The organism is Duganella dendranthematis (genome assembly GCF_012849375.1).
Lineage (GTDB): Bacteria > Pseudomonadota > Gammaproteobacteria > Burkholderiales > Burkholderiaceae_D > Rugamonas > Rugamonas dendranthematis.
Genome location: NZ_CP051684.1, coordinates 1,821,206 through 1,878,431, shown reverse-complemented (window position 1 = coordinate 1,878,431; position 57,226 = coordinate 1,821,206). Strand labels below are relative to the sequence as shown.

General features: G+C 54.7%; 54 protein-coding genes, 1 tRNA gene and 1 pseudogene (1 of these 56 only partly in view). 38 read left to right on the top strand and 18 right to left on the bottom strand.

The genetic code is table 11. The features are described from left to right. The 12 genes from leuS to HH213_RS08660 form a co-directional block, all read left to right on the top strand. A protein-coding gene (gene leuS, locus HH213_RS08715) for a leucine--tRNA ligase (protein WP_169112003.1) crosses the window boundary here: on the top strand, positions 1-1,978 show its 3' portion. Its footprint begins 644 nt before the window's first position; the window shows 1,978 of its 2,622 coding nt (coding positions 645-2,622); the start codon falls outside the window, past its left edge; its stop codon occupies positions 1,976-1,978. An 8-nt stretch (positions 1,979-1,986) separates the two neighbouring features. Next, positions 1,987-2,616 (top strand): LPS-assembly lipoprotein LptE, encoded by a 630-nt coding sequence (locus HH213_RS08710; RefSeq protein ID WP_169112002.1) that lies wholly within the window; start codon positions 1,987-1,989, stop codon positions 2,614-2,616. A gap of 9 nt (positions 2,617-2,625) precedes the next feature. Continuing rightward, positions 2,626-3,642 carry a DNA polymerase III subunit delta gene (gene holA, locus HH213_RS08705; protein ID WP_169112001.1) on the top strand — a complete coding sequence of 339 codons (1,017 nt, stop codon included), beginning with the start codon at positions 2,626-2,628 and terminating at the stop codon, positions 3,640-3,642. Positions 3,643-3,658: 16 nt separating this feature from the next. After that, a complete protein-coding gene (locus tag HH213_RS08700; RefSeq protein WP_169112000.1) occupies positions 3,659-4,924 on the top strand; it encodes a glutamate-5-semialdehyde dehydrogenase in 1,266 nt (421 codons plus the stop codon). A 9-nt stretch (positions 4,925-4,933) separates the two neighbouring features. Next, the gene (locus tag HH213_RS08695; protein WP_169111999.1) at positions 4,934-5,356 is read left to right on the top strand and encodes a CopD family protein; all 423 of its coding nucleotides are present in this window, start codon (positions 4,934-4,936) and stop codon (positions 5,354-5,356) included. Positions 5,357-5,366: 10 nt separating this feature from the next. Beyond that, positions 5,367-5,969, top strand: a complete 603-nt coding sequence (locus HH213_RS08690) for a 2-hydroxychromene-2-carboxylate isomerase (RefSeq protein WP_110845487.1) — start codon at positions 5,367-5,369, stop codon at positions 5,967-5,969. Between the two features lie 90 nt (positions 5,970-6,059). Beyond that, positions 6,060-7,229, top strand: coding sequence for a THUMP domain-containing class I SAM-dependent RNA methyltransferase (locus HH213_RS08685; RefSeq protein WP_169115047.1), 1,170 nt, complete (start codon positions 6,060-6,062; stop codon positions 7,227-7,229). 102 nt (positions 7,230-7,331) lie between these two features. After that, positions 7,332-8,612, top strand: a complete 1,281-nt coding sequence (locus HH213_RS08680) for a multidrug effflux MFS transporter (protein WP_169111998.1) — start codon at positions 7,332-7,334, stop codon at positions 8,610-8,612. Positions 8,613-8,822: 210 nt separating this feature from the next. Continuing rightward, on the top strand, positions 8,823-10,973 hold the full coding sequence (locus HH213_RS08675) for an HDOD domain-containing protein (protein ID WP_229263358.1): 2,151 nt from the start codon (positions 8,823-8,825) through the stop codon (positions 10,971-10,973). 7 nt (positions 10,974-10,980) lie between these two features. Continuing rightward, positions 10,981-13,224, top strand: a complete 2,244-nt coding sequence (locus tag HH213_RS08670) for an EAL domain-containing protein (protein ID WP_229263455.1) — start codon at positions 10,981-10,983, stop codon at positions 13,222-13,224. Continuing rightward, the gene (locus HH213_RS08665; RefSeq protein WP_110845484.1) at positions 13,224-14,819 is read left to right on the top strand and encodes an SEL1-like repeat protein; all 1,596 of its coding nucleotides are present in this window, start codon (positions 13,224-13,226) and stop codon (positions 14,817-14,819) included. Before HH213_RS08670 ends, HH213_RS08665 begins: the two co-directional genes overlap by 1 nt. A gap of 79 nt (positions 14,820-14,898) precedes the next feature. After that, the gene (locus tag HH213_RS08660) at positions 14,899-16,350 is read left to right on the top strand and encodes a flagellin N-terminal helical domain-containing protein (protein WP_169111997.1); all 1,452 of its coding nucleotides are present in this window, start codon (positions 14,899-14,901) and stop codon (positions 16,348-16,350) included. 103 nt (positions 16,351-16,453) lie between these two features. Here HH213_RS08660 and HH213_RS08655 read toward each other — a convergent pair whose 3' ends face one another. Continuing rightward, a complete protein-coding gene (locus HH213_RS08655) occupies positions 16,454-17,020 on the bottom strand; it encodes a DUF4865 family protein (protein ID WP_169111996.1) in 567 nt (188 codons plus the stop codon). 99 nt (positions 17,021-17,119) lie between these two features. Here HH213_RS08655 and HH213_RS08650 point away from each other — a divergent pair, with 99 nt between their 5' ends. From HH213_RS08650 to HH213_RS08635, 4 genes and pseudogenes are all read left to right on the top strand, one after another. Continuing rightward, positions 17,120-17,998, top strand: a complete 879-nt coding sequence (locus HH213_RS08650; RefSeq protein WP_169111995.1) for a LysR substrate-binding domain-containing protein — start codon at positions 17,120-17,122, stop codon at positions 17,996-17,998. 107 nt (positions 17,999-18,105) lie between these two features. Continuing rightward, positions 18,106-18,774, top strand: a complete 669-nt coding sequence (locus HH213_RS08645; protein WP_371875711.1) for a CsgG/HfaB family protein — start codon at positions 18,106-18,108, stop codon at positions 18,772-18,774. 17 nt (positions 18,775-18,791) lie between these two features. Then, positions 18,792-19,156, top strand: a pseudogene (locus HH213_RS08640) (DUF4810 domain-containing protein). Then, positions 19,153-19,818, top strand: a complete 666-nt coding sequence (locus HH213_RS08635; protein WP_169111994.1) for a DUF799 domain-containing protein — start codon at positions 19,153-19,155, stop codon at positions 19,816-19,818. Before HH213_RS08640 ends, HH213_RS08635 begins: the two are co-directional and overlap by 4 nt. Here HH213_RS08635 and HH213_RS08630 read toward each other — a convergent pair whose 3' ends face one another. Next, positions 19,819-21,057, bottom strand: a complete 1,239-nt coding sequence (locus tag HH213_RS08630) for a M28 family peptidase (protein ID WP_169111993.1) — start codon at positions 21,055-21,057, stop codon at positions 19,819-19,821. A gap of 174 nt (positions 21,058-21,231) precedes the next feature. Between HH213_RS08630 and HH213_RS08625 the strand changes: the two genes are divergently transcribed. After that, a complete protein-coding gene (locus tag HH213_RS08625; protein WP_169111992.1) occupies positions 21,232-22,710 on the top strand; it encodes a sulfatase-like hydrolase/transferase in 1,479 nt (492 codons plus the stop codon). A 492-nt stretch (positions 22,711-23,202) separates the two neighbouring features. Here the strand turns inward: HH213_RS08625 and HH213_RS30115 are convergent, their stop codons facing one another. Beyond that, entirely contained in the window at positions 23,203-23,346 is a 144-nt protein-coding gene (locus tag HH213_RS30115) for a helix-turn-helix domain-containing protein (protein ID WP_229263454.1), read from the bottom strand. Between the two features lie 326 nt (positions 23,347-23,672). On the opposite strand from HH213_RS30115, the gene HH213_RS08615 reads away from it, so the two are divergent. From HH213_RS08615 to HH213_RS08595, 5 genes are all read left to right on the top strand, one after another. Beyond that, complete coding sequence (locus tag HH213_RS08615) at positions 23,673-24,224, top strand: DUF1353 domain-containing protein (protein ID WP_169111991.1); 552 nt, start codon at positions 23,673-23,675, stop codon at positions 24,222-24,224. Positions 24,225-24,688: 464 nt separating this feature from the next. Further along, the gene (locus HH213_RS08610) at positions 24,689-25,705 is read left to right on the top strand and encodes a radical SAM/SPASM domain-containing protein (RefSeq protein WP_169111990.1); all 1,017 of its coding nucleotides are present in this window, start codon (positions 24,689-24,691) and stop codon (positions 25,703-25,705) included. A gap of 158 nt (positions 25,706-25,863) precedes the next feature. Continuing rightward, positions 25,864-26,064, top strand: a complete 201-nt coding sequence (locus HH213_RS08605; protein ID WP_169111989.1) for a hypothetical protein — start codon at positions 25,864-25,866, stop codon at positions 26,062-26,064. A 45-nt stretch (positions 26,065-26,109) separates the two neighbouring features. After that, positions 26,110-27,207, top strand: coding sequence for a cysteine peptidase family C39 domain-containing protein (locus HH213_RS08600; protein WP_169111988.1), 1,098 nt, complete (start codon positions 26,110-26,112; stop codon positions 27,205-27,207). A gap of 1 nt (position 27,208) precedes the next feature. Continuing rightward, on the top strand, positions 27,209-28,027 hold the full coding sequence (locus tag HH213_RS08595) for a 2OG-Fe(II) oxygenase (protein WP_169111987.1): 819 nt from the start codon (positions 27,209-27,211) through the stop codon (positions 28,025-28,027). On the opposite strand, the gene HH213_RS08590 is transcribed toward HH213_RS08595, so the two are convergent. Next, positions 28,010-28,597, bottom strand: a complete 588-nt coding sequence (locus HH213_RS08590) for a hypothetical protein (protein ID WP_169111986.1) — start codon at positions 28,595-28,597, stop codon at positions 28,010-28,012. The two genes, HH213_RS08595 and HH213_RS08590, sit on opposite strands and share 18 nt — an antisense overlap. Before the next feature lie 341 nt (positions 28,598-28,938). Between HH213_RS08590 and HH213_RS08585 the strand changes: the two genes are divergently transcribed. Together HH213_RS08585 and HH213_RS08580 are read left to right on the top strand one after the other, a co-directional pair. Then, on the top strand, positions 28,939-29,343 hold the full coding sequence (locus tag HH213_RS08585; protein ID WP_169111985.1) for a DUF1249 domain-containing protein: 405 nt from the start codon (positions 28,939-28,941) through the stop codon (positions 29,341-29,343). After that, on the top strand, positions 29,340-29,615 hold the full coding sequence (locus HH213_RS08580; protein WP_169111984.1) for a hypothetical protein: 276 nt from the start codon (positions 29,340-29,342) through the stop codon (positions 29,613-29,615). The genes HH213_RS08585 and HH213_RS08580 overlap by 4 nt, the downstream gene beginning before the upstream one ends. Before the next feature lie 271 nt (positions 29,616-29,886). Here the strand turns inward: HH213_RS08580 and HH213_RS30660 are convergent, their stop codons facing one another. Further along, positions 29,887-30,285 (bottom strand): hypothetical protein, encoded by a 399-nt coding sequence (locus HH213_RS30660; RefSeq protein ID WP_169109984.1) that lies wholly within the window; start codon positions 30,283-30,285, stop codon positions 29,887-29,889. 279 nt (positions 30,286-30,564) lie between these two features. After that, positions 30,565-31,287 carry a hypothetical protein gene (locus HH213_RS08570; RefSeq protein ID WP_169111983.1) on the bottom strand — a complete coding sequence of 241 codons (723 nt, stop codon included), beginning with the start codon at positions 31,285-31,287 and terminating at the stop codon, positions 30,565-30,567. A gap of 368 nt (positions 31,288-31,655) precedes the next feature. Here HH213_RS08570 and HH213_RS08565 point away from each other — a divergent pair, with 368 nt between their 5' ends. The 6 genes from HH213_RS08565 (at position 31,656) to HH213_RS30105 (ending at position 41,275) form a co-directional block, all read left to right on the top strand. Then, entirely contained in the window at positions 31,656-33,350 is a 1,695-nt protein-coding gene (locus tag HH213_RS08565; protein ID WP_169111982.1) for a TIGR04141 family sporadically distributed protein, read from the top strand. 455 nt (positions 33,351-33,805) lie between these two features. Beyond that, positions 33,806-35,299, top strand: coding sequence for a ComEC/Rec2 family competence protein (locus HH213_RS08560; RefSeq protein ID WP_169111981.1), 1,494 nt, complete (start codon positions 33,806-33,808; stop codon positions 35,297-35,299). Positions 35,300-36,437: 1,138 nt separating this feature from the next. Continuing rightward, a complete protein-coding gene (locus tag HH213_RS08555) occupies positions 36,438-36,878 on the top strand; it encodes a hypothetical protein (protein WP_169111980.1) in 441 nt (146 codons plus the stop codon). A 129-nt stretch (positions 36,879-37,007) separates the two neighbouring features. Beyond that, entirely contained in the window at positions 37,008-39,203 is a 2,196-nt protein-coding gene (locus HH213_RS08550; RefSeq protein ID WP_169111979.1) for a phage/plasmid primase, P4 family, read from the top strand. A 119-nt stretch (positions 39,204-39,322) separates the two neighbouring features. Then, positions 39,323-40,462: a tyrosine-type recombinase/integrase gene (locus HH213_RS08545; RefSeq protein WP_169111978.1), complete on the top strand. Its 1,140-nt coding sequence runs from the start codon at positions 39,323-39,325 to the stop codon at positions 40,460-40,462. Between the two features lie 417 nt (positions 40,463-40,879). Further along, on the top strand, positions 40,880-41,275 hold the full coding sequence (locus HH213_RS30105; protein WP_229263357.1) for a hypothetical protein: 396 nt from the start codon (positions 40,880-40,882) through the stop codon (positions 41,273-41,275). A gap of 18 nt (positions 41,276-41,293) precedes the next feature. On the opposite strand, the gene HH213_RS08535 is transcribed toward HH213_RS30105, so the two are convergent. From HH213_RS08535 to HH213_RS08525, 3 genes are read right to left on the bottom strand one after another with little or no spacing between them, the layout of a single operon-like run. Continuing rightward, complete coding sequence (locus HH213_RS08535; protein ID WP_169111977.1) at positions 41,294-41,815, bottom strand: hypothetical protein; 522 nt, start codon at positions 41,813-41,815, stop codon at positions 41,294-41,296. A 28-nt stretch (positions 41,816-41,843) separates the two neighbouring features. Further along, positions 41,844-42,185 (bottom strand): hypothetical protein, encoded by a 342-nt coding sequence (locus HH213_RS08530; protein ID WP_169111976.1) that lies wholly within the window; start codon positions 42,183-42,185, stop codon positions 41,844-41,846. A 40-nt stretch (positions 42,186-42,225) separates the two neighbouring features. Then, on the bottom strand, positions 42,226-42,564 hold the full coding sequence (locus tag HH213_RS08525) for a hypothetical protein (protein ID WP_169111975.1): 339 nt from the start codon (positions 42,562-42,564) through the stop codon (positions 42,226-42,228). Between the two features lie 181 nt (positions 42,565-42,745). Here HH213_RS08525 and HH213_RS08520 point away from each other — a divergent pair, with 181 nt between their 5' ends. Next, positions 42,746-43,186, top strand: coding sequence for a hypothetical protein (locus HH213_RS08520; protein WP_169111974.1), 441 nt, complete (start codon positions 42,746-42,748; stop codon positions 43,184-43,186). 10 nt (positions 43,187-43,196) lie between these two features. On the opposite strand, the gene HH213_RS08515 is transcribed toward HH213_RS08520, so the two are convergent. The 6 genes from HH213_RS08515 to HH213_RS08490 all read right to left on the bottom strand — a co-directional run bounded on the left by HH213_RS08515 (position 43,197) and on the right by HH213_RS08490 (position 49,376). Beyond that, a complete protein-coding gene (locus tag HH213_RS08515; RefSeq protein ID WP_169111973.1) occupies positions 43,197-43,709 on the bottom strand; it encodes a hypothetical protein in 513 nt (170 codons plus the stop codon). A 595-nt stretch (positions 43,710-44,304) separates the two neighbouring features. Next, on the bottom strand, positions 44,305-45,345 hold the full coding sequence (locus HH213_RS08510) for a PDDEXK family nuclease (RefSeq protein ID WP_169111972.1): 1,041 nt from the start codon (positions 45,343-45,345) through the stop codon (positions 44,305-44,307). Positions 45,346-45,387: 42 nt separating this feature from the next. Next, positions 45,388-45,675 (bottom strand): H-NS histone family protein, encoded by a 288-nt coding sequence (locus tag HH213_RS08505; protein WP_169111971.1) that lies wholly within the window; start codon positions 45,673-45,675, stop codon positions 45,388-45,390. Between the two features lie 58 nt (positions 45,676-45,733). Further along, the gene (locus tag HH213_RS08500; protein WP_169111970.1) at positions 45,734-47,749 is read right to left on the bottom strand and encodes a DUF3732 domain-containing protein; all 2,016 of its coding nucleotides are present in this window, start codon (positions 47,747-47,749) and stop codon (positions 45,734-45,736) included. Then, complete coding sequence (locus HH213_RS08495) at positions 47,746-48,237, bottom strand: three component ABC system middle component (protein WP_169111969.1); 492 nt, start codon at positions 48,235-48,237, stop codon at positions 47,746-47,748. Before HH213_RS08495 ends, HH213_RS08500 begins: the two co-directional genes overlap by 4 nt. Then, the gene (locus tag HH213_RS08490; protein WP_169111968.1) at positions 48,234-49,376 is read right to left on the bottom strand and encodes a hypothetical protein; all 1,143 of its coding nucleotides are present in this window, start codon (positions 49,374-49,376) and stop codon (positions 48,234-48,236) included. Before HH213_RS08490 ends, HH213_RS08495 begins: the two co-directional genes overlap by 4 nt. Positions 49,377-49,597: 221 nt before the next feature. On the opposite strand from HH213_RS08490, the gene HH213_RS08485 reads away from it, so the two are divergent. From HH213_RS08485 to HH213_RS08475, 3 genes are all read left to right on the top strand, one after another. Beyond that, positions 49,598-50,743, top strand: a complete 1,146-nt coding sequence (locus HH213_RS08485; RefSeq protein ID WP_169111967.1) for a PIN domain-containing protein — start codon at positions 49,598-49,600, stop codon at positions 50,741-50,743. A gap of 276 nt (positions 50,744-51,019) precedes the next feature. Beyond that, positions 51,020-51,541 (top strand): Panacea domain-containing protein, encoded by a 522-nt coding sequence (locus tag HH213_RS08480; protein ID WP_229263452.1) that lies wholly within the window; start codon positions 51,020-51,022, stop codon positions 51,539-51,541. A gap of 576 nt (positions 51,542-52,117) precedes the next feature. Further along, positions 52,118-52,191 (top strand) — tRNA-Gly (locus tag HH213_RS08475). 46 nt (positions 52,192-52,237) lie between these two features. On the opposite strand, the gene HH213_RS08470 is transcribed toward HH213_RS08475, so the two are convergent. After that, complete coding sequence (locus HH213_RS08470; protein WP_169111965.1) at positions 52,238-52,489, bottom strand: type II toxin-antitoxin system Phd/YefM family antitoxin; 252 nt, start codon at positions 52,487-52,489, stop codon at positions 52,238-52,240. Between the two features lie 52 nt (positions 52,490-52,541). Next, complete coding sequence (locus HH213_RS08465; protein ID WP_169111964.1) at positions 52,542-52,988, bottom strand: MarR family winged helix-turn-helix transcriptional regulator; 447 nt, start codon at positions 52,986-52,988, stop codon at positions 52,542-52,544. Positions 52,989-53,133: 145 nt separating this feature from the next. Between HH213_RS08465 and HH213_RS08460 the strand changes: the two genes are divergently transcribed. Genes HH213_RS08460 through HH213_RS08450 form a run of 3 tightly spaced genes read left to right on the top strand, consistent with a single transcriptional unit; the run spans position 53,134 to position 54,925 of the window. Next, positions 53,134-53,544, top strand: coding sequence for an organic hydroperoxide resistance protein (locus HH213_RS08460; RefSeq protein WP_169111963.1), 411 nt, complete (start codon positions 53,134-53,136; stop codon positions 53,542-53,544). A gap of 20 nt (positions 53,545-53,564) precedes the next feature. After that, positions 53,565-53,942 (top strand): GFA family protein, encoded by a 378-nt coding sequence (locus HH213_RS08455; protein WP_169111962.1) that lies wholly within the window; start codon positions 53,565-53,567, stop codon positions 53,940-53,942. Beyond that, entirely contained in the window at positions 53,942-54,925 is a 984-nt protein-coding gene (locus HH213_RS08450) for an alpha/beta fold hydrolase (protein ID WP_169111961.1), read from the top strand. The genes HH213_RS08455 and HH213_RS08450 overlap by 1 nt, the downstream gene beginning before the upstream one ends. A gap of 86 nt (positions 54,926-55,011) precedes the next feature. Here the strand turns inward: HH213_RS08450 and HH213_RS08445 are convergent, their stop codons facing one another. After that, positions 55,012-55,932, bottom strand: coding sequence for a hypothetical protein (locus tag HH213_RS08445; RefSeq protein WP_169111960.1), 921 nt, complete (start codon positions 55,930-55,932; stop codon positions 55,012-55,014). Between the two features lie 130 nt (positions 55,933-56,062). On the opposite strand from HH213_RS08445, the gene HH213_RS08440 reads away from it, so the two are divergent. Then, a complete protein-coding gene (locus HH213_RS08440; protein ID WP_110845471.1) occupies positions 56,063-57,205 on the top strand; it encodes an MFS transporter in 1,143 nt (380 codons plus the stop codon). Positions 57,206-57,226 lie beyond the last annotated feature (21 nt).

Below are 57,226 nucleotides of genomic sequence, written 5' to 3'. Positions count from 1 at the left end.
CTGGCCTGAGCGCGTGCGCATCATGCAATCGAACTGGATCGGCAAATCGACCGGCGTGCGCTTCGCTTTCCCGCACGAGATCAAGGACGCCGACGGCGCCCTGATCGGCGACGGCAAGATGTACGTCTTCACCACCCGTCCGGACACGGTGATGGGCGTGACCTTCTGCGCCGTCGCTGCCGAGCATCCGCTGGCCGTGCTGGCCGCGCAGACCAATCCGGAACTGGCCGCCTTCAACGCCGAGTGCAAACTGGGCTCGGTGATTGAAGCCGACATGGCGACGATGGAGAAGAAGGGCATGCCGACCGGCCTGTTCGTCACCCATCCGATCACCGGCGACAAAGTCGAAGTCTGGGTCGGCAACTACGTGCTGATGACCTACGGCGATGGCGCCGTGATGGGTGTGCCGGCACACGACGAGCGCGATTTCGCTTTCGCCAAAAAATACAATCTGCCGATCAAGCAAGTGATCAAGGCTGAAGGCCAGGAATTCTCCACCGAAGCCTGGCAGGAATGGTACGGCGACAAAGAGATTTCGATCGTCACCAACTCCGGCAAGTACGACGGCCTGCGCTACCCGGAAGCCGTCGATGCGGTGGCCGCCGACATGGCCGCCCTCGGCCTGGGCGAGAAGAAGATCACCTTCCGTCTGCGCGACTGGGGCATCTCGCGCCAGCGTTACTGGGGCACGCCGATCCCGATGATCAACTGCGCCGATTGCGGCTCGGTGCCGGTGCCGGAAAAAGACCTGCCGGTGGTGCTGCCGGAAGACTGCGTACCAGATGGCAGCGGCAACCCGCTGAACAAGTACGAAGCCTTCCTCAAGTGCGACTGCCCGCAGTGCGGCAAGCCTGCGCGCCGCGAAACCGACACCATGGATACCTTCGTCGATTCGTCGTGGTACTACATGCGCTATACCTCGCCAGGCTCGAACGACGCCATGGTCGACGCCCGCAACGATTACTGGATGCCGATGGACCAGTACATCGGCGGCATCGAGCACGCGGTGCTGCACCTGCTGTATGCGCGCTTCTGGACCAAGGTGATGCGCGACTTCGGCCTGGTGAAATTCGACGAGCCGTTCACCAACCTGCTGACCCAGGGCATGGTGCTGAACGAGACCTACTACCGCGAAGAAGATTCGGGCAAGAAGATCTGGTTCAACCCGGCCGACGTCGACCTGACGCTGGACGACAAGGGCCGTCCGCAAGGCGCAACCCTGAAGGACGACGGCCAACCGGTGCAGATCGGCGGCACCGAGAAGATGTCGAAGTCGAAGAACAACGGCATTGATCCGCAAGCGCAGATCGAACAATACGGCGCCGACACCGCGCGCCTGTTCACCATGTTCGCCTCGCCGCCAGAGCAAACGCTGGAATGGTCGGGCAGCGGCGTGGAAGGCGCCAACCGCTTCCTGCGTCGCGTGTGGGCCTTCGGCTACGCGCAGCGTGAAGCCATCGCCGCCGCCGGTGCGCCGCTGGCCGCTGTCGCTACTTCCGATGCCAGCAAAGCGCTGCGCCGCGAAGTGCACAAGGTGCTGCAGCAGGCCGACTACGACGTCAAGCGCATCCAGTACAACACCGTGGTTTCGGCCTGCATGAAGATGCTGAACACGCTCGAATCGGCCAAGGACGTGGAAGCGGCCGTGCTGTCGGAAGGCTACGCGATCTTCCTGCGCCTGCTGAACCCAGTGGCGCCGCACATCACCCACGTGCTGTGGAAAGAGCTGGGCTACGCTGGTGATATCCTCGACGCGGCCTGGCCGCAGGTTGATCCAGCCGCGCTGGAACAATCGGAAATCGAGATGATGATCCAGGTGAACGGCAAGCTGCGTGGCAGCGTGGTGGTGGCCAAGGGCGCCGACAAGGCATCCATTGAAGCGGCCGCACTGGCCAACGAAGCGGTACAGAAGTTCATCGAAGGCACGCCGAAGAAGATCATCGTGGTGCCGGGCAAGCTGGTTAACATCGTAGTGTAAAGAGAACCATGGCGACTACTCTGAAGTTTTTCCGCCGCGGCGCGCTGTATGCCGCCGTGCTGGCCGCGTCGTTGACGGTGACGGCCTGCGGTTTCCACCTGCGCGGCGACAGCGGCCACTACACGCTGCCGTTCCCGACGATCTATGTGGGGCTGCCAGAGACGTCGCCATTGGCGATTGATCTGAAGCGCAATATTCGCGCCAACGGCGGCACCACGGTGGTCGCCAGCGCCAAGGACGCCGATGGTGTGGTCGATGTCTTGAGCAATCCGGAAAAGACCAAGACCAAGACCATTCTGTCGCTGAACAACAATGGCCGCGTGCGACAGTACCTGCTGACCTACAGCATTCTGTTCCGCGTCCTCGACAAGCAAGGCAAGGAGCTGCTGGGGCCAACCAACATCACGCTGACCCGGCCGATCGACTTTAACGAAACCCAGCTGCTGGCCAAGGAGCAGGAAGAGGCCTTGCTGTACAAGGACATGCAGACCGATCTGGTACAGCAGATGATGCGCCGCATCGCCGCCGTCAAGACGTCCGGCATGTCGCTACCGCCGCTGGCGCCGACGCCGCTGCCGGGTGGCGTGCAGCCATCGGGTCAGCCGTCGACGTTGCCGCCGGCCGTGCCGATTCAATAAAGGCGCCGCATGCAATTACGGTTGGAGGCGCTGGACGGCCATTTGAGCAAATCGCTGTCGCAGCTGTACGTCATCACCAGCGATGAGCATCTGCTGGCGCTGGAGGCTGCGGACAAGATCCGCAAGACCGCGCGCGCGCAGGGCTATTCCGAGCGCGACGTGCTGACCGTGGAGCGCAGCTTCAAGTGGGGCGAGCTGCTGGCGGCCAATCAGGCCTTGTCGCTGTTCGGTGACAAGAAACTGATCGAGCTGCGCATCCCGACCGGCAAGCCGGGCAAGGATGGCGGCGCGGCGCTGCAAAATTATGTCAAGGATCTGAGTCCGGACAACCTGACTTTGATCACGCTGCCAAAGCTGGACTGGCAGACGCAGAAGGCGGCCTGGGTCGCCAGTCTGCAACAGGCGGCGGTGTATATCGACATCCCGCAGGTGGAACGGGCGCAGTTGCCCAATTGGATAGGCCAGCGCCTTGCCCAACAAGGGCAAAGCGCGGACCGGCAGAGCATCGATTTCATCGCCGATCGCGTGGAAGGCAATCTGCTTGCGGCCCATCAGGAGATTCAAAAACTGGCCTTGCTGCACGAGCCGGGCAAGCTGACCTACGAGCAGGTGCATGAAGCGGTGCTGAATGTGGCGCGCTACGATGTGTTCAAGCTCAGTGAAGCGATGCTGGCGGGCGATCCGGCGCGGTTGATCCGCATGCTGGACGGCCTGAAAGGTGAGGGCGAAGCGCTGCCGCTGGTGCTGTGGGCGGTGTCGGAGGAAATCCGCACGCTGCTCAAGCTGAAGGCGGGCATGGCGCAAGGCCGGCCTTTGGGGGCGCTGCTGAAAGAGCATCGCATCTGGGGACCGAAGGAACGCATGATGGACCCGGCGCTGCGCCGGCTGTCGCTGCCGACGCTGGAAGCGGCAATGAAGGATGCGGCGCAAGTGGACAAGATGATCAAGGGCCTGCGCGCGAAAGCGTATGCCGGCGACGCGTGGGACGCGATGCTGCAACTGGCGTTGAAGGTCGCGCGCGGCTAACACCGACGAGATGACGATGGACATCAAGCAGTACATGGAACAACTGGGCCAGCGGGCGCGCAAGGCGTCGCGCGCCATGGCCCGTGCCGACAGCGCCGCGCGCAACCGCGCGCTGACGTTGATCGCCGATGCAATTGAACGTGATGCCGACGCGCTGCGCGCCGCCAATCAGCTGGATATGGACGCCGCCGCCGCCAACGGCCTGGAACCGGCGATGCTGGACCGCCTGGCGCTGTCGGACAAGGCCATCGCCACGATGATCGAAGGCCTGCGCCAGATCGTCGCGCTGCCGGACCCGATCGGTGAAATCTCCGGCCTGAAGTTCCGGCCGACCGGCATCCAGGTCGGCCAGATGCGCGTGCCGCTGGGCGTGATCGGCATCATCTACGAATCGCGCCCCAACGTGACGGTGGATGCAGCAGGGCTGTGCATCAAGAGCGGCAACGCCACCATCCTGCGCGGCGGCTCGGAAGCGATTCACTGCAACCGCGCGCTGGCCAAGCTGGTCAAGCAAGGCCTGGAAGGCGCTGGCCTGCCGGCCGATGGCGTGCAAGTGGTGGACACCACCGACCGCGCCGCCGTCGGCGCCTTGATCACCATGCCGCAGTATGTGGACGTGATCGTGCCGCGTGGCGGCAAGAGCTTGATCGCGCGCCTGATGGCCGAGGCCACGGTGCCGATGATTAAGCACCTCGATGGCATCTGCCACGTCTACATCGACGGCAAGGCCGATATGAAGAAAGCGGTGGACATCGGCTTCAACGCCAAGTGCCATCGCTACGGCACCTGCAACACGATGGAAACGCTGCTGGTGGCGCGTTCGATCGCGCCGGCGGTGCTGCCGCAACTGGCCGCGCTGTACTCAACCAAGGAAGTCGAATTGCGCGCCGATCCGGAAGCGAAAGCCATCCTGGCCGGCTACCCGCATCTGGTGGACGCGACGGAAGAGGATTGGTCGACCGAATACCTGGCGCCGGTTCTGGCGGTCAAAGTGGTAGAGGATATGGACGAGGCGATGGATCACATCAGCGCTTACTCGTCCAAGCACACGGAGGCGATCATCACCGAAGACCATTCGGCGGCGATGCGCTTCCTGCGTGAAGTCGATTCGGCGTCGGTGATGATCAACGCCTCGACCCGCTTTGCGGACGGTTTTGAGTATGGCCTGGGGGCGGAGATCGGCATCTCCAACGACAAGCTGCACGCACGCGGCCCGGTCGGCCTGGAAGGTCTGACCTCGCTGAAATACGTGGTATTCGGCCACGGAGAAGTTAGACAATAAGGATCGCTCATGCTGTACCTCTGGATCAAAGCACTGCATATCTTCTTCGTCATCGCCTGGATGGCCGGCGTGTTCTACCTGCCGCGCATCTTTGTCAACCTGGCGATGGAGACCGACCGCAACGCCAGCGAGCGCCTGCTGCTGATGGCGCGCAAGCTGTATCGTTTTTCGCTGTGGCTGTCGGTGTTTGCGGTGCTGTTCGGGGCGTACCTGATCTATCTGGCGTACGGCGCGCACATGCCCGGCTGGCTGCACGCCAAGCTGGCGCTGGTGGTGGTGCTGATCGGCTATCACCATATGTGCGGCGGCATCCTGAAGCGCTTCGAGCGCGGCGACAATAAACGCAGTCACAAGTGGTTCCGGGTGTTTAATGAGCTGCCGGTGTTCCTGATGCTGGGCATCGTGCTGCTGGTGGTGGTCAAGCCTTTCTAAAGGAAGCATCATGAGCAAAGTGTGTCAGTACTTCTTTGCAGCGCATTCGCCGTGGGCGTATCTGGGCCACGAGCGCTTCGTCGCGCTGGCGCAGAAACATGGCGTGCAGGTTGAGTTGAAACCCTGCGACTTGAGCAAGGTGTTTGGCGTGTCGGGCGGCCTGCCGCTGGCCAAGCGCGCGCCGCAGCGGCAGGCTTACCGCCTGCTGGAACTGGCGCGCTGGTCGGCGTATCTCGGCATTCCGCTCAAGACGCAGCCTCAGTTTTTCCCGGTGTCGCCGGAGCTGGCCAACAAGATGATTGTGGCCGCGCGCATTTCGCACGGCACCGACGTCGCGTTGATGCTGGCCGGCGCCATCATGCGCGCGCTGTGGGCGGAAGACAGGAATATCGGCGACGAGGCCACGCTGGTGCAGATCGCCGGCAGCTGCGAGCTGGATGGCAAGGCGCTGGTCAAGTCGGCGGAAACGGCCAGTGCGCAGGCCGAGTATGACCGCAATACAGACGATGCGAACGCCGCCAGCGTGTTCGGATCGCCGTGGTATGTGTTGGAAGGCGAAAGCTTCTGGGGCCAGGATCGTCTGGACTTCCTGGAGCGCGCAATGACGAAGTAACAGGCGCCGCGCCCGCGTGGGCGGCGCGCATTTTTTTAACGGACAAAAGGTACACCTATGGCATCCTTCTTTTGCCCATGCCCGCGCGGCATGGAAGCGGCGTTAGCCGAAGAACTGCGCGAAATCGCACAACAAAGCACCACCCTCAAGGTGCACAACGAAGTTCCCGGCGGCGTGCACGCCTCGGGCGAGTTGACCGACGCTTACCTCATGAATCTGCACTCGCGCATTGCGTCGCGCGTGCTGATGCGCATGGCCGCCGGCGGCTACAAGAACGAAAACGACATCTACGACCTGACGCTGGAGCAGCCGTGGGAAGAGTGGTTCGGCTACGACCACACCATTCGCGTGGATCTCACGGCGGTGAAGTCGCCGCTGAAAAGCCTGGAATTCACCACGCTGAAGATCAAGGACGCGATCTGCGACCGCTTCCTCGATCAATACAAGAAGCGTCCTTCGGTCGATACCAAGGAACCGGACATGCGCGTCTTCGGCTTCGTCGACGCGCACCAGTTCATCGTCTACCTGGATACCTCGGGCGAAGCGCTGTTCAAGCGCGGCTGGCGCACCGAGACCGGCGATGCGCCGTTGCGCGAGAACCTGGCCGCCGGCCTGCTGCGCGTATCGGGCTGGAAGCCGGGCATGCCGTTGTTTGACCCGATGTGCGGTTCCGGCACCATCCTGTGCGAAGCGGCGCAGATGGTGCAGGGCGTGCCGCCGGGCGCGCGTCGCCGTTTCGCGTTCGAGAAGTTCCATGATTTCGACGCTAAGGTGTGGCAGGACATGAAGGCCGCCATCAAGCCGAATCCTTTGCCGTCCGAGCCGACCATTTTCGGTTCCGATATCTCCGGCGATATGGTGGAGATGGCGCGTCACAATCTGCGCAGCGCCGGCATTCTGTTTGATGTGCCGATGAAGCAGATCGAGGCGCAGCAGGTGCAGGCGCCGACTTCGGTACCGGGCATTTTGCTGACCAACCCTCCGTACGGCGAGCGTATCGGCGTGCGCGGTGACAGCACCTTGCCGCAGGATGAACTGGCCAACAGCTTCTATGCGGATTTCAGCAGCACGCTGAAGCAGCGCTTTGCCGGTTGGACGGTGTATCTGTTCACGGCGGATCTGGGCGTGCCGAAGCTGCTGCGCTTGAAGGAATCGCGCAAGACGCCGTTCTTCAACGGCGCGCTGGAATGCCGTTTGTTCCGCTTCGATATGGTGGCCGGCTTTAACCGCCGCGACGCCGCCAAGCCGAAAGAAGCCTAACCCCGCAGGGCCACAGAGGGGTCTGACCCCGTGCGGGGTCAGACCCCGGCGGCGGCGGGCCGCTTTGGGGTGCACGCTAGCGCCCTCAAAGGAAAACGATTTATGCTGCCAACACCTCCCGCCGACCTGCCCGACCAGGACCTCGACCACGAGGTCCCGCCCCCTGAACCATCACACCGCAAACCGCTCTCCGCCGCCGCGCTGGCCGTGATGCTGGCCGGCCTGTCGATGATCGGCCCGTTCTCCATCGACGCCTACCTGCCGGCCTTCCCCAACATCCAGTCCACGCTGCACGCCACGCCGCTGGAAGTGCAGCAAAGCCTGACCTTCTATATGCTGGCCTTCGCCGGCATGGTGCTATGGCACGGCGCATTGTCGGACGCTTTCGGCCGCCGCAACGTCATCCTGGTGTCGCTGGCCATGTTCGCCATCGGTACGCTGGGCTGCGCTTCCGCCCATACCGTCCACTACCTGTGGGTTTTCCGCATCATGCAAGGCATCTCGGCCGGCGCCGGCGTGGTGGTCGGCCGCGCCATCATCCGCGACCTGTATGCGGATGCCGCCGCCGCCCGCCTGCTGTCGTTGGTGACCATGATTTTCTCGATCGCCCCGGCCATCGCGCCTATCCTCGGCGGCTGGATCGTTACGCTGTTCGACTGGCGCGCCATCTTCCTGTCGCTGCTGGCCTACAGCACGCTGCTGTTTATCTTTTGCTATCGCCGCCTGCCGGAGACGCTGCCGCCGGAAAAGCGCCATCCGTTCAATCCGCGCTTCCTGGTCCGCAATTACAGCGAAATCCTGCGCTCGCCGCTGTTCCACCTGAAGACCGGCGTGGTGGCGCTGAATTTCGCCGGGCTGTTTATCTACATCGCCGCCGCGCCGGTGTTCCTGCCCGAGGAACTGCACCTCGGCCCATCGCAATTCGCCTGGCTGTTCATTCCTTCGGTGAGCGGCATCTTCCTCGGCGCGCTGGCGGCCAACCGTATCGCCGGCCGCATGCCGTTCGCGCGCCAGATCGGCATCGGTTTCTGCTTCCTGCTGTCGGCGTCCAGCGTCAATCTGTTGTATCACAGCTTCCTGCCGCCGGCGCTGCCGTGGACCGTGCTGCCGATGTTGTTTTATACCTTTGGGATGTCGATGGTGGCGCCGGGGGCGACGCTGCTGGCGCTGGACCTGTTCCCGCACATCCGTGGCACGGTAGCCTCGGTGCAGTCGTTCGCGGTGACCCTGCTGGGCGCCATCGTGGCAGGGGTGATTGCACCCTTCTTATCACACTCGGCGCTGTGGTTAGCGGCAGGACAGATGGCCTTTAGTGCCTCTGCTCTCGCTTTGTGGTTGACGTCGCGTCATTACCGGCGCATGCTAGCGCGCTATCCGGGCTGATAAACATTAACGGCAGGAAAGTGACTTAGTTGAGAAAGAAATTTTTCCACGTGTTAAGTTATTATCAGACTTTATGCTAAGATAATTTTTTAGCGCGATTATTTTAGGCCTGAAACGCGCTTGGAACCCGCATGAAACCTAACGTTGGTGGAATTTGGCCGTTGAGTTCCGCTCTTTGATCGATGTCTACTGGCGGCAATGTTTGATACGATGCATCAACAATCTGACCATGATATTCGCAATCGACTGCTGATTGCCCGTCTGCCGGCCATGCCGCAGATACTCATTAAGTTGATTGAACACTTGCAAGCCGACGACGCCGGCATGCCGGAGCTGGCCGCCCTCATCGCCAAGGATGCGGCGATGACCAGCAAGATCCTCACCGTCGCCAACAGCTCGGCCTACCATCGCAACCAGCGCACGGTGGGCCTGGAGCAGTCGCTGGTCTCGCTCGGCACCGACATGATCAAGACGCTGGTGATCAGCGAGTCGGTGTTCCAGACCTTTAACAGCTTCCCGCATTCCGCCAGCACCGACTTGCGCGGTTTCTGGAAAGGCTCGCTGACCACCGCCGTCATCGCCCGCGACGTCGCCCGCCAGATGGAATATCCGCACGTGGAAGAGGCCTACCTGGCCGGCCTGCTGCACAACGTCGGCCGCCTCGCCTTGCTGGCCACGGCGCCCAAAGAATACGCTTTTAACTTCACCGCGCGCGATGACGAAGACCTATGCGCGGTCGAACAGCGCACGCTGCAAATCACCCACTCGGAAGCCGGCGCCTGGCTGATCGAACGCTGGAACCTGGATTCCTTCCTGGCCGACAGCGTGCTGTATCACCACGAACCGATTAGCCGTCTGGAAGCGGCCCATCCTTTGATCCGCATCGTGCGCCTGGCGCACCTGCTGTGCTGCCACGAGGACCAGGAAGAGGCGATCGAACAGGCGGCGCGCCTGTGCAACCTGGATGGCGAGAAGCTGGAGCAGATCGTCAGCAACGCCGCGCGCCAGGTGGAGAAGTCGGCCAATTACCTCGGCATCGACCTGGCCGGCGCCGACGATATCGTCGCCCCGGCCGCGTATGCGCCGCCGATGGTCGATCCGGTGCAGCAGCGGCTGTCGGAAGAAGTCCGCAACATCATGCTGGTGTCCGAGATGGGCCAGACCTTCGCGCGCCAGCATGGCGAAGCGGGTCTGCTGGAGGCCATCACGCGTTCGGCGCGCATCCTGTTCGATCTGGAAAACGCCGTGCTGCTGCTGGAGAATCCGACCGGCCACGCGCTGCACGGCGTATCGACCGGCGAGGGCCAGCAACGGCTGGCCGAATTTGTTATCCCGCTGAACAAGGGCGGCGTGGTGGCGCAGGCGGCGCTGGAGCGCAAGCTGGCCTACATCAGCCGTGAAGGCCAGGCGCTCAATGTCTCGGAAGAACAGCTGTTCCGCATTCTCGGCAGCGACAGCATGGTGTGCTTGCCGCTGGTGGCCAACCAGCGCTGCCTCGGTGTGCTGATCGGCGGCGCGCCGGCGTGGCAGTTGCAAGCGCTGCAAAAACGCGAGCGCTTCCTGCAATCGTTCGGCACCCAGGCCGCAGCCTCGCTGGAGACGGCGATGAGCGAACGCGGTCATGCCAAGCGCCAGATCGCCCACGTGGCGGAAGAATACCGCGAAGCCTCGCGCCGCGTGGTGCATGAGGTGAACAACCCGCTGTCGATCATCAAGAACTACCTGTCGGTCCTGGACAGCAAGCTGGCGCGCCGCGAGCCGGTGGTTGGCGAGATGTCGATCCTCAACGAGGAGATCGACCGCGTCGGCCAGCTGATTAACGGCCTGGCCGATTTGCAGCCGACCGAAACCTCGCGCGTCACCGATGTCGCCAAGGTGGTGGACGACGTGCTGCGCCTGTTCCGCGCCACCGACTTCGTGCCGGCCTCGGTGCAGATCGTGGTGCGCATGCAGGAGGAGCCGGCGGAGATCGACGGCGACGCCGACATGCTCAAGCAAGTGCTGGTGAACCTGATCAAGAACGCCATCGAAGCCCTGGCCGATGGCGGCAAGATCGAGATTTCGAACCGCGGCCACGTCAACCGTGATCGCAAGCTGTATCTGGAACTGGTGGTGAGCGACACCGGTCCAGGTTTGTCGGCAGACGTGCTGGCTAACCTGTTCTCTCCTGTGCAAAGTAGCAAGGAGGGCGCTCACCATGGCCTTGGACTGTCCATCGTCCATAGCCTGGTCAAGAAAATGCAAGGCCTGATTACCTGCCGTTCCGGCAAAACGGGTACCACCTTTGAAATCCTGCTGCCAGCCAAAGGCAGTACCAGCCAACTCACCAACGTGACAACGCGGGTGATGGATTCCGCTTAAGGCCATGATGAACCTGAACTCTTTCGACCTAGCCCCCGTCGAAGCTTTGACTTCTGATAACCGTCCCCGTCTCCTGCTTGTCGATGATGAACCGCGTTTGCTGTCATCGTTGTATGAGCTGCTGCGTGACCGCGATTACCACCTGGTGACCGCCACCTGCGGCAGCGAGGCGCTGGCCCAGCTAACCAAGCTGAAATTCGATCTGATCCTGCTCGACCTGCGTCTGCCCGATATGAGCGGGCATGAGATCATGGATTACATCAACGCCCGCGACATCGATTGCGATGTGATCATGATGAGCGGTGATGTCGGCATCGAAGCGGCCATCGGCGCTTTGAAGCGCGGCGCCTACGACTACCTGCGCAAGCCGTACAGCCGCGAGGAGTTGCTCAAGACCGTCAAGAACGCGCTGCAGAAGCGTCAACTGGCGGTCGAGAACGAGCGCATCGCCGGCCAGCTGGAAAACTCGGAGAAGATGTACCGCTACCTGGTGGACTCGTCGCCGGACATCATCTACACGCTGAACCACGAAGGCAAGTTCACGTTTGTGAATGACCGCGTGCAGCAATTGCTGGGCTTTACGCGCGAAGAGCTGATCGGCCGCCACTACTCGGTGCTGGTGCACGATGAAGACCAGGAGCGCGCGCGCTATGCGTTCAACGAACGCCGCGTTGATGAACGGGCGTCGCGCAACGTCGAGCTGCGCCTCAAGTGCCATCCCGGCTCCGGCGCCGGCGGTGGCGTCGAGCGCACCTTCAACAACACGCTGATGACGATTTCCCTGAACGCGATCGGCATGCACATTCCCGACCACGAAGTGAAGACGCGCGAGTTCTTCGGCACCTACGGCGTGGCGCGCGACATCACGGACCGCAAGCGCGCCGAGGAAGTGATTTCGTACCAGGCCTATCACGACATCCTGACCGACCTGCCGAACCGCATGCTGTTCAAGGACCGTCTTGGCCTGGCCGTGATCCAGGCCAAGCGCAAACTAACCGAGCTGGCGGTGATGTTCGTCGATCTGGACCGCTTCAAGCTGGTCAACGATACGCTGGGCCACGTCAAAGGCGACGAGCTGCTGCAACAGGTAGCCACGCGCCTCAAGGACTGCCTGCGCCGCGGCGATACGCTGGCGCGCCAGGGCGGCGACGAATTCACCATCGTGCTGCCGGAACTGCGCGACCGCCAGGACGCCAAGGCCATCGCCGACAAGTTCCTGGAAAGCCTGCAACGGCCGTTCGACCTGGATGGGCATGAGGTGCATATCTCGGCTTCGATTGGCATCGCGATTTACCCGACCGACGGCGAGACCATCGACGAGCTGCTGCGCCATGCGGACATCGCCATGTATCAGGTGAAAGCGCTGGGCAAGAATGGCCACAGCTTCTATCACAACTCGATGCTGGATGTGTCGCACCAGAAGATCGCGCTGGAACAGGCGTTGCGCAAGGCGCTGGAGCATAACGAGCTGGAAATGTATTATCAGCCGCAGTTGGATGTGGCCACCGGCCGCATCATCGGCGCGGAAGGGCTGATGCGCTGGAACCACCCGCAGCGCGGTTTGCTGTCGGCCGGCGAGTTCCTGCCGTTTGCCGAAGAGAATGGCCTGATGCTGCCGATCTCCGACTGGATGCTGGGCGCCTTGTGCCGCGACCTGCTGCAATGGAATGCGGCTGGCGGCGAGTCGATTCGCCTGTCGCTGAATTTGTCGCCGCAGTATCTGGATCGCGGCGACTTCTTCGAGAAGATGCGCGGCGCGCTGACGCGCTACGGCATTTCGCCGGCGCAGATCGAGGTCGAGATCACCGAGAATATCTGCATCCGCAATCCGCAATATGCGATCGAGCAGCTGAACAAATTGTGCCAGCTGGGCGTGTCGGTGGCGATCGACGATTTCGGCACCGGCTATTCATCGCTGGCGTATCTGCACCGCTTCCCGATCCACACCATCAAGATCGACCAGTCCTTCGTCAAGGAGATCCACGACGAAAACGGCCACTATCCGGTGATCCTGGCGATCATCTCGATCGCGCGCGGACTCGGGCTGCACCTGGTGGCGGAAGGCGTGGAGACCGATGTGCAATCGCGCTACCTGGAAGCCAACGGCTGCACCACGATGCAGGGCTATCTGTACCACCGCCCGATTTCGCTGGAGAGCTTTATCGATGTGCTGCATGAGCAGAATCGCCGTTATGCATCGCCGGTGACGATGGCGGAATATGAACCTGCAATGATCGCGATTCAGGCCTGATGACGAAGTACGGTCCCAACGAAGCCGACGCCAGTAACGGCAGCACGTACACCGCAGAATTCCTGCGCGTGAAGGGACTGGCTGAGCGCGGTATCGCCAATGCCCAGCATAGCCTGGGCTTTATGTACTTCAATGGCCAGGGCGTGGCGCAGAGCTATGAGCTGGCGGTGGTGTGGTATCGCCAGGCCGCGCAATCGGGGCTGGAGCACGCGCAGTACAACCTGGGCGTGATGTATCAGAAGGGCCAGGGCGTCGAGCAGAATTTCGAGGAAGCGGCGGCGTGGTATCGCAAGGCGGCGGAGCAGGGTTATGCGGCCGCGCAATACAACCTGGGCTGGCTGTACGCCAAGGGCCAGGGTGTGCCGAACGATACGCAGCAGGCCATGCTGTGGTTCAGCAAGGCGGCCGAGCAGGGCGACGCCGGCGCGCAGAATAATCTCGGTATGATGTACGACACCGGCAAGGGCGTGCCGCAGGACTTCAAGCAGGCCATTTTCTGGTATCGCAAGGCGGCGGAGCAGGGCTATGCGCGCGCGCAGTTCAATCTCGGCCTGCGTTACGACAATGGTCAGGGCGTGCAGCAGGACGTAGGGCAGGCGCTGTCGTGGTATCGCAAGGCGGCCGACCAGGGCTATGCGCCGGCGCAGTTCAATCTGGCGCTGCGCTTCGATAAAGGCGACGGCATCGCGCAGGATTCACAAAAGGCCATCCTGTGGTATCGCCGCGCGGCGGAGCAGGACCATGCGAGTTCGCAGTTCAATCTGGGCCTGATCTACGATAACGGCCAGGGCGTGCCGCGCGACGAGCAGAAGGCGCTGGACTGGTATCGCAAGGCAGCCGAGCAGGGACACGCGGCGGCGCAGAATAACCTCGGCCTGCGCTACGACCATGGCCAGGGCGTGGAGCAGGATTACGAACAGGCGCAGCTCTGGTATCGCAAGGCGGCGGAGCAGGGTTTCCCCGGCGCGCAGTATCACCTCGGCATGCTGTACGACGCCGGCCATGGCGTGATGATGGATCACCAGGAGGCGATTTTCTGGTACCGCAAGGCGGCCGACCAGGGGCATTTGCGGGCGCAGTTCGACCTCGGTCTGCGCTACGAGACGGGACGCGGCGTGCCGCAGGACTATCGCAAGGCGATGGGCTGGTACCGGCGCGCGGCCGAGCAGGATTATGCGGCCGCCCAGTACAGTCTTGGCCTGCTGTTCGATAACGACGACGGCCCGCAACCGGATAGCGTGCAGGCCACGCAATGGTATCGCAAGGCGGCCGAGCAGAATCACACGCAGGCGCAGTTTGCGCTGGGCCTGCGCTATGACAATGGCCTCGGCGTGCCGCGCGATTACGCGCAGGCGCATCACTGGTATCTGCAGGCTGCCAGCCAGGGACACGTGCGGGCGCAGTTCAACCTGGGCCTGATGTATCTGGCCGGGCAGGGCGTGCACGCGGACGCCAGCCAGGCCTGGATGTGGCTGACCATGGCCGCCCGCGCCGGTTTCAACGCCGCCGCGCGCTACCTGCCCAACGCCGCCAGCCGCATGGAGCCGGCCCAACTCGCGCTGCTGCGTGAGCGCATGGACGCCTCGCCGGGCTAAGCGCCCGGTTCAAGTCTTTTCCTGCTTTGCCGTTAATTAGACGACAAGCGTAATTCGGCGCTTGGAACCGCGCGCGCCCATGCAGATCAACACCAACCTCGAGTCGCTCAATGCCCAACGCAGTTATGCGCGTTCGAGCGCGGATCTGGCCGTGCACGTGCAGCGGCTGTCGAGCGGGTTGCGCATCAATTCGGCCAGCGATGACGCGGCCGGACAGGCGATCGGCGATCGCATGACGGCGCAGATCAACGGCCTGCATCGGGCGACGCAAAATATCAATGATGGCATTTCGCTCGTGCAGGTTGCCGACGGCGCGGCCGGCCAGTTGACCGAGAACTATCAGCGCATGCGCGAGCTGGCGGTGCAGGCGGCCAATGACACCAACAACAAACTCGATCGGCAGTCGATCCAGCAGGAAGTCGATGCGCTGGTGGCGGCCAACGTCGATATCGTCGACGACACCCGCTTCAATGACCGGCGGCTGCTGGACGGTTCGTTTTCCGAGCAGTTGCAGGTGGGGTCGCAATCCGGCCAGACGGTGGCGTTGCGCATTCCGCAGGCGGTGCTGATGCCCGGCACCTCGCGCGGCTTGGTGAACATCGCTCCGCAGCAGTCCAGCGCCGCCGGCACCGCCGTTCTCGGCGCACTGCAATACGGCGACCTGAACATCAATAATGGCGTGGTGGGCGCGTCGGTGGCGGGCGCGCTGCCGGGGCAGGGGGCCGATAGCGCGTATGCGCTGGCGGCGGCGGTGAATGCCGCCAGTATCGACGGCATTTCCGCTTCCGCCGTCACCACGGTGAGCGGCGCGGTGGGCGCCAGCGGCACGCTCGGGAGTGGCACGTTGACGGTGAACGGAGTGGCGGTCGGCGCGATTTCCGGCGCCACGGCTGCGGCGCGCGCTGCCGATGCCGCTGCCGCCATCAGTGCGACGGGCGTCGGCGTGAGCGCCAGCGCCAGTGGCGGCACGCTGACGCTGACCGCCGCCGACGGCCGCGATATTGTGCTGAGCGAATCGTCGGCCGGCGCGCTGGCGTCGTTGGGCTTGACGCCGGGTGCGAACAAAGGTGCGCTGGCCATTACCGAAGCGGCGCGGCCGGGCAGTCACACGATGCGCATCAGCGGCGCCAATCCGGCCAAGGCGGGGCTGGTGGCAGGCACGCAGCCTTCGGTGGTGGTTGGGCCGCCGGAGCTGGTAATGCAGAATATCTCGACGCCGGGCGAACCGCCGATGGATTTATCGACCCACAGCGGCGCCAGCGACGCGATGGATTATCTCGATGCCAAACTGGCGCAGGTGGATGATGTCCGTGCGACGCTGGGCGCGGTCAATAACCGGCTGACGGCGGCCGCCAGCAATGCGGCCAATACGGCCGACAATTTGTCGACGGCGCGTTCGCGCATCATGGACACCGACTACGCGATTGAAGCGACGCAGATGACGCGCAGCGATGTGCTCAGCCAGGCCGGCGCCGCGATCGTCGCGCAAGCCAACGCGCTGCCGAAACAGGTGCTGCAGCTGCTGCGCTAGCTGTCCGCCGACCCCCGCGCCGCCTACTACCGCCCGTTCGCCGCCGTCGGCAGCCGGCCCGCACCGCCCGCGACCTGCCCGCCGAGCGCCGCTAAGCCAGCAATCACGCGCCGGGCGCCGACAGGTGGCCGACGTCGTAGCGCTTGACGTCCGCGCCGCCGTGCAGCGCTACCGGCATAGCCTCGCTGGCCGCCGCATCGCGCCACAGCACCAAGCGCGCAATTGTCCACGTCACCGGCTCGAAGCCGATCACCACCGCCAGCGCGCCCAGCGCCAAGGCCTGCTGCGCATACGCCTCTTCCTGCAAGCGCAGTTCGGCCAATGCCGCATACGGCGCAATCACCGCGCTGCTGCGCGTCGCAAAGCGCGCCTCACGGATACCGTCTCCCACCGTCGCCTGCCACGGCGTCCACGTCTTCACCGACGGCCAGCCGAACGCCCGCGCCACGCCGGCAAACGCGGGACTATTCAGGAAGCCGTGCATCGCCTCCTCATCGCGCCACAGATAAAATGGTGCATACGTCTTCTCCGGCGCCGACGCATGCAGATACGCCTTGAAGACCAAACCCGGCAACTCATCCAGCAACGGCCCCTTGGTCGCGATGCGCTCCCGCACCACCGCCATATCGTAATCCCCCGGCAGCACAAAGCTATATTGCATCGCGATCATGAAAGTCTCCTTTTGATTGACACCGCCACGATACCGTCCTATCTTAATCCTGAAAATCAGGAATATTTTGATAGACACTTCAGAAAAACAGGATGATCAATGCGCCGCCTGACCTTTGACCTCGACGTCTTGCGCACCTTCGTCACTGGTGTCGACATGGGCAGCTTCGCCAAGGCGGCCGACAAGCTTGGCCGCTCCACCTCCGCCGTCAGCGCCCAATTGAAAAAGCTGGAAGACCAGCTGGGCATGCCGGTGCTGCGCAAGGAAGGACGCGGCATGGTCCCCACGCCTGCCGGCGAATCGCTGCTGGGCTATGCGCGCCGCCTGCTGGAACTGAACGACGAAGCCGCCAATGCGGTGCGTGGCGCCGCACTGGCCGGCAGCGTGCGGCTCGGTATCCAGCAGGATTTCGGCGAACACGTGCTGACGGAAGTGCTGGGCCGCTACGCCCGCGTGCATCCGCGCGTGCGTATCGAAGCCCGCGCAGCGCGCAACGCCGAGTTGATGGAATTGTTGAACAGCGGCCGGCTGGACATGGCGTTGGCCTGGGAGGGCGGCGTCGTCGCGCCGCACGTGGTGGACGCCGGCCGGCTCAACATGCGCTGGATCGGCGCCGCTGACGAGGCGCGCCTCGCCCCCGCACTCGCCGCCGGCACTGCAGCAGAACCGCTGCCGCTGGTGATGCTGGACGCCCCATGCGTGATGCGCGCCGCCGCCACGCGCGCGCTGGACGAGGCAGGCATCCCGTGGCGCATCGTCTTCACCAGTCCCGGCTTGTCCGGCGTATGGGCGGCGGTGGCGGCCGGATTGGGCGTAACGGTGCGCACCGCCGTTGGCCTGCCGCCATCGCTGCGCCTGCTGGACGCGCCATCGTTGCCGCCACTGCCCGACATCGGCCTGCGCCTGTACCGCGCCGAGCCCCACCTAAGTCCACCGGCCCAGCACCTGCACGACATTGTCCTGCAAGCGTTGTTCTGAGTGACTATTGGATAGATTCCTAGCGGCAAAACTCTATAAAATTTCCCCTTGGAATTCTTTGTTGTTAGGCAAGAATCCAGTTCACTACAGGGAAAATAATGAAAAAGATGAAAACCATCCAGATGCTGGCGACCGTCATGGCCGTTTCGGCACTGGCCGGCTGCGCCACCGAAAGTTCGCAGGCGGTCGCCGTGGCCACCACGGCCAGCGCCACCAAGCCATACGCGGGTCCACGTTCGCCGATCGCGGTCGGCAAGTTCGACAACCGTTCCAGCTTCATGCGCGGCATCTTCTCGGACGGCGTCGACCGTCTGGGCAGCCAGGCCAAGACGGTGCTGATCTCGCACCTGCAGCAGAGCAATCGCTTCAACGTGCTGGACCGCGACAACCTGAGCGAAATGAAACAGGAAGCCGGCTTCAAGCAGCAGACCCAATCGATCAAGGGCGCCGATTTCATCGTCACCGGCGACGTGACCGAATTCGGCCGCAAGGAAGTGGGCGATCACCAGCTGTTCGGTCTGGCTGGCCGCGGCAAGACGCAAGTGGCTTACGCCAAGGTCACGCTCAACGTGGTCAATATCGCCACCTCGGAAGTGGTGTACTCGGCGGCCGGCGCCGGCGAATACAGCCTGTCGAACCGCGAAGTGCTGGGCTTTGGCGGCACCGCCAGCTACGACGCCACGCTGAACGGCAAGGTGCTGGACCTGGCCATGCGCGAAGCGGTGGACAAACTGGTGGCTGGCGTCGATGCCGGCGCGCTCAACCTGCGTCGATAAGGCCGACCTTCATGCACATGACGAACATCAAGCGCGCCGGCCTGGTGCTGACGCTGGCCGGCACGGCCTTCCTGACCGGCTGCGCCTCGCCGCCAAAAACCTTGTACGGCTGGGACGGCTATCAGCCGCAGGTCTATCAGCATCTGAAGGGCGAGAGCCCGGACCAGCAGATCGCTGAGATGGAAAAAGCGCTGCAAACCATTAGCGCCAAGGGGCCTCGGTGCCGCCGGGCTTCCACGCCCACCTGGGCATGCTGTACTCGATCGCCGGCAAGTCGGACCAGATGGCGGCGCAATTCGAGGACGAGAAAAAACTGTTCCCGGAGTCGGCCACGTATATGGACTTCCTGCTGGCCAAGGTAAAGAAGGGTGACAAGATATGATCAAGCGATTCCTGAAACTGGCGGCCTGCGTGGCGCCGATGCTGCTGGCAGTCGGCTGCGCCAGCAACAAGCCGGCGGCGTATGACTACACCGCCTTCAAGGCCGCCAAGCCGCGCTCGATCCTGGTGCTGCCGCCGCTGAACAATTCGCCGGAAGTCAACGCCGGCAACAGCGTCTACGCGCAAGTGACGTATCCGCTGGCGGAAGCCGGCTACTACGTGCTGCCGGTGGGACTGGTGGGCGAGACCTTCAAGCAGAACGGCATGACGGTGGCGCAGGATATCCACACGCTGCCGCCGGCCAAGCTGCAGGAAATCTTTGGCGCCGACGCCGGCCTGTACATCACCATCTCCAAGTACGGCGCGACCTATACCGTGCTCGATAGCGTGGTGGTGGTTTCGGTGCAGGCCAAGCTGGTCGACCTGAAAACCGGCACCGTGTTGTGGACCGGCGCCGCCAGCGCCTCCAACAACGAAGGCGGCAACAACGGCGGCGGCGGGTTGATCGGCGCGCTGGTGGCGGCGGCCGTCAAGCAGGTCATCAACAGCACCACCGACCAGTCGCACCCGGTGGCCGGCGTGGCCAGCGTGCGCCTGCTGTCGGCGGGCATGAACAACGGCCTGCTGTACGGCCCGCGTTCGGCGCAATACGCTACGCAGTAATCAGTCCCTGATGCGGGTGCCGGCCAGCTGTGCCACGCCGGACAGCGTGGTCTGCGCCGCGTTCAGGCCAAGCAGGAAGTCCTTGTCGGAATAGGTGTCGTAGTTGTCGGTCGGCTGGTGCCAGTTCGGGTTCCAGCCGGCGCCGATCTGCTGGCCGCGCTCATTCTCGCGCAGCGAAATCGACGGTACCAGATCCATGAACGGCGTCGAATCGGTGTTCGTCATGTGGAAGCCAACGGCGGCCGGATAATTGGTCGCGTACTTGTCGTTGGCGGCGCGGAAGGCCCACGCCAGCTTGGCCGAACCCTCGGCCTGCTTCGACACCGACTGGTACTCGATGTTGACGTCCGCCTCCAGCCGCTGCTCCGGCGGCGACACGTAGGTGGTCTTGCCGCTGGCGTCCTGCTTTGGCATCGGCATGCCATGGTCGTACATCATCATGTCGTGCTGGATCATGCCCAGCCACTTCGGCTCCGGATACTTGCCCGAGCCTTTCGGCGATTCGATCCCCTGCAAATCCTTGCGCTGCTCGACATAGGCAGCGGCGCCATTCAAGCCGGTTTCCTCGTTGTTCCACAGGATGAAGCGGATCGAGCGATCAGTCTCCACGCCCGGCATGCTGAAGATGCGCGCCAGTTCCATCACCAGCGCGGTGCCGGAGCCGTCGTCGTTGGCCGCCTCGCCGAAGCCGATGCCGTCCATGTGGGCGCTGACGATGTACATCTCTTCCGGATGCGTCTTGCCGACCTTGGTGCAGTAGACATTCTCGCGCAGCGAGGTGCCGACCGGCGTCTGCTCGGCGTTCAGCGCGCGCAGGCGCTCATTCGGCTGGCGCAGCGGATCGGCATTGACGCCGGTCGGAATGCGGTTGCCGAACAGCGTGCTGCCGCCTTGTCCGGCCGGACCGCCGGCGCCGCCGCTCGGAATGCCGGCCGCGCGCCGGGCCGACGGCGCGCCAGGCGCCGGCTGGGTGAACTGGTATTGCAGGCGTTCCGTATTGGTGCAGCCGTAGGATTTGAGTTGCGCCTCGATCCAGTCCAGCGCATCGCGGTTGCGCTGCGTGCCCTGGCGACGGTCGCCGAACGTGGTCAGGCTCTTGATGGTGGCCTTGTACTTGTCCAGCTCCAGCTGCTTGACCAGCACCGAGACGGGATCGGGCGGCGCGGCTTCCTGCGCCAGAACCAGTGGGGCGGCCAGCGCCAGGGCCAGGGCTGCGCTCAAACCTGCAACTGCTTTCATGGGTCATCCTTTATTGTTAAAAGTGCCTGCACATTGTGCATGACAGGCACACGCCGTGTGAAGTAAATCCGTGTAAGCACAACACCACACTTCGATACAAAACGCCGGACTTCAGCAATTTTTCAGACAAACGCAGCGGGGAATATGAGGCACCACCCAAACCCCGTGCGCAAAATGAACCTCTCTTCACACACCTTCAAATCGACCGCGCCACGCCTGATGCGCAGCAGTATGTACCTGCTGGGTATCTTCCTGTTCTGCTTCAGCTACTGGCTGCATCGCTCGTTCGGCAAGCCGGATATCGAGCAGATCACCTACCACATGAATTTTGGGATGGAGCTGATGAACACAGTGGACCCGGCAGTGACGCGCCGCTTCGTCCGCTGGTGCATTGTGGCGCCGCTGATCTTCTTCGCGCTGCTGTGCTATATGGAGCGGCGCGGACGCCGCGTGCTGGCGCGCCGTTCGCAGCGCTGCCGCACGATCTGCTCGCGCCTGAACAAATGGGTGCCGCTGGCGGTGGTGTTCAGCGCCACCATGTTCTGGATGTGCGACGTCTCGGCCTTTAAGTACATCACCTCCGACTTTGGCCCGGACTATTTCGGCGCCAACTACGTGCCGCCGAAATCGGTGCCGCTGGTCGCCACCAAGCCGAAGAACCTGATCCTGATCTACGTCGAAAGCCTGGAGCAGGGCTACACCGACCGCAAAGTGTTTGGACGTGACTTGCTGGCGCCACTGACCGCGCTGCATGGGACTAACTTCCCCAGTTACGAACAGGTGCCGGGCACCGGCTGGACCATCGCCGCCATCGTCGCCACGCAGTGCGGCGTGCCGCTGGAACGGGTGACGGTATTCGATCCCAACACGCAGGGACAGGTGATCAACTCCTTCCTGAAGAATGCCGTGTGCCTGCCGGACCTGTTGGCGGAACAGGGCTACCGCAACGTCTTCATGGGCGGCGCCTCGACCAGCTTCGCCGGCAAGGACAAATTCCTCAGCCAGCATCACTATCACGAAGCGTACGGCCGCGAAGAGTGGCTCAAGAGCGGCGTGCCGGAAAGCGCGCTGAACGGCTGGGGTTTGTACGACGGGGACCTGTTCAGCCGCGCCAAAACCAAGCTGCGCGAACTGTCGGCCAGCGGGCAGAAATTCAACCTGACGCTGCTGACGGTGGATACGCACGAGCCGGAAGGGTATTTGTCGCACAACTGCGCGCAACGCGGCTTCAATGGCTTTGACGGCGTGATCTCGTGCACGGCGGCGGAGGTGGCGGACTTTGTGCGCTACGCCAAGGACAACGGCTATCTGGAGGACACCAACATCGTCATCCTCGGCGACCACCTGTCGCGCAAGAATCCGCTGACCGACCAGCTGACGCAGCGGCCCGACCGCACCATCTTCAACAGCTTCATCGCCAAAGACGCGCCGCTGCCGAACCGCACGCAACTGCTGCACTTTGATTTGATGCCGACCATCCTGGAGTTCACCGGCTTCTCATTGGCGGACGGGCGCATGGGGCTGGGCTACAGCGGCTTCAACCAGCACGCGCTACAACCTCCGCCAGGGCGCTTTGCCGAGATGGACAAAAGCCTGATGAATCATTCGGATCAGTATATGGCGTTGTGGTCGGATCCGGAGTCGGACCATTAGCGGTGGCTGGGAAGTTGTCAATCCCGCGCAAAGCCGCGTAGAATGCGAGGCACGCGGGTGTAGTTCAATGGTAGAACGGCAGCTTCCCAAGCCCCGCCACCTCGTTAAACGCCACTGTTCATGCGCGTTTCAAACGCATGAATATGCGTTCACACAAAAACTCCACCTTAATCAACAAGTTATCCGCCATCACAGTTTCGACCCCACAGCTAGTCGAAAAAGCTGCTGATACGCTGTGATCGCAGTTCGAGAAATCGGACTGCGCTTGCTATTCATTGAACAGTGTATGTTCGTTTGCTCGATGAATCGACCCACTCGGTTTGCCCCCGCCTTCCACTGTCTGGCAAACGCTGCCACGCGGTCGTAAGATCTTTCATATCCCATCTCTTTCAGGTTCGCGTGGATCTGCTTCAAACTACCGCGCTGCTTGCTCGTCTCGGCCTTGAGCCATCCTGACTGCACGGAATATTTGTCCAGCCCGCTCGCTATACGTCATTTCGCATAGGTGGACTCGGTGGTTTCCGAACGCAAATAGCGCCGGACGGTGTTACGTGAGACACCCAGCCTTCTGGCAATCTCCGGTAAGGGAATCTGGTCACGAATGTGCCAGCGTCGAATTATGCCTAGTACTGCCACGTTGATCACTCCGTTCTCCTACCGATAAGACAGGTCGAATTGTGCTCTTCACGTGGGTAAGATTCAGTTGCAAATTACTAGAGGAAGTGGGCAAACTTTCGGTGCAAATCAACATCGAACCAGCCGAAAAAAGTTTACATTATCATCATAAGTGACTATATTGATTCGTCGGTTTCTTGGAAGTCAATGCAATATTTTGAAAGTTTCCCCGGCGGAATTATAAAATGCTCTGAAAAATGATTTTCCGAAATTCGGTATTAGAGCCCCTACCGAATCTTACAGTCTCAATTGGCGCCAATGATTGAACCAATGATTGGAGGTTGAACATGAGCAATGGTAGGTTTTCAGGAAATCCAAGGACCGAGTGGTTATCTGAATCTGGACCCGATCAGCGAATGCAATTGCTTGAGGCTTTCTGGTATGACGATCCCAATGGATTTCGTTGGAATGCGCCGCGAGGAAGTATTATCAATGGTGCCAGTATTCCCAAAACGCTATGGTCTTCGGTAGGCAGTCCATATACCGGGGATTACCGGATGGCATCGATTGTACACGACGTCGCTTGTTCTAACCCGAAAATCTCTCGGGATGATGCAGACCGCATGTTCTACCAAGCCTGCTTGGCCGGAGGATGCACCTTATTTCAAGCCAAAATACTTTATGCCGGAGTGTGTATCGGCGCTGCGACTGGCGACTGGAAGTTGCGTTCCCCTTATCTCACAACAAATGACGAGAAGGCTTTCAAGCTGCCGAGTGAGCACTCGCAAGCCGAGGTAGAAGTGCGCGCGAAGTTTATCCTGATGGCGAAAGATCTTGAGTCGACCGGTGACGATTTCGAAGAAGTTAGGCAAGTAGTTATAAGGCATCTTGAACACTAGCGTCGCGTCGTTCCGAACTGGCCATCAGAATTCAAAATCAAGAGGACCGAGAACTGTCCGGTATGTCAAATTGTGCCTGCATGATAATTTTCCGCTTTCGCTGTTCAGTTAAAGAAGTGACCCAACCTGCAAGCCGTTTGGGAGGCAATGCGGGAGCAAAGCAGCGTAAAAGCACAAAGACCTATTATTAATGCATGCTCCCAACGTCTCAATTATCATTAAAAACACATGGGCAAGGGTTGTGTCGATATCGCATTAAGCATTAAAACAGTAGTTCAAATAAAACTTGTCGCAGAAATATTAAATTTATATTCTGCTGTTTTCTGCTTTAATTTTCTAATTTTTGTTCAATGAATGACGTCTAATTTATGATTAATATCATGAAATATTAATTATGAAACTGAAGAAATATATTTGCGGGGAATTTCTCAGATTTAATAGAAGAAACTTCAGGTAGGGTAAATATGAAAAACTACGCAATAGTCGGATTTATCTATACGCAAGCTTGCCCACTGAGTTGTAATTTTTGTTGCCATACAAAAGAAGTGGTCGGCTCTGGTAAATTTACACCAGACATCATCGTCCCTCTTATTATTTCTTTTGCCGAGCAGCCGTCAGTTACACGTTTCGCATTTTCTGGCGGCGACCCATTTCTTTTTATCGATGACATAATTGATGCGATGATCAAAGCTCGTGCTGCGGGCGTTAATCAACCTTTTCACATTGTAACTTCAGGGTATTGGGCAACTAACTCAGAATACACGAAGGATGTCCTTAAGCGATTGCATAGTGCTGGTATGGACGCTTTGGACGTCAGTTACGACACCGAGCATGCTCGGTTTGTCCCGCCAGAGAACATTTATCGGATCGGAGAGTGTTGCGAGGAGATCGGTTTACGCCTTGAAATATTCGGCCATTTTTGGAATCCCGGAGAGCGTGTCGAGGATCTTTTACCGAAAATAAGAGGGGCCGAAAGCATCTATTCTGGCATGGTGATGCCAATTGGTGCGGCCAGAGTGCATTTCAAGGGGCGACGTTATAACAAGCCAGATTCCGATAAATATTCTTGCGGAAAGCCATCAATTTATGACGTAGCCATATACCCCGATGGGGCCGTATATCCGTGTTGTTCGGGTGGGTTCAATAAGGAAGCTGGTATCATTTGTGGAAATGTTTTTGAAGACAACGCGGCAGATATTTTATCTTCAGTATTTCATCATTTCCATGCAAGGATTGCTAAGGAAGTTGGGTTTGATAGGCTATATAACAATATAATAAAAAATCGGCCTGATCTAATAGAGCGACTGCCGAAGTTTGCAGAGGTTGATTCTGTGTGTGAAATTTGTCGCGACTTGCACTCAAATAAGGATTTAATGAATGAATTAAGCTTAATATATGAGGAAATGGAAATTGAACATGTTATTGAATCTGTTGAAAAAAACTGGAAAAAAATTCACGATATAACGATGATTGCTGGCTGATAGTATTTGTGGCTGTTTATATATTGCGGTATTGGTGATTTTGATTGGGTCGGTTTTTTGAGGTTGCTTGAAATGAAACGAGCACAATCAACGTATTCGGGTTTTACCCGGATTTGGGGCGGGCTATCTCGCATTAATTACTTTTCTATGGAGAAATCATGACGCTAGATGAATTGAAGGAAAAACTCAAGACAGATCGTGTTGCACGCTTCAAGTACGTGGAGTCCGCGATTGAATTCTTTGAGAAAAACGGGGTTGTCGTGGATGAGACTCTGTTAAAGAGCTTTGACGAGGACGCTATTAAAGCAGTCACTGGCGGGGCGGCGGCGGAACCAACGTTATCGCTATTTTTTAACTAGAAAAAGAGCGAAATTTCGTAAGCTTATCAGCTTGGAGGCGAAGTCATGACTATTGAAAACATTGTTTTTGAAGAAGTGGCTTCGCCATGTGAACGTGTTGAACAGCAAACCGCATTTTATTGCGGAGCTGCATGCTGTAAGATGGTCTTCGATAATTTGAAAATTCCAGTCTCGCAAGCGGAAGCATACCAAATTATACACAACGACGAGCGGTTCAAAACGGAGGAGCTATACTCCGATCCGTTGGGTATTGCAGCTTGCCTCAATATTAAGACGCCTGTTGATATATCGTTCGAAGTCCAGGACTTTTCCTCTACTGACAAGTCGATCGTACTTGATCAGATATATTACACTTTGAAGTTTCTGCGTATTCCGTGCCTGGTACTCGTGCAAAAAGGGAATCATTGGGTGGTGATTAGTGCAGTACGAATGACTGAAGAAGTCGGGGGAAACCGCGAGATGCGCGGTGTATATATTCAAAATCCGTGGTATGGGAGCACTGCAAACAAGTATGTCGCAACACCAGAGTTTCTCGATGGTTGGCTGACACCAATTGCCTGGGGGGAAACATGGAAAAATTCTTTAGTGATAATGTCCGATGAGAAGGCGCCTAGGCCCCAGAACATCGCCGCTATGCAGTCGTCTCACACTCTAATTTCATTTCGGCCCTCAGCTTTTCTGACTAAAAGCCAGCTTGCACAGTCGGCCTTACGCGAGCACGGCTTTAATGAAATTCTCAACCTTGGAGGTGGTGCTGGGGATATTTTAGCTCCCATTGATGTCGTGGATCTCGCTGGGAACGGCGATTATACAATAATACCGATGGATGGGACCAATAGTGCCAATTTTAAAGATTTTGTTTACGTTGCGGTGGATTCGGCTAGTGGAAATTTGCTCGAAATTGAAAGATTTGGTAATGCTCTACAGGTGTACTCGGATAGTGAGGCCAAGGGCGTTATTCAAACTCTTCATCCTTCCGCGCATGTCACTATCGATCCACTTTATTATTGGGAACGCTCTTTTATTGCGATGAGCAGATTTCAGATCTTTAGGAAGGTTGGAATAGATGGCACCTCATTCTTTCTGACAAGTGGAGGGGAAATTAAGGCAGACTTGGCGTTCACAGCAAAAGCCGGAGGTTAATATGGATGGAGTTCTGATAGATAAAGAGCTTAACGTAGCCGGTATTGATGCGCTATTTTCTAGATCTGCACTAGCTTTAATAGTAAAGAATTTTTGTGGGCGAGAACAATCTGCGGCGATGTCAGATTGGTTTTTTTATCATGAGGGTAGGCAGAACTACCGATATTCTGACGCAACAGGTCATCTTCATCATTCAGACACGGATAGGGTCGGAGTACCATTTAGTGAATTTTATAAATTCTTATTAGATCCGAGTACTAGCCAGCATGATATTGAGTGTATTCGTCGCGACTTGGCGAGAACCAGTCAGGAGCATATGGAATCAATTTCTCGTCAATTTATGCCTCTTGAATCACCGATTGACAGCATCAAATTTTTACTCAATGCTCTTTGGCCGAGCGGTGCCAAGGTCGCGACGTTCATGGGACTCCAGCCCTGTATTGGATTGGCACGGATAATTGCCCCTGGAGCGAAACTGCAAGCCGATTCCAATCCACACCTTGATTGGCTTCCTCCATCAATCGCTTCCTTAGACAGACAGTTTTCTGCGATAACATACCTCGATGTCCCGGCAAAAGGGGGCGAGCTAGAGATTTGGAACGTTTCCCTTGATCGTATCATGTTCCTCATTGAAACGAGAGGAACCCTTAGGCGAGTGGATCTACCAGATCCAATTAGTATAAAGCCGGAAATTGGCGATCTGATACTTATAGACACGCGAAATCCACATGCGGTTCGCGGATTCGAAGAAGGGCGAAGAATCGTTCAAACTTGCTTTATCGGTGCAAAAGGAGATAATCCGTTATTGCTTTGGAGCTAGAGAAAGATAGCTTATAAAGGATGCGTAGGTCACCCAATCATTTGCACGGGCGGCCTTTCGCAATTCGATCTCAGAACTTGCTCCAGCTGGTGCTAGCGGTATTACGATATATGCGACACTAGTAGAATTTTGTCGCACATTCACTGATTTTACATTTTCAAAATAAGGAATATCAAGGTTTTTCAGAAAACCAATAATTTCTCCTCCTTTTTCGCATAGCAAAGGCTCTTGAATGATACGATCATAAACACTCCGGATTTTGTTATAGCTCATTCTTATTGGCGAAAAATATTTCGCGTCATCAGGCCGGAATGTGCTTCCTCGGCAAAACCAGACTAAATTCTTCCTAAGAAAATCCTCATGAGCATCGTCTACCGGTAATTTTTCGGGCAAGATGAAATTTGCAAGATCGGGAGTGTCTATGAGGACGATGATTTCGGTGGATCCACTTAGAAAAATTCCGTATTTTTCCATCATAATATGTGGATTTTTAACGAAATCTTTTTTTGAGGACTCATCCATCCATAGCGATGATATCAAATCACCAATTTTTTTGTTGAATTCATTCAATTTCGAATCCTTACGTTCGGATGGCTAAATGAAAAACAATTGGTTCTCTGTGTAATTGCGAATAGTGCAGAACCGGAAGCATGAGCAAAATGATTATTTGCATAAATGGTAGCATTCTTTCTTTGCGATGATTGTTCTTTCTACATATTTTTTTTGTGGCTCAATTTCTGATGTAAATCAATGCCAGTTCCTTCACGTCATCATGTAGCTGTTTCATTGCGCGCCATTGCTTAAATGCAATTATTTTAATTGCTCGATGTATCGACGATCGCCTCAAACTGCGTTGTCCGTTTGCGCTTTTTCATAGATGGTTCCCGTACCGTAAACGACGTGGAATCGACATGGATCTCTACCAAAAAAACTATCGCAAGCTGCTTCAACTTATGCCTGACTTGCATGGCATTAATGGGCCTGCCAAACTCACCGCCATAGGCCACAACGATGTGAATATCGATGTAATCGAACGTCACAAGCATCGGCTGGTGCTGCGCATGAGCCACTATCTTCAACGACTGCATGGCCCAGCGATTCCTGATCCTGATATGACTGTTGAGGTGTTCTTGGTTGCGGAGACTGTGGGCGCACTGACATACACTGATTGCTTTGGATCGCGCCGGGTGTTCTGTCCAGAGATGATGGCGTTCAGTCCGATGGCGAAGTCGGAGCTGAACAATTTCCTCGATCAGTGGTTAACGAAGATGATTGCCGATGGGCGATGTCAACCAAAGGCCGAACTTGCGCAATGAGCAAGCGCAATTCTGGCCTGCCGGGATTGATCATAAATGCCACCGGCCCGCGCAACTCGCGTTCGCACGTGAACTCGAAACTGCTCTGGCGTCAATTCAGCTTTACGCTTGTGGCGGTGCAGATTGCAGAACCGACAGGCGGCAGCGATATTGGCGGCGGTGTCGCCGCCGCCATTCTTTCTTGCGCAGAGATGCTCAGCTGTGCATTGACGATGGCGGGCCTGTTTGACGGTGAGATTTTGTTCGGCGGCGAAATGGTCAAGTTCGGATAGCCACATCAGTTTGTGACAGTAGATGCAACGGCCATGTTGACGAAGAAATGCACTTGCGCGAAAGCGCTTGAGGGTATTGGGCATATGGGCTCCTGTGTTAAGAAACCCCGTCTGCTCTCAGAACATCGCGGGACCAGCTGACTCTGTCAGGCTGGCAAATTGGGCGGCCTCTGGCACATCCGGTTTGACTATGCCGGATTTGCGCAGTGGATGCAAGTTGCCAGTAGAAGATCAAGCCAGCCCACGCATGTAGGCTGGTGGCATACGATGCTCAGCCCAGTTTTGCTTTTATTAGCTGGTAATACGTGCTGGCACCGGCTGCGCTCAGTTTGGCCTCTGTGACGAACTGTTCGACGATCTGCTTGCGAGTTACGTCTTTTTGTTTTGACATACGCAGGTAGATGGCGGAAGCCATTACCATCTTCGTCGGTGCTTTCGGTTTCTTTTCGGCTTTGACCGCAGGAGAATTGCTAGCATCGCTTTTTCCTTCATTCGCCGTCGTATCCGTCGTCGCCGTCGACGAAATCGGCGTAGAGACGTTTTTAATCGGTCCGACCGCGCCGGGCGATGCCGGTGCAACAGCTTGCGGCGTATTCGTGGCGGCAGGTGCTGTCGATTTCTGATCAGTCGTTGCCTTCGGCAGATCGGTCGCAGTAGTCTTTACGTTCATGATTTAGGCTCGTTTGGTTAAGGAGCCTTTACCATCAACAGTTTTCCATGACTAGGCAACGGCCAGTTAGCAGGCCCAGATTCTTCGCTTCACCTCCATCGATTCGCACAAGGCGGTATCGGCAGTTTTCGCAGAGCAACCACCACAGTTCCCATCACACCCGCAAGGGTCTACGCTTAAGACCTGCATGAATCCAGGGCTTGCAGAGCTACGTTAGAAGCTTTAAGAGCCGTACTGCGAGTTCCCTATCCAATTTTAATGGCTATTAATATAAATCGTTTATATCGTTTTATAGGGCAACTTAGATTGCCAGTGTTTGCGAAGCCCATCCATTAAGCTCAGAAATTGTGTATTTTGGTCTGCACCTTTCCAACGATTGATAAACTTACATACCACCTGGAGATTGCCTGGCTCATAGTGACCGCTGCTGTCGATACGGTCCAGAGATGCTTTCATTTCGTCGTCAACGTTCGGCGAATTGTCGGGATGAATCGGTAGGCCGCTAATTGCACAACAAAATCCCTGGTGGTTGAGCAAATCTGCTACGTACTGGCTAAACTTTTCCTCGGATACGAACGCATTGTTCTTATTCTTGATCGTTTGCAAAACCTCCTGTCCGTTCGATGCATTTGTCGTTTGCTGTGCTGTCTTCACCATGCGTCGAGCGGTATGGCTCCATGCATCGACGGACACTAGGGTAGGAGCAGGAGGGGGCACCTCAACGATAGCCGAGCTGGCTGTCGTAATGGGCTTGCCGGACGTCAGATATCTGGCGAACTTCACCAAGGCGGCGTTGTACATGCCATGTCCGGTGCTGTCCCTTTCAATGAAGATCGGGAGCTTCCGGATGGCAGACGCGATTGACTCAAATGTTGATAAATCCCCGATATCGGTAAGCGAGCCGCTTAAGACTGAGTTTGCATTTGCCCATGCAGTGAGCGGGCCGCTCACTGCGCTGCCGTATTTCTTTACAGACGATTCGGACAATCCTTGTTGCTGCATCCAACTCTCGAAGCTAGTCATGTCGTGTCGATGAAGTTGCCAAACACATACTCTAGCAGAGTGCTGAGGCCGCTTGGCAACTACCGCATTTCTTACTACAGGGACGCCCTCCGCAGCCGTGAGCAGCGCATAAACGCTGCCTTTGCATAGGTACGTCAAAAGGTGCAAACGCTTTTGATCTACCTCCATCGCATCAGCTTCGAGGGATAGTACGCCTTCTGGGCACGTTGCTCACATCCTCAAGCATCAATTCAATAGTGCCTACGAAAATGATAGTAAGAATTTAATCTTGCACTAAGGGAACGATCGTAATAGTATTGTCTGAACAATTCCTTTAATTTCTCAATTACTAACAATAAATCCTCCCGATGGCCACGCAACCAAAAAAATTCTCGATTCGTTTGAATGCATTTCTCTTTAATAAGAAATCATCGAATTTTCAAATGTTCTTGGGCGAGGCGGGACGTGGTGTAAAGTCTTATGATCTTCAACCTGGCTTTGGAATCGAGGGGAAAATCTATGTCCAGGAGAAGGAAGCTGGGCGCCCAAAATGGGCAGATCAGCTTGACTTAATGCATGGTAAGAATATACCAGGATTAGATACAAAATCGGCTTCAGCAGTTGTATTTATTAAGACAAAAAACCGGGTTGTAGCGTTTGTTTTTGGTTATGGAAGATATTTATTAGATGATGGAACTTATGTTTTAGATTTCGGAATAAAAACTGCGCTAAACACTTTGGATAACACCACGCTTCGTAGCGTAGATCTTTACTCTATGGAGCAAGAGCCGATGCAGAAACGAAATCAGGCGGTTAGAAATTCCAATATCAACGCGTTTGGGATCGATGTAAGTCGAGATATATTGAAAGCAGTCACTGGCGAGGCACGTACAGGGATTGAATGGGAAACGATTCATGGAGGCGGGCCACAGTATAGCTTTACCGCAAAAATCCAAGGATTCAATGAGCTTAAAGCGATAGCAGAAGAGTTAAGTAGCTTTTATGATCTGTCGATTTACAAAACAGATTTTGAATGGGTAGATAATATTCAACGAGTGCAAAGTGACGCTTTGCGGGCTACTTTGGATGGCCTATTGATTGGGGATTTGCAAAAAGGCGCTCCGGCTGAATTACAGCTTACGCTTCCGGAAATCGGGGAGTGGGACAAAATATCTGGGTTTAGTTACACGCATGGGAAAACTAACGTCAAATCATCTATCTCAGCGTTAGACTATTTTTCTATAAATCCTTCCAAAGGACACACTATAGAGAAATTAAAATCAAATCGAGTTTTTTGTTACGATATAAACGGTTTCGAAACAAATTTCTCAGTTTATAGTTGCATATATTACGAGCGCCTCTATAAAAAAAAGATTTATGTTTTATTTTCAAACAGCTGGTTTTGTATCGATATAGATTTTTTAGACTCGATAAATGAGGCCTTACGCACAATACCGGTTTCAAGCTTGAAGTTTCCTGATGTTATAAGGTATTCGGTGCCAGTCACACCAACAAATAAGGCAGGAATTTCATTGGAAAATGAAGGAGATTATAATCTACGAGTTAGTAAAACGTCCGGATATCACTTACTTGATAAGAAGCTAATCAAGCCACGAGTAGGGGCTTCCTCGATAGAACTGTGTGATTTGCTATCGAACAAAGGCGAGTTTATTCATGCAAAGCATCGAAAAGGGGGATCTTCCGGTATCAGCCATTTATTTGCTCAGGGGAGGATAGCAGCCGAGTTATTATTGTCTGATCAGGAATTTAGAGAAGGAGCCCGAGCCGAACTAAAGGGGAGAAGCAAAGATTTGGTTCCGCTTCAAAAATTTGATGCGAGCAAAGCTGAGATAGTATTTTTAGTGCTTGGAGATGCATCAATAGATGTTAAAAATAATCTTCCATTTTTTAGTAAGGTGAATTTGTGGATAACCTATTTGAGTTTGACTCAAAGAAATTTCGAAGTATCAATCGCGGGGGCTGATCTGTCATCAGCTATTATTCCTGCGCCGGTTGTATCGACTAAGAAAACCGCAACTAAGGGTAAGAAAACTTCGCCGTAATCCGCAGTCCTAAAGTATTACCCAATTTTTAGTGCTTGCAATTGCAACTAAAATGGCCTCTATATGACTTGCGAGTTTCGAGGCACAAGCGTAGAAAAGAGAAGTGCCAGTAGAGGTGGCCCTATCGTTTGTCTGCATACATTGTTTGTCGCCGAATCGGAGACAGCGTAAAGCTCGCATTTTAACCCCAGGTTAGAAGGTCTGATGGCTCATGACCTACTTGCAGACCCGTGACGCGAAAGTCTGCTACATTCCACCTTCAGCCAGAGGCCCACACCCCACAGGCGCCTCATGGCCGTTTACTTTCCGCCGGAAAGTAGAAGGGTTAATCGCTCTAGTCTACTAAATTCAGCAATTGGAAAGCGCCTTCAAGGTTGCGTGCAGAAAGTACTCCGTGTTATCTTAAATTAAATTCGTAAACGAAATATTTTAATATTTTTTTTGGAGCGACATAAATGGATTTGTTCGATGTTTCTGAGCGATTGCCGAATCGAGACGACGTCCCATTGTCTCTATACGCAAAGTTAGATGAAGAACCCTTGATAGACACTGAACGTAAAGTGGTGTTTTTTGAATTTTCAGCCATCTCGAAACCGGATTTTAAAAAAATTAAATATGATAAAAATTCTTGGATGAAAATGTGGGAAAATAAAATAAATAGTAAAGGTAATCATAACCTCCCATCACTATTCCAAGGGGTCAAGTTTGTTAACATTGAATTTTCTTTATCTACTGAAAATCATATTGCGAAGAGGTGGTTGAAAACACATCTGCAACAGGGGCGTCGCGGATGGTATGAAATAGAGTTAAAAGATAGAGTAGAAAACGATAATGACTTGAAGGCGCTTGTATACCCTAATCTATTTTCGCCAGCTCTGGCTTTTTCCGTAAGGACCGCGAAAAAAATCAAGGGAAAGGTCGCGACTACCTTGGGCGCCGTTTTCAGCATGACCTCATGGCCCGCAGCTAATATTGCCGACGTAGTTAATGTGTTAAGCAAGGCGGATGCGACAGTATTAGCAGTGCACGATATTGGTCAGGGTAACGCCTGTGGTTTTCGCGGTGCCAGCGATAAGCCTGTCAATCTTTGGATTGATATCGGATGTGGTGTAAATAGAAATGCGTCGACAGTGCCCTCCGGTCTAGTCCTCTGCTATTCGAAAAGTGCGCCTATTTTACTTACTCATTGGGATAAAGATCATTGGGCTGGCGCACGAAAAGGCGCACCTGCAGCTCAGCCAAATATATTCCTAAACCGTACCTGGATAGTGCCCCGTCAAGAAGTTGGCCCACAACACGTGAAATTTGCGGAAAGAATAATTTCAGAAAACGGGACTATATTTATAGTAGATAACTCAAATATAGGAACTTCAAATCTTTTGTCTATACCAATTCAAGGAAGCCGTACGATAGAAATCTCATTAGGTACCGGTGCGAATAGCGACGATAGAAATAACCATCAATGCATTGTCATAAGAGTCTTGGACGAAATGCCCGATAGAAAGTGGCTGTTGCCGGGAGATATCTCTTATTCGAACATGCCTTCAAAGTGGTATGAGGATCGTTACGTAGCAATTGTGGCATCGCATCATGGCGCGGATGTTGGCTCAAAAAATGTACCAGCGCCATACGGGACAAAAGACGACTACGCGGTTTTGGCGTTCACATTTGGTCCTGGAAATGTCCACGGTAGTACTTCGGTTAGTCATCCTACACATGAGATGACAAAAAGATATGCAAAAATTGGTTGGGGATTAGATGGATGGACAACGAGTGGCAATTCCGGAGATGTTCCGCCCACATCGAAAGGCGTAGCCACTGCTCAACATTTCCCTGCTAAAACGGGAAAACATCTTTTAGGCAAGCTTATAGGGTGGGTTGAGCCACCGGCAATCGATGGCTCATCGCCGCCATGTGGAATGAAATGCAATGCAGCGCTGAACGTTTAAGATTTTGGATAGTCATTAATCTGGGCCCTAGCGAAGTTCGTTAGTTGAGCAATGCTGCTTGCTTTATGTGGTCCCGCTGCGCTGCATCTGTTTGACGGTGATGTCATTTCAGTTTTGTCGCTCACTGCTCGCGTGAGCGACGTATCGCATTCCTGCCTGCAATTTGCCGACAATCGCCTCAAGCCGCATGGGCCCAAGAATTCTGTACGTTAAGACGGCTGATGGCTCATGTCGTAGCAGCACCCGTAGGAGTGACGGCACATCGCGCCGAACTATAGCGTTTATACTCACAGGCGGATGACGATATGGCATAACTCGGCGTCCTTGCTTGCTTCCAGGATGTATGTTTGGGGTCATAGGCTCATGATGTACTTGCCGAATGCCCTACAGCCAAGCCATCTCATTTCTGACTGCAGCCATTCAGCCGCACGGCCCGGTCCCGCCTGGGAACTTCATCGCGCCGGTCAGGTTGGAAGGTTCGAAGGCTTCTACCTTAGTTCAATCCTGGCTGCCCCTTTCGTTGTTTTGGCTGTACCTTCTGCTTCTTCTCTAAACAGGATAAACGATATAGACGATTTTACTTTTTTCCTTAACCCCATGGAGAACGAGAGAAGATATTAAAGTATTTTTGTTTTTAAGAAAAATCGTCATCCAACATCATTGCACGTGGCGATGGCGCGATAGCGTCAAATCACGGACTAGGGTGGTGGCAAACTGAAGAAGCATGAATGGTGACGTGTCGCGGTTGTAGGCTACAGCATCTGCCACCAGCCGCTGTAAGGTAGGCCCGCGTTCGCCAAATGACGTATGTAGGATGGCGCTACTACTTGACGGAAAAAGTATACATGGTTGCGCCGGTGAGGTTCTTCGTCGTACTATGCAGGAACTGACGCAGCACTAACGTCTATATGGTGAGTTTGATCAAATGTAGCTGGCGCAATGCCAGCTCAGTCCGATGCCTATCGCACAGATCTCTAACTCAATGATGACAAAAAAGTATTGGTCAAGATTCACTAAACCAGTTGCTTTACCTACGTACTTAGATTGTCTCTAGGAGCGCCTTTACGTCTATTGGCTGAACGCGTTCTCATGAGCCTCTATGGTAGGTCTTCATTGTTACTTACTTATGGAAAATGTCATGACAGCCAAAGCTCGTCTGAAAAACGCACGTCACCTGAAAAAGGCACGTCGCAACAAAACCAACCTACATAATGAATTCCATCGCTCGGTATATTCCGCGCTAGAAGAGGAAGTCAACGCCACGTTTGGACATCGGGTCCAAGGCAAAATCATCGTCGTTTTGGGTACGGATTGCTATCAATATGCTCCCAAGAAAATTGCCGTCTCTGCGGAAGCCGAAATGGTGTTCACCCCTGACGCAGCGTTGCTGCGTCGCTTCGGGATGCCGGATGAATTCGCGAAACATGTCCAACGTCAACATAACACGAAAGAATTCAGCTATGTGATGGATAGCTATGATCCGAAGAATGTCGGCCGGATTGTCAGTGATCTCGTTCAGGAATTCATGAAAGAGTTCGATGATTTGGAAGCCGCTGCTCCAGAAATTCCCCGGGATTAGCAGTTCTGCGAACCACCTAATCGATATAGATAAGTGCGCTGACGTCTAGGCAGCGCACTTCAAACTTGTCTCTAAAAAATACTGCCTATGCGGTAGGGACTAACTCAATCAAAAAAAACGAAAAATCATATGAATTCGCCTATAGCTACAACGCCCAACATGACAGAAATCAATCAACTGTCGCTTCCAGATGCTGCAAGGGCATATGCCGAAGCAGGGATTGCAATCTTCCCACTCGTCCCCGGGAAAAAAATCCCCGCAGTTGCTGGAGGCTTTAAGTCTGCTTCGAGCGATTTGGCGCAGGTCGCGGCGTGGTGGCCGCCGGGATCGTTGAATAATATCGGTATTCCTACAGGGAAGCTGAATGACCGCACCGTCATGGATATCGATGTGAAGAGTGGAGCTCAAGGATTTGAATCATGGCAGAAGTTTTGCAATGAAATCGGGGCGCTGGAGTCCTCGCTCAGCAGCGACACGCCTAGCGGTGGCATGCATGTGGTTTATAAATCCCCACAAGGTGTGAGTATCGGTAACAAGGTCGGTTTTATGCCCGGCCTCGATGTACGCGGCGAGGGCGGCTATTTTGTCGCATCGCCGTCTATTGTTAGCGGCAAACCCTATCAGTGGAAAAGCGGTGCTGCTCAGCCTATTGAAATGCCAGAAGCTATGGTCCGCAGACTGACCGAGAAGCGTGGCCCTCATCCTACGCATGATTCCGTCAACTTAGGGTCTGTATCTGCCGAGCCGGTCATTGCTGGCAGCCGTAACGAGAAGCTATTCCGCCTTGCGTTGAGCCAGATGAAGGCCGGCCACTCAAGAGCCGAAGTGGAGGCGTTCTCGGTTCGTGCCAATGAACTGTTCCAGCCGCCAATGGAACAAGATGAGGTGATGCAAGTCGTGGATAACGTGTTTCGACTGTACGAAAAAACCGCGCATATGCACTGCACGGATAGCGGCAACGCTGCAAAGCTCGCGGAACTCTACGGCGACATAGTACGCTACGTGATTGAGACCGATAGCTGGCTGCGGTGGAACGGTGTCTACTGGGAGCCAACTAGTTATATCGTCATCCAAGGGTTGGCTAAGGACGTAGCAAAAGCCTTGCACAAAGAGGCAGATGGAATGGATCAAGGGCCAGTGAAAACCCGCTTGAAAAAACATGCGCTCGCCTCCGAAGGTGCTACGCGCATAAAGGACATGATCACTTTGTTCAAGTCTGAGCCGGGGATCGGGCTGCCGATCTCTAAATTGGACAGCGACGGCTTTCTGCTGGGTGTACAAAACGGCTATGTCAATCTCAAGACGGGCAAGTTCCATGCGCCGGACCAATCCAAGTTGATTACGCAGGTAGCGGGCGCATCGCATCAACTCGAATCGACTTGTCCGCAGTGGATTACGTTCTTAGAGCAAGTGATGGGCGGCGACATGGAGCTCGTTACATATCTCCAGCGTCTGATTGGCTACTCACTTACTGCATCTCTCAGTGAGCAGTGCATGGGCTTCGGTTATGGCTACGGCGCCAATGGCAAAAGCACATTCCTGAATGTAACTCAATCGTTGATGGGTGACTACGGCGCGCAGGCATCGGGAGACTTGTTGCTCGACCGTCAGCGTAACAGCAGTGGACCATCTGGCGACATCGCAAGCCTGCGGGGGAAACGGTTCGTGGCCATGAGTGAGGTAGATGAAGGGCGTCATTTCAGCGAAGCGCTTGTCAAGTCAATGACTGGCGGCGACCCGATCGTGGCACGTCATATGTATCAGAGCCAATTTACTTTTGTCCCTACTCATAAGATGTTCGTAGCCGGTAATCATAAGCCGGTTATTAAGGGGACGGATGAAGGTATCTGGCGTCGTATGCGCCTGATTCCTTTTCCTGTGTCGTTCAAGAAGGAGGATCGTGATCCGAATTTGGAGAGCAAGCTGAAAGCGGAGTTACCTGGAATTTTGAACTGGGCCATTCGTGGATGCCTCGACTGGCAACACCATGGCTTGCCAATTCCTAAAGCAGTGGCTGCTGCTACGGCGGAGTACCGCAGCGAAATGGACGTCGTGGGGTCATGGATTCGCGAGTGTTGCGTCGAAGGGCCATACCTCGAAATGGTCTTCGATGAGGCGTATGAATCCTTCTCTACGTGGGCGAAAGACTACTTCGGGTTCAGCTACACCAAAAGGAAGCTTGGGATGCTGCTAATTGAACGCGGATACGAGAAGGCCAAAACTGCCAAGCGGAAATACATTGGGCTCGGCTTACGCACTCCCCTGACTGAGGCGCTGCAAAAGAACGGCGAGAAATTGTCCGCATTAAAAATGTATCGCGACTAAGACAGGTGCCTGCTGGGCCTTCCGTAGGCGTAAGGTCCAGCAGCTGCGTGGAGTCCCACCGTTTTCTTTCATCGGAAATTGATGGATGGTCTTCAAATGTATACTACAGGGGTAACAACATGGGTCTGCACAAGAGAGATAATAGTAGTAACTGGTATTACGCTTTTCAGGCGAAAAATAAAAAGTATGTGGGCAGCACCGGCACTGCAAACAAGACAAAGGCGTTGCAGGTAGAGCGTGAGATGCGTAACAAAATCCATAGTGAAACTTATCTGGGCGAGGCTGAAGAAATTTCACTGCGCGATGCCTTGGTCAAGTACCTGGAGCCACGCAAGAAGTATTCGTACTATCGCGGCATGGAATCAATCTCACGCAAGATGTTCGGTAGCAAACGTGATCCGAAGACCAAGCGCGAAAATCCATGCTACGGCTTGCCGTTGAATTTGTTCCTTCATGAGATCCAGACCAAGCATATCGAGCGACTAGTAGCGAAGCGGAAGGCCGAGGGCGACAAGCCCGCCACTATCAAACATGAAATCGGCCTGATCAGTTCAACGCTGCGTGAGATGCAGCGACTTGGCTACAAGACGAATCGTGACGTTGTCTTTCCACAGTTGAAATCCGCGTATCGGCTGCGCTATCTCGATTCCAACGACGAAGCGGCATTGCTACGCGAACTCGATCCGAAATCACCGAGAAGCGGCGTTAAAGCGCCTGAGGATCGCACCCCTGAGATGCAACGCAATATCCAAGACAACTACGATCTGGTCATCATGCTTCTCGATACCGGCTGTCGCTATTCTGAGGCCGCGAACTTGCCATGGACGGCTGTGAATCTTGAGGCCGGAACGCTGAACATCTACCGCAGCAAAGTCAACAATGAAGACGTGTTGTTCATGACAGATCGGTTGCGTGAAGTGATGGTACGCCGTCGGGCAGAGCGCCGGCCTGATGCACGCTACGTCTTTGAAAACAAGTCAGGCATGGCACGCGGCTATGCCGCGCAGGGAATTAAGAAGGCGATGGATCGTGCCGGCGTGAATGATCCCGATGTGGTGAGAGAGAAGGGGGGCAAGGTCACGATGCACACGTTACGGCACAGCTATGCGTCAAAGCTTGTTAAGAACGGCGTTAGTCTTTTTGAAGTGTCTGTGCTGCTCGGTCACAGCGATCCGAAGATGACGCAGCGGTACGCCCACCTTGCACCGAATGACGCGAGCAGGAAGGCCGTTGACATCATCAATACGATGCATTCGTAATGCTACGTCGTTGGCGTGAGCTTTACTTTCATACGGAATTTTCAAGTAAGCCTTATATCTACAGGCGAAACGCGAGAATTTCGTAAAAATTTAGCATGCTAAAAGTTGATAGAATCGGAGTGGGTTAAAACGGAAAACGCCCCTCCGAAGTCATGCAGATTGCTTGATAATTACAGACAGTGACGCCATCGAAATTACTCGCCGCATCGTACTAACGTGGCGAATTTTTCGGCGTCATATTCTTCGGAGTACGGCATTCCGAAGTAGCCCTGATAGATACAGGCGAAACATGCAAATTTTCGCTCCCATTTAGTGGACACAAAAGGGGTTGATACTGCACTGGGTTAAAACGGAAAACGCCCCTTGGAAGTAACGAAAATCTTCGCTTGATTCACCTTCAACTGCAACAGGAAGCGCATGCCACAGCTCTTACAAAACATCGACCAGATCGGCCGCGCCAAGCAGCGTGACGTACTCTTCTTGGAATTTACCAACACCGCCGCTCCCTATGCGTCGAATCCTGCGCGTGAAAAAATCCTGACGTGGTTCGACGCGAACGGCATCGTGTATGTCGAATGCGGCGGCTACACGAGCGAAATGCGGACGGAACCGTATCGCGGGCAAGTCTACATTGACGTGCCGTATGAGGTCAGCGATCCGGCGTACATGCAGCTTGAAGCATTCCTAGAACATGCTGATGGTTCGATGCGGTGGGACGGCGCGCGCTTCATCTGCTATCCGCTCGATTACTGTATGCGAAACGCCCAACAGGATGCGCCTGGCTTTTGGGATCGGTGGGCTGCTGATTTTTGAGATTGTTAGTTGAGCTAGTTACCGTCTCTCGCGCTCTTTACGGAGCAGATCGTCATATGTATCACCCGATTCACGCAATTTACGCAGTCCCTCGTCATATGACTCGTGCGTGATGAAATCGCCCGAGCTGTTTTCTTTGCCTAGGCAGAACGCTGCCAGCAAGCTTACACCGATTAGAATCGCACACATCGCTGCTTCATTGTAGAACCAGACATCAGTCGCCGTAGTATCTGAAAATAGTTTGGTGTACGGCCAGGAGAAGAAGAACCAGTGTCCCTCCATTGGATCAGGACCACCGATCATATTAGTCCACATGCATTGCATGAAGGTGATGAATATCCACGTCACCACAGCCCACATGAATGCTTTAAGACCGAAGTACCATTTCGCCTCAATGGAATACGCGTGGTCCTGATAGCGATCAATGTAGTAGAGCACAAGTCCTGGGAACAGCAGGTAGCCGGAAAGAATAACAGCTACCTTCAGTATTCCAGCGGCTAATGGCAAATGCCGAATAATCGGAATATTTTTAAGATCCATTTGTCTTCCATCCCCCATGCTGGCTGAATCACTTCAATAATTCAGATTGGCAGTTAGGGCATTCGTAAATTTTCTTTGTGTTCTTGATGAGGAAATGAAAGACTACTGCTGCTGCGAATCCAAGCCACCAAGGAAACGAAATACCAAATTGCTCTCTTGCAATGTAGAGGACGATACCGAAGACAGCCAATAGCGAGAAGAACTTGATTGCCCAACTTGACCCGCTAACCATATCTTTCTCGCCCTTTACGCCCATCAGACCCGAATATCCGCATTGCAGACAAGTTATATTTTCATGAACTGTGTATCGGGCCAAGCTCTCCCTGATATGCTCAGGTAAAACATTTCCGTTGTTGTTTTGGTCGTTCATTTTCATCCCAATTGACTGTGGTTTAGTAAAAAACAAACTGCTATTGATGTTTCTTATCCTCAAAAACTGGTTGCCGATTTTTCGTAACAACGACCTTTGAACAATCGACCACCTGAATACGTCGGCCGGTCTGTAGTGCCGCTGCCGTCCAATTTTCATAAAGCTGTCCGTCGCATCGATACCTGAACTTGGTGCCATCAAATCGCAGATCTGGCATCGGGCCGCAGCTCTCGCACGGCACCTGAACGTACTGCGGTGTGACTTCCAGCACCTCAACGAATTGAAAACGTGCCTGCTCGGACTCGTCACGAGGCTTTTCTGTAGGACTGCTGATGGCTGCAATCGGAAGTGTGAGCAGAGCAAAAGCGATGATGCGCATACTGGATAACCCCTTGCTCAAAGCAACTTGCCTAATCTGCGCGTACATCCCATTGCGCCGCTGTAGTTGGAAACCGCCATGCGGATAGTTCCCAATGGGAATAGTTTATAGTAACTTTGCGTTACCGTGCAAACGATATAGTTCTGTAGAGTTACTTTCATAGTCGGTAGCTTCCGGCAACATGGAAAACACCAATGAAAAGCTCAGGCAACAGTTCAGCGCGAGGCTGACGAAAGAGTTCACCCGCATAGGCTTGCCGGTTGCAAGTCCTACGCAGATCGCGCAGGAGTTCAACGCCCGCTATCCAGCAAACAAGATCGCTGCGCAAACGGTTCGCAAGTGGCTTCTTGCCGATGCGATACCAACGCAAGCGAAGTTGATGAACCTGGCGGAATGGCTAGAGGTGTCGGCAGAGTGGTTGCGTTTTGGCACAGGCAAGCGTAAGGCCGCGAAGACTGGCGAGAAACAGGTGGATGGCGAAGTTGGCGTTGTGGTCGTCGGCAAGCATAAGGCGGCCGTCGTGCCGGTGGTTGAGCTGCTGGCGAAACTGTCGCCGAAGAATATCCACTTGGTGGAGGGCATCGTTCGCTGCGTTCTCGCCAGTCAGGAAAACGGTTCGTAGTCGATACGTGTCAAAAAATTGAGCGGAGGCGTGCAAAGGTCTGTTTGATTTCCTGCAAATCCCGCAGCAGCATTGATGCGACGAATCCATTCAGCGTCTGCCATTGTGCGTTTTCCTTGTTCACTGAATAGCGGAACACCATGCTCGGGGAATTGATCTCTGCCTTCACGCTCTTCGGTGTGTCAGGCGGCATATCTTCGGTATAAAAGCGGAAGTCGCCCTCGTATTCGGGGCCGGGATACAGGCGCATGTACTCAGTTACGAGGTCACGAATGCTGTGACTGAGGTCCTTGACTTTCGTTGAGGGAGCGCGGAGCAAAATTGCAGCCTTTAGGAACATCTCGGTTGCATGCGCAAAAAGAAACATCGCAACACTTGCATCGGACCATTCGCTATCGGCCACCTCGTTGACATGCTCGGTTTGGCGGATTGCCGCGTCTAGATAAGCATCAGCCATAGCAAAGAACTGTTCATGCAATGGGAGCGAGCGAATCTCGTTATCTGTAATCATCCGATAGGTCATCTTTATCCCTTAAGGAGGTGGCAGCGTATTGGATGATACTGCATATGCCACTCGAGCTTAATGTACATGATGGCATGGCTTCCACCGGTACAAATAGCGGCAGGCTGCGTTGAGGTTCTCCGCATTCGCATTGACGGTATCAGCACCATCAATGACCGAAAGCCTAGAATGACGAACAAAAAGCCCGCAACTCGCAAGCATACGCCAGCACGCCATTCCACAAAGCTAGACGCGGCTACGCTCCGCAATATGGCCCATCTGCCGGCATCCCCTGCCGCAGACAATGGCGCTGATAGCGCAGCACTTCAGCCCATCGCCGAAATGCTCGCGAAGCTGTCGCCATCAAACTTGCATCTCATGGAAGACATCATTCGGTGTATCCTTATTGAACAGGAAAATAAAATACCGTGATTTGCATGAGCGCTTCGATGCAGCGATCTCAGACCACGCCTTTAAAACGAGTAGAAACGTTTCTAAGCCGTGGAGCTTGCGAGAGATGCATCGATGCGCCGAATCGAAATGAAATCGATTCTAGGCGTCTTAGAATCGATTTTAAGCGCTGTCCCCGTACCATGATGCATCACAGAGCGCTGAGTTATCCTTCGTATTCGTACCGTATGCCGTGATTAGCGGGGAGGATTTTTAGGATTTTCTTTACTGCCTCTTCGGTACGTGTTCCCCACTGGTTGCTCATAGAGTACGTGTGGTCATCGACATGGAACACTTCATCGTCTTCGCAAAAATAGCGTGTTGGCGATCTATCCGAATCAGTGGACATGAGTGCGGCTCCGGATAATCGGCCAGGCGCAGAGATGAACATATTTGCTTGCCGCCAGGGTATGACGCCAAGGATTTCTGCCGGTTTAACTCCTAGCTTGATTGCCTCAGAAACAACTTGATATATGAATCGCCTCTTCGGCAAATTGGTAAGCATTTCGCCTTGAAGCGTTGTCAGACGATATCGCGTGAAGTCGCGGCCATTGGCTGCGACGGCTTGCTGCGCAAGCGATTTTTCGCGAATTGCAACCTGAAAAGCAGCTGCCTCAGGCAACGGAACTACCTGTTCAATGTCTAGCAAGACTCGCCCTTGAAAAGAATGAGGGCGCATCTTGACGCATGTCACATCAAGTCCTTGCGCATTCAACCACAAAACAGTTGACGTGATTTCTTTAGAGAAGTCGGCAGATGCCAGGATTATGCGAACCTTGTTGCTGAACGCTACTGGGCCGTCAGCGATATCGAGGAATTCGCGGATGATAGTTTCCGCTGAATCTGGAAGTAGCCCACGTGACTCTCTAAATTTTTTATGGACATCGACAGCTTGTTCAAACTTGAGAGTTGAAACCATTGCCGCATAGCGCAACGCCTGGAGTTCCATGTGGCCACCGTCCTCTGACCGCTTAAGCTCAATGACGACAAGGCAACCATCACGGTCTAGACCGAGTAAGTCAATACGCCTGCGAGAGTCTGTCCACTCCCCAAACTCTTCAGCGAGAATGAGGGTATCTGGCGATATAACATCAATATGTTCCCGAAGAACTCTCTGAACATCTTCCCGCTCACGAAGTCCAAGTGAAGCATAGGTTACAGTAGGGATTTCGGCTATTGAATCCGAAGAAAGTTCGTATAGTGGCATTGTCAGTATCAAAGAGTTGGTATAAGCGCCGGACCTTGTCACTTACTTGATCAGATACTGCCCTTTGTCTTTACCTTCCAGCCACTTTGGCGAACGCCCGCGACCAGTCCAGGTCTCGCCGGTCGCATCATCACGATACTTCGCAGCGACTGGAATACGTACTTTCACGGCCTTCGTCTTGGCACCGCCAAGGTCTTCAACGGTCAGGCCGTAATCCTTCATGATCGCAGCGATCTGAGCTTTCGCATCGGCGATTTCGTTCTTGCGTGCTGCTTCTGCGAGCTGTTGCAACTCTGCGATCTTTGCGGCGTATTCCTGATAGGTAGACATGGATTTCCTTTGCAGTTGTGGTGACAGATCGAACTTTACTCGATTTTTAGAGACGAAGTTAAGCTATACCCCGCATGTTGATGAATCCATCATCATCATCACGCCAGCGTTTTCTAACTAAAGAGTCAAACGTCACACCACTGGTCAGCTGCAAATAGTCAGCGTGGTCAGTGACGATAATCTGGGGCATGATGCCTGTGTCGCGCTGAGTTTCATTGCAGAAAATAACTAGCTGATCAAACATGTTCGTCACTGCACGCATATCTTCATCTACGGGGCGGCCATTTCGGCTTGTGTCTTTAGCGGCAAGGGCCTCTGGAATAAACTGCTTCTCTCCGTCAAGGATAGTTGGAAAATAGACTTGGCTTGGCTGGTCGAAAAATAGAATAGATGGTATCGATGACTGTCCACGTAGTTCGCATGAATACCGTTGAAGGCTAAGAAACAGAACCAAGTGACAAGCAAGCCAATTCGCACCGCTCCCCATTGCACGTAAATATACTTTTCTGTCTTCAGCTTGATGCCAAAGATCAAAGGTTTCAAGGGAGAATTTGAGATTAATTGGCCTATAGGATTTTTCAAAATCAAAGTGTTCGCTATAGTGCTTCATCCAATAAGCGATTCTGCTCTCAGCTTTACGAATCTTACTTTCAATATCGTAGTTTTCCTTGAGTTCAGCAATAACCTCTTTTAGATCCGCCTCCAATTTCTTCAAATCTAAGTCGCTTGTAGGTTTTTTCAAATCTACAATCTCTTGAAGCACAGTTTCCACGTGCATTTTTGCGCCGACAGAAAGTTCATATTGGCTTCGAACTTTTTTAAGGTCATCAATCTGCTTCGATATGCGATCTATTCTTGAGTTGCATTCTCTTAATAATTTCTTAGCGTCTTCGACTTCCTTAATCTTTAGAGCGCGCAATTCGTCCAAAGCTGAATTACGATAACTAGACCGCTCCAACTCAGAGTTCAACCAATGAATGGCATCGGTCAGATCATTTGCACTGGTCTCTACTAAGTCAGTTTCTGAATCGCAGAATGGACAAGAAGCGTGCGAAAGGTTTGCACTACTAGGTACAATAATGCCTGCGCGGTAATCTGCATATTTCTGGGCGTATGATAGAGAAGATTCAATTTCTGCAAACTCAAGTTGGCGATCTCGGAGTTCGCCCGTTAGGAAAGCTTTTTTATCTTGTTCAGCTTGCATTAACTTAACATGGGCATCCGAGTCGGATGCAAATCGAACCTTAGTGTTCCGCAGCTTGTTTAATTGAATCTGGGGCGCTGTCATTGCTTGTTCAATATCAATTTCGAGCGGCCGTCCACTGGCGGAAACGTAATCAAAAACCGCTTCCTCTAGCCTCAGCCTCTTAGCCCTAACTTCCTGTTCAGCCTTAGGAATAGATCGTGTAACTCTACGGATCAAGGCTTCCAATTCATTTTCGCGTTGCTTGAGAATAAAATATCGCTGATTTACAAAGCCAAAGAAGATCTTTGCGTGATTAATAGCCTGTTCACGTTTTTCTTTTTGATCAAAGCGATAGAAAACAGCATGTTTATTTGCTATTAGATTCTGATGCTGAAGCATGTACGAAGCGAAACTTCGAATGCTTGGTGTAGATGCGCGCCTGTTGCGGCGCTCACGCTCGTCCAAGTCCTCATCCACATCTGTAACAGCTATATTGAAGTAACGTTGTAATATTTTTAAAAAGTCTCGTAACGGATAGAACTCGGCCGAACCGAAGTAGGACATCGTTGCCCAGCTCAAAGACTTAACCATTTCCAGATCGAACTCTTCACTCACGAATGCGTGCTTAGAATCTGGACGGCGCGCAAGAATCAATGCAGTATTTTCGACCTGCAAAACGGTGAAATAGAGTTTTGCATTCTCGGTAATCACCCCAACTGGAACTGAAAATTCGGAACTACCCAAACAGTAGTCGAAAATTTCAATTAAGGCACTTTTGCCAGTTGAGGAACGGCCGGTAACGATGTTCACTCCATCTTTAAACTCAACGTAGTGCACGCCTTTTTCTTCCTCAGCGAGCACGCCAATGAACAAGATTTTTGCTCTCATAATGCGTAAATTCCTAATTTCTTATAAATCATAGGCACTTCTGGAACCCGGCAAAAAGTCGCTAGCCTCTGCGCAGCCTTTACCATTTTTTGCGGACTTGGTGCTTCTTCGCTTGCTCCTTCAGCAATTTCCACCCTGCGGTCGATGACCCAAATTTTGTTTGCCCCTAATAGGTATTGTAGGGTTGTATTGGTGAGATCTTTGTATTCGTAGACTCTTTGCTGCATCCCGTTGAGAAGCCCTAGACGCTCAGACATCGTATGGAAATTACTTGTTGACCGAGCCGCAGACAGAAAGTCCCGGCACGGTTTATGGAGGGTAAGGGGGAGCACCAGATATGATAATAGCAGTGAATTTTCTTTGAATCCCAATGCCGCGTAAAACTCAAAAAAAGCTTTCGAAAAAATGAAAGGATTGTTATGTAGCGTTGTAAGGTGCTGAATCGGATCTATTCTTCTAGGCTTTTGATTTATCAATTTTTCACTCATGGTTTCAACTTCCACTCATAATTACCAGATGGATCATTCATCGACATATGTAATATTCCGTTCCTAAACCAATGTGGCGAGTCATCGAATCCAGTGAAGACCGGCGGAACATCTGTACAAATGGTGTTGTAGAATATCTTCGCGGCCGTAATCGAGTGGTCTCCTTTTAGGCAGGCATTTTCATATAGCATTTCAAAATTTCTGGTTACTAAATCTCTGTATTTCACCAAGTTCGAATTGAAAAGCACGTGTTTCTCCAAAACATTTCCTGTTGTTAGTAAAGACGAATAGAATTCTTTTATCGCTTGTGGGAGATGTTTGCTATGGTCAATATCATGGATTTTCTTAATGAAGAGGTCGTTTTTCGTAGTGTGGTGCTCGGATTTAAACGAGTCGTAGTGGGTAGTCGGAAACGCGTGAGATTCAACTGAGAGTCGGCTAAACAGATCCTGCAGCTCCTTATCAAAATCGTCGTACGAAATATCCCAACGAGTTCCCTTATCCCGCCCCATCCTGGCGATGAATCCAATCAAAGCATTAACAAAAATTGACTTATTTTTCGAAAGTATCCCTTTAGATTTGACCTTTTCAAGCTCCCTGTACAGCTCGGATTTCGTCGGAGAACTGGCGTCAATTGCAATTTTTGCCACTACAGACTCAAGCCTCTGCCGCTTTGGTGCTAGAAGTAATTCGCGTTGTTGCAGTAGCGTTGCGCTGGGCTCTGCTTTCGGATTTTTGGCAAGCCTATCCTTCAATCCCTCCTCGAACTCAGCGTTCACGGCCTCTAGAAACTTTAGCCGTTCTTGGACGGTGAACTGATTCCATTTGGAGATCTTGCTTTTTGGTCCAAACTCTTGGGTGGTGTACAGGATTAGAGATTGATACTTTGTCTGGTCGAAGCCAGCATCCATCCAGTTTGTGAGGGTGTTCCAGAAATTTTTATGACCGTCCGTCAACGAGTCGGTGTAGCACTTCACCTCAATCTGAACAACGTCGTCGATTGTTACGTCCCCTAGCTCTTCGATCACCAGAACTTGGCCTTCGTCTAGGTCAAAGCACTTTGATACAGCTACGCCGAGCTGATAGACAATAGCGTCAGTGGACGCAGTGGCATCCCCGCGAGTAGTAACGATGTTCATGTTGTAAGAAAAAGATAGTAAGAAGCCAGCAATAATTGTATTCTGGAAATGAACTTGTTGGTTACTGTGTAAATGTACAGATTATTGCAAGATGCAATCTTATGTTGTTGCCTCAGCAGGCTGAGCTTTCAAAGACGCCCATGGGCATGAGCAATCGGAGAGATCCTGTAATTATGGGGAATTGAATCATCATTTGGCGGACTTATTTTGGAGACTGGGAAATGCCAGAGACAACATCAATAGAGATTAAAAAGAACGTTGAAGATGGTGTAATCACTGCAATTAGCGTTGATACCACTACTTTTGATGATGGTGGAAAACGCGTTGATGGAGGTGTATTTTCTCAGCTTCGCCAATTCGGGCGTCATCCTGTGAATTTCGTAATTTCAGAAGTTGTCTTGAATGAAATTCATCGGCATCTTGCCGCGTCAATTTCTGTGAAAAAGGAACGCTTCTCTAGGGATATGTCTGAGGCGTGTGAATTCGTTGAATATAATATGGCCGAGCTGGCAGAATTGAGAGGACGCCTTGATTCGTTACCAAGTGCTGAAGAGTTGTGTACAAAAAAACTTAAATTGTTTTTGGATGAGTCTGCGGCAAGCGTTTTGAGTGCGGATGATTTTGTTGCGGTAAGCGATATATTGCGTTTATATTTTACCAGTCAGCCGCCTTTTCAAGCAGACAACCCCAAAAAATCAGAATTTCCTGACGCCATTGCCCTATTGAGTCTTGAGCAGTGGGCGACAAATAACGATACTGAAATAGTAGTGGTATCCAGAGACTCAGACTGGGCCGGTTTCTGCGCAGAATCAAAAAAGTTGCATTTGGTTAGGGATTTGGCAACTGCCCTTTCGCTATTCCAATCTACTGAAGAAATTGTTGAAGGTATGGTCGAAAGGCTGCGGGCAGCACTGAGCGATGAATCGTCAGAAATATTTGCGGCCGTAAGACGAACGATAGAAAATTTCGATTGGCATGGACATACTTCAGTTGAGGCTAATTCACAGTTTGAATATGAGGAAGAAGAGATTCATGCTGATATTTCAAGATGTTGCTTTGTAGATGACTCGGAGAATATAAAAATTACCGAAATTTGTGATGATTCAGTTTCTGTTGTTTTTACACTTCGGGTAGATGGTGTGGTCACCGTGTATTATTCATTTAGAAAATGGGATGGCATTGATCGAGAATATTTGCCGATGGGTAGCGGAAGCCCATCGATTGATTTTTCTCTTAATGTCTCAATCGTATTAAATATGCCAATAAAAACAGGTGATTTGAGCGATTTGGAATGGGATGTAGAGCCAGATGCACTTCATGTAGATTTTGATGACATTGAGCCGGACTGGATGAGTGGCCGCGAGTAGTCAGCCGTTGTTGTTGAGAGGCCAAGATGGATTTCCTTTTCAAACAATGCAGATGTATTGATAGAAATTTCCAAAGTGCATTTATTGGTGCTTCGTGGCAAGCTGATTGCAGTGATGTCCATGAGATGTCGTTTTCCTATGATTTTTTTGGGGATACGTGATGCAGGTCACATTGCATGCTGTTGAAGTGGTATAAAGTACAATGAAAAGGAGAGTGTCGATGATTTCGACCAAATAAGAATGTTGAGGAACCACGACCGCGAAAAATTGTTGAATGTGATCATATTTTTCGCAACGAACACCCGTAATCTTGGCAAAGTTAAGCTTTGGAAGCTACTCTATTTTCTGGATTTTCAGCATTATCGTGACGTCGGGCGGCCGGTGACTGGATTGCAGTACTTTGCATGGCCCAAAGGTCCTGTTCCGGTAGAGCTTCAAAATGAAGTAAGCAAGCCAGCCGATGACATGAAAGAAAAGCTGGATCTCCAATTGCACGAGTTTGAAAAAGGCGTGGCAATGACCGTCACGCCTAAGGTAGACTTTGATGCGAGCCTCTTCAGTAAACGCGAATTAAGACTGCTGGAAAATCTGGCCAAGGAATTTTGTGACTCCTCCGCTGATAATATGATTGAGGCTACGCATTTCGAGAATCAGCCTTGGGATAAAATCTTTAACGTTCAAGGCCAAAAACAGGCAATGATTCCTTATGAGCTAGCCAGCCGAGCGGCTGAAGCGGAGCAGATTCAGCAATTGCAGCTTGAGCATGATGAAATGAGGAATAACTTTTCTAACGTATGAGCCCAGGCACCGTAATCCACTTCCCGAACTTTGTGTTTCATGACGGTGCGGTTCGAGACAAATACCTTATTTCTTTGGGTAGTGCTTCTGGTATAACAGTACTAGTTAAGACTACATCAAAAGGATGGCGATATCTACTGACATACGGATGCCAATGCAAGCACCGGTTCCCCAATTTTCACTTGGTGCAAAACTGCTGCCAATTCCCAAAACCAACGTGGGCTTGTTTGGTTGAGTACTACGAATTTGATAATTTAAAATTACTTCAAAAGAAGCAGGCTGGAGACTTTAATATCGTCCATTCACTGCCGAAAAATATAGCGTTGGAGTTGGCTCAGTGCGCCGTTGATAGCAACGACATTTCTGGCCGACACGAACTCATCGTTCGTGATGCAAACGGACTGTAGAGATGCCGGTTAGCTTGACGTCGGTGACGCCTTTAGTTTTTTATCGTCCACACCAACTTGCTTGGTCGGCCATCACACCTTGGTGACATCGGCCATCATACTTCCGATCACAGCAACCATCAGGGCAAGGTTGCCAACAGCGGTCAAACCCGCATAGAATGCGGGGCATGCGGGTGTAGTTCAATGGTAGAACGGCAGCTTCCCAAGCTTCATACGAGGGTTCGATTCCCTTCACCCGCTCCAGCCCAGCTTTTGCCATTCCTTGTAGGCATCCGGGTGAAAGTCCAGGTTATAGGTCATCCAGGGTCACCCGTATAGGTTTTTTCCCATCTGACATTCTGGTCTCTGCGATCTTCAGCAGTTCTTTATCTTCCAGTATTTCGTGGATTTTAGCCCACGCATCCGCCGTCAACAGGTAGCCGACCAGCTTGTTACGGTTCAGGATGGCGACCGGCTGGTCGCCGGATGCCTCCAGTACCGCCGTAGGATTTGCCTTCAGTTCGCTGATGCCGACCGAGGAGGGGGCCAATATCGCGTCCATGATCAAGCCTCTAAAGATCTTTTAACAGCCCTTTATAGTAGCACTGGCTCGATCACCCCTTGCCCGGCGCGGCCTTTACCAGGTTGTTGCGCAGTTTGGCGACGGCTTTTTGCAGGACCGGGAATTCTTCTGCGCTCAGGCCGGTGGCGTCGCGCAGGTTCATGTTCAGGGCGCTTTCGCGCAGGGCGCGGCCTTCGGCAGTCAGGCCGACGCGGACGACGCGCTCGTCAGCGGGATCGCGCGCGCGGTGGACGTAGCCCATCACTTCCAGCTTTTTCAGGATCGGCGTCAGCGTATTGGATTCCAGGTACAGCTTTTCGCCCAGGCCGCTCACGGTCTGATTGTCTTCTTCCCACAACGCGATGATGGCGATGTACTGCGTGTACGTCAGCCCCAGCTTGTCCAGAATCGGCTTGTACGCCTTGCCGTAGGCCAAGTTGGCGGAATAAACCGCAAAGCATAGAAAGTCGGCCAGCTGCGGGGTGGTCGGTTTGCTCATGGTGCGCCTCCTTGTTCAATGCCTCGATTATACATCGCATCCGATTTAATCGGAATTGCTTGACACGCCAAAACTTTCAAGTAATATGCGACGCATACGCTTCTATCGTATGCGATACAAAATAAATCAACTAAGGAGTTTCATCATGACCAAGCAAGTTCTGTACACCGGCAAAACCCACACCACCGGCGGCCGCGAAGGCGCCGCCCGCAGCAATGATGGCCGTCTGGATATCCAACTGTCGTCGCCCGGCAGCAGCGGCCAGGGCACCAATCCGGAGCAACTGTTTGCCGCCGGCTGGTCGGCCTGCTTCATCGGCGCCATGGGCCTGGTGGCCGGCAAGCTGGGCGTGAAACTGCCGGCCGACCTGGCGGTCGATACGGAAGTAGACCTGAACAAGGACGACAGCAGCTACTTCCTGGCGGCCCGCCTGAACGTCAGCCTGCCCGGCCTGGACAGCACCACCGCCCGCGCCGTGGTCGACGGCGCCCATCAGGCCTGCCCGTACTCCAAGCTCTCGCGCGGTAATATCGACGTCGAGATCAACCTGGTGTAAACGGAAGGGGAGAGCGCATCATGTCGAACGATCTGCATCACGGTTCCTGCCACTGCGGCGCCGTGCAATTTGAAGTCCGCGCCGCGCTGACGCCGGCCGCGCGCTGCAACTGTAGTCTGTGCCGTCGCAAGGGCGCGCTGATGTCGCCGCTGTTCCCGGCGGCCGGGTTGACGATCGTGCAGGGCGAGGATGCGCTGACCCTGTATCAGTTCAACACTCACGTCGCCAAACACTACTTCTGCAAGCATTGCGGTATCTATCCGTTCCACCAGACCCGCAAAGACCCGCTGCAGTGGCGCGTGAACCTCGGCTGCCTGGATGGCATTGATCCCTATTCGCTCGACGCCGGCCTTAGTGACGGCGCCAGCCTTTCTACCATTACCCTGGAGGACGCATAATGAACACCACTAAAATATTCGCCGCCAGCGCGCTGGCCATCGCGACGCTGTTCGGCCTCGCCGGCGCCCACGCCGCCAGCCCGGCCGGCTTTACCGACATCAAGCAGATCAAGGCCGGCGAACTGGATGTCGGCTATGTTGACCAAGGCCCGGTCAACGGACCGGTGGTGATCCTGCTGCACGGCTGGCCTTACGATATCAACAGCTACGTCGATGTGGTGCCGAAGCTGACCGCACAAGGCTATCGCGTGATCGTGCCGCACCTGCGCGGTTACGGCACCACGCGCTTCCTCGACGCCAAGGCGATCCGCAACGGCGAGCCGGCGGCGCTGGCGAGCGACGTCGTCGCGCTGATGGATGCGCTGAAGATCGACAAGGCCACGCTGGCCGGCTATGACTGGGGTGCGCGCACCGCCGATATCGTCGCGGCGCTGTGGCCGGAGCGAGTCAAGGGGCTGGTATCGGTCAGCGGTTACCTGATCGGCAGCCAGGAGGCCGGCAAGCAGCCATTGCCGCCGGCGACGGAACTGCAATGGTGGTATCAGTTCTACTTTGCGACGGAACGAGGCCGCGTGGGCTACGAGAAGAACCACCGCGACTTCGCCAAATTGATCTGGAAGCTGGCGTCGCCGGAATGGAAGTTTGATGATGCGACCTACGAGCGCAGCGCCGTGGCGCTGGACAATCCCGACCACGCCGCGGTGACGGTGTATAACTACCGCTGGCGCCTCGGCCTGGAGCCGGGGGAGGTGAAGTACGCGGGGCTGGAAGCGAAACTGGCGGCATTGCCGAGCATCTCGGTGCCGACCATCACGCTGGAAGGCGACGCCAATGGCGCGCCGCATCCAGAACCGGCAAGCTACGCGAAGCGCTTCACCGGCAAGTACAAACACGAACTGATCACCGGTGGCATCGGGCACAACCTGCCACAGGAAGCGCCCGAAGCATTTGCCAACGCGGTGATCGAGGTGGGTCGTCTTTAACGCACGAACAGTGCGATCAGGATGACGATCGGCAGGGGGATGCCAAGTAACAGCAGTAAGATCGAACGCATGGTGTTCTCCTTGTTTTAGATGGTGCGCTGGGTGATCAGCACGCGAGCGTGGTCGCGGTTACGGCCGCCGGCAATGGCGGAGATGGCGGCGATGAAGGCACCCAGCAGCAGGGCCACGAACATCCACAGTGCCGAGTGGGCAGCGGCTTTACGCGCTTCTTCGGCGGCAGCCATGGCCTTGGCTTTGGCGTCGGCGGCGGCTTGGGTGGCCTGAGCGTAGATCAGGTCGATGCGCTGTTCCGCTTCCGCTTGCGTCATGCCGGTGCGCTTGGCAACCAGCTGGGCGAGGTAGACGCGGTCTTCACCGCTGATTTTGCCGGCAGCCAGGTCGGTCAGCAGGATGCGGTTGATTTCCGAACGCTGTGCGTCGGTCGCCACATCGCCGTTGGGCGAACGCAGGATCATGTCGGCGAAGTAGGTGTTGCTACGGCCCGCACCAGCATTGGCGCCGGCAGTTGCGCCAGCTGCGGCAGCGACCGGAGCGGCAGCGGTGGCGACGGCAGCACCGGTGTCGATCGCGCCGCTCAGGGCTGCGCGCGCGCCGCCGGCCAGCACGGCCACGGTCACCAGGGTAGCAACAGCCCATGCCAGCAGGCCGTGGGCGGTGTCGCGGAAGTAGACTTCATCGGTGTGGATGCTGGCCCATTTCACGCGCAGACGGCCGGCCATGTAGCCGCCGATGCCGGAGGCAGCCAGCTGCATGAAGGCGATCCACACCACGCTGGCGGTGCCCAGCGGTTTGTCGTTGTACTGGTACGGCGACACCGACGACAGGCCGAGGCCCATGCCGAGAATCAGCAGGATGAAGGACAGCGCGGCTGCAGCGGCTGCGCCGGCCAAAATGGCGCCCCAGGAAACGCCGGAAGCGTTGCCGTCGACGGCCGGCACGGCGCCCACCGCCAGGCCTGGCCCTGCATTGAGAGGTTGTGTTTGCATGATTACTCCTTATTGTTGGTGAAGTGATCATGCGCTGTGCCGGGCCGTTGGTATGTTCGTGCTCCAACATATGCGCCACCTTGGTGCAGATTGACTATACTGGCGGCCACATCCCTGGAGGCCATCGCGCATGAACCACGTCGGACCGCAACAGCGTTTATCTACCCGTCTCGCATTTCTGGCCGCCGGCCTGGCCATGTCGGCCTGGGCGCCGCTGGTGCCGTTCGCCAAAACGCGGCTGGCGCTGGGCGAGGCGGAACTGGGCCTGCTGTTGTTGTGCCTCGGCGCCGGTTCGCTGGTGGCGATGCCGGTGACCGGCATCCTGACGTCGCGCTACGGCTGCCGGCTGGTGGTGCTGATCTCCGGCGCCTTTACCTGTTTGTTCGTGCCCGGCCTGGCCTACGCGCCGACGCCGCTGCTGTTGGGCGCCACGCTGTTTGCGGTCGGCGCATCAATCGGCACACTGGATGTGGCGATGAATGTGCAGGCGGTGATCGTCGAGCGCGAAAGCGGCGGTTCGCTGATGTCCGGCTTCCATGGCCTGTTCAGCGTCGGCGGCTTCATCGGCGCCGGTTTGATGGCGCTGATGCTGTGGGCCGGCATGACGCCGACCGCCTCGACTGCCGTGGTTGCGGCGCTTGTGGCCTTGTCGTTGATTTTGTGCGCGCCGCATCTGCTGCGCGAGCCGGATGCGGCGGAGCGCGACGGGCCGCTGTTCGTGGTGCCGCATGGCGCGGTGATTTTGATCGGCGCGCTGTGCTTCCTGTCGTTCCTGGCCGAGGGCGCGATTCTCGACTGGAGCGCGCTGCTGCTGACGGTGGAGCAGGGGCTGGACGCCAGCCGTGGCGGCCTCGGTTACGCGGCGTTCGCGATCGCCATGACGGTTGGCCGTCTCACCGGCGACCGCGTGGTGCGCGCCTTGGGCGGCAAGCGTGTGCTGCTGCTGGGCGGCTTGTGCGGCGCGGCTGGGTTCTTCCTGTCGGTGCTGGCGTCGTCCGCGCCGCTGGCGCTGGTGGGCTTTGTGCTGATTGGACTGGGGGCGTCGAACGTGGTGCCGATTCTGTTCACGGCGGCCGGCAACCAGACCTCGATGCCGGCCAGCCTGGCGATTGCCGCCGTCACCACGCTAGGTTACGCCGGCATTCTGGCCGGGCCGGCGATGATCGGCTTCGTCGCGCACGTGTCGAGTTTAAACCTGGCCTTTGGCGGGCTGGGTTGCTTCATGCTGCTGATCGCCGCCAGCGCCCGATTGGGCGCTGCCCGCAAAGCCTGACCGTCGTTGTCATTCCTGCGG

What these genes read in the sequence shown, in the direction of transcription:
- HH213_RS08690 (WP_110845487.1), top strand. Translation starts at nt 5,367, where the DNA reads ATGAGCAAAGTGTGTCAGTACTTCTTTGCAGCGCATTCGCCGTGGGCG.
- HH213_RS08520 (WP_169111974.1), top strand. Translation starts at nt 42,746, where the DNA reads ATGGAAAACACCAATGAAAAGCTCAGGCAACAGTTCAGCGCGAGGCTG.
- HH213_RS08555 (WP_169111980.1), top strand. Translation starts at nt 36,438, where the DNA reads ATGACAGCCAAAGCTCGTCTGAAAAACGCACGTCACCTGAAAAAGGCA.
- HH213_RS08610 (WP_169111990.1), top strand. Translation starts at nt 24,689, where the DNA reads ATGAAAAACTACGCAATAGTCGGATTTATCTATACGCAAGCTTGCCCA.
- HH213_RS08695 (WP_169111999.1), top strand. Translation starts at nt 4,934, where the DNA reads ATGCTGTACCTCTGGATCAAAGCACTGCATATCTTCTTCGTCATCGCC.
- HH213_RS08650 (WP_169111995.1), top strand. Translation starts at nt 17,120, where the DNA reads ATGCGCCGCCTGACCTTTGACCTCGACGTCTTGCGCACCTTCGTCACT.
- HH213_RS08635 (WP_169111994.1), top strand. Translation starts at nt 19,153, where the DNA reads ATGATCAAGCGATTCCTGAAACTGGCGGCCTGCGTGGCGCCGATGCTG.
- HH213_RS30105 (WP_229263357.1), top strand. Translation starts at nt 40,880, where the DNA reads ATGCCACAGCTCTTACAAAACATCGACCAGATCGGCCGCGCCAAGCAG.
- holA (WP_169112001.1), top strand. Translation starts at nt 2,626, where the DNA reads ATGCAATTACGGTTGGAGGCGCTGGACGGCCATTTGAGCAAATCGCTG.
- HH213_RS08545 (WP_169111978.1), top strand. Translation starts at nt 39,323, where the DNA reads ATGGGTCTGCACAAGAGAGATAATAGTAGTAACTGGTATTACGCTTTT.
- HH213_RS08535 (WP_169111977.1), bottom strand. Translation starts at nt 41,815, where the DNA reads ATGGATCTTAAAAATATTCCGATTATTCGGCATTTGCCATTAGCCGCT.
- HH213_RS08510 (WP_169111972.1), bottom strand. Translation starts at nt 45,345, where the DNA reads ATGCCACTATACGAACTTTCTTCGGATTCAATAGCCGAAATCCCTACT.
- HH213_RS08455 (WP_169111962.1), top strand. Translation starts at nt 53,565, where the DNA reads ATGTCGAACGATCTGCATCACGGTTCCTGCCACTGCGGCGCCGTGCAA.
- HH213_RS08710 (WP_169112002.1), top strand. Translation starts at nt 1,987, where the DNA reads ATGGCGACTACTCTGAAGTTTTTCCGCCGCGGCGCGCTGTATGCCGCC.
- HH213_RS08470 (WP_169111965.1), bottom strand. Translation starts at nt 52,489, where the DNA reads ATGGACGCGATATTGGCCCCCTCCTCGGTCGGCATCAGCGAACTGAAG.
- HH213_RS08490 (WP_169111968.1), bottom strand. Translation starts at nt 49,376, where the DNA reads ATGAACATCGTTACTACTCGCGGGGATGCCACTGCGTCCACTGACGCT.
- HH213_RS08685 (WP_169115047.1), top strand. Translation starts at nt 6,060, where the DNA reads ATGGAAGCGGCGTTAGCCGAAGAACTGCGCGAAATCGCACAACAAAGC.
- HH213_RS08645 (WP_371875711.1), top strand. Translation starts at nt 18,106, where the DNA reads ATGAAAACCATCCAGATGCTGGCGACCGTCATGGCCGTTTCGGCACTG.
- HH213_RS08485 (WP_169111967.1), top strand. Translation starts at nt 49,598, where the DNA reads ATGCCAGAGACAACATCAATAGAGATTAAAAAGAACGTTGAAGATGGT.
- HH213_RS08445 (WP_169111960.1), bottom strand. Translation starts at nt 55,932, where the DNA reads ATGCAAACACAACCTCTCAATGCAGGGCCAGGCCTGGCGGTGGGCGCC.
- HH213_RS08605 (WP_169111989.1), top strand. Translation starts at nt 25,864, where the DNA reads ATGACGCTAGATGAATTGAAGGAAAAACTCAAGACAGATCGTGTTGCA.
- HH213_RS08665 (WP_110845484.1), top strand. Translation starts at nt 13,224, where the DNA reads ATGACGAAGTACGGTCCCAACGAAGCCGACGCCAGTAACGGCAGCACG.
- HH213_RS08560 (WP_169111981.1), top strand. Translation starts at nt 33,806, where the DNA reads ATGGATTTGTTCGATGTTTCTGAGCGATTGCCGAATCGAGACGACGTC.
- HH213_RS08570 (WP_169111983.1), bottom strand. Translation starts at nt 31,287, where the DNA reads ATGCAGCAACAAGGATTGTCCGAATCGTCTGTAAAGAAATACGGCAGC.
- HH213_RS08625 (WP_169111992.1), top strand. Translation starts at nt 21,232, where the DNA reads ATGAACCTCTCTTCACACACCTTCAAATCGACCGCGCCACGCCTGATG.
- HH213_RS08440 (WP_110845471.1), top strand. Translation starts at nt 56,063, where the DNA reads ATGAACCACGTCGGACCGCAACAGCGTTTATCTACCCGTCTCGCATTT.
- HH213_RS08580 (WP_169111984.1), top strand. Translation starts at nt 29,340, where the DNA reads ATGAGCAAGCGCAATTCTGGCCTGCCGGGATTGATCATAAATGCCACC.
- HH213_RS08670 (WP_229263455.1), top strand. Translation starts at nt 10,981, where the DNA reads ATGAACCTGAACTCTTTCGACCTAGCCCCCGTCGAAGCTTTGACTTCT.
- HH213_RS30660 (WP_169109984.1), bottom strand. Translation starts at nt 30,285, where the DNA reads ATGAACGTAAAGACTACTGCGACCGATCTGCCGAAGGCAACGACTGAT.
- HH213_RS08525 (WP_169111975.1), bottom strand. Translation starts at nt 42,564, where the DNA reads ATGCGCATCATCGCTTTTGCTCTGCTCACACTTCCGATTGCAGCCATC.
- HH213_RS08550 (WP_169111979.1), top strand. Translation starts at nt 37,008, where the DNA reads ATGAATTCGCCTATAGCTACAACGCCCAACATGACAGAAATCAATCAA.
- HH213_RS08465 (WP_169111964.1), bottom strand. Translation starts at nt 52,988, where the DNA reads ATGAGCAAACCGACCACCCCGCAGCTGGCCGACTTTCTATGCTTTGCG.
- HH213_RS08630 (WP_169111993.1), bottom strand. Translation starts at nt 21,057, where the DNA reads ATGAAAGCAGTTGCAGGTTTGAGCGCAGCCCTGGCCCTGGCGCTGGCC.
- HH213_RS08700 (WP_169112000.1), top strand. Translation starts at nt 3,659, where the DNA reads ATGGACATCAAGCAGTACATGGAACAACTGGGCCAGCGGGCGCGCAAG.
- HH213_RS08500 (WP_169111970.1), bottom strand. Translation starts at nt 47,749, where the DNA reads ATGAGAGCAAAAATCTTGTTCATTGGCGTGCTCGCTGAGGAAGAAAAA.
- HH213_RS08515 (WP_169111973.1), bottom strand. Translation starts at nt 43,709, where the DNA reads ATGACCTATCGGATGATTACAGATAACGAGATTCGCTCGCTCCCATTG.
- HH213_RS08565 (WP_169111982.1), top strand. Translation starts at nt 31,656, where the DNA reads ATGGCCACGCAACCAAAAAAATTCTCGATTCGTTTGAATGCATTTCTC.
- HH213_RS08495 (WP_169111969.1), bottom strand. Translation starts at nt 48,237, where the DNA reads ATGAGTGAAAAATTGATAAATCAAAAGCCTAGAAGAATAGATCCGATT.
- HH213_RS08460 (WP_169111963.1), top strand. Translation starts at nt 53,134, where the DNA reads ATGACCAAGCAAGTTCTGTACACCGGCAAAACCCACACCACCGGCGGC.
- HH213_RS08660 (WP_169111997.1), top strand. Translation starts at nt 14,899, where the DNA reads ATGCAGATCAACACCAACCTCGAGTCGCTCAATGCCCAACGCAGTTAT.
- HH213_RS08600 (WP_169111988.1), top strand. Translation starts at nt 26,110, where the DNA reads ATGACTATTGAAAACATTGTTTTTGAAGAAGTGGCTTCGCCATGTGAA.
- HH213_RS08450 (WP_169111961.1), top strand. Translation starts at nt 53,942, where the DNA reads ATGAACACCACTAAAATATTCGCCGCCAGCGCGCTGGCCATCGCGACG.
- HH213_RS08505 (WP_169111971.1), bottom strand. Translation starts at nt 45,675, where the DNA reads ATGTCTACCTATCAGGAATACGCCGCAAAGATCGCAGAGTTGCAACAG.
- HH213_RS08675 (WP_229263358.1), top strand. Translation starts at nt 8,823, where the DNA reads ATGCATCAACAATCTGACCATGATATTCGCAATCGACTGCTGATTGCC.
- HH213_RS08680 (WP_169111998.1), top strand. Translation starts at nt 7,332, where the DNA reads ATGCTGCCAACACCTCCCGCCGACCTGCCCGACCAGGACCTCGACCAC.
- HH213_RS08655 (WP_169111996.1), bottom strand. Translation starts at nt 17,020, where the DNA reads ATGATCGCGATGCAATATAGCTTTGTGCTGCCGGGGGATTACGATATG.
- HH213_RS08615 (WP_169111991.1), top strand. Translation starts at nt 23,673, where the DNA reads ATGAGCAATGGTAGGTTTTCAGGAAATCCAAGGACCGAGTGGTTATCT.
- HH213_RS08530 (WP_169111976.1), bottom strand. Translation starts at nt 42,185, where the DNA reads ATGAACGACCAAAACAACAACGGAAATGTTTTACCTGAGCATATCAGG.
- HH213_RS08595 (WP_169111987.1), top strand. Translation starts at nt 27,209, where the DNA reads ATGGATGGAGTTCTGATAGATAAAGAGCTTAACGTAGCCGGTATTGAT.
- HH213_RS08585 (WP_169111985.1), top strand. Translation starts at nt 28,939, where the DNA reads ATGGATCTCTACCAAAAAAACTATCGCAAGCTGCTTCAACTTATGCCT.